The organism is Streptomyces sp. NPDC052052, from assembly GCF_040680455.1.
Lineage (GTDB): Bacteria > Actinomycetota > Actinomycetes > Streptomycetales > Streptomycetaceae > Streptomyces.
Genome location: NZ_JBFAWU010000032.1, coordinates 1 through 57671, shown reverse-complemented (window position 1 = coordinate 57671; position 57671 = coordinate 1). Strand labels below are relative to the sequence as shown.

Sequence of the window (57671 nt, the reverse complement as noted above, 5' to 3'; positions counted from 1 at the left end):
GTGGTGGATCGCCTGCGCCACCGCCTGCCGCATCAGCGCCGCCGAACCGACCACGCAGTCCAGCCGGGTCGCCGCCACCATGCCGATGATGGTGCGCACCCCGTGCCCCTCCTCGCCGACCCGGCGCGCCCATGTCCCGTCGAACTCGACCTCGCTCGACGCATTGGACCGGTTGCCCAGTTTGTCCTTCAGGCGCTGGATCGCGAACGTGTTCCGTGTGCCGTCGGGCAGCACCCGGGGCAGCAGGAAGCAGGTCAGCCCGCCGGGCGCCTGCGCCAGCACCAGGAACGCGTCCGACATCGGCGCCGAACAGAACCACTTGTGGCCGGTGAGCAGGTACTCACCCGGCGCCGACAGGGGCTCGGCCCGCGTCGTGTTGGACCGGACGTCCGTGCCGCCCTGCTTCTCCGTCATGCCCATGCCGAAGAGCACACCGGCCTTCCGTGCGGCGGGCCGCAACTCCTGCTCGTACACCCGCGACGTCAGCAGCGGCTCCCACTCGGCCGCCAGCGCCGGATCGGTCCGCAGCGCGGGCACCGCCGCATGCGTCATCGACAGCGGGCAGCCGTGTCCCGCCTCGGCCTGCGTCCACACCAGGAAGCCGGCCGCCCGGCGCACATGGCCCCCGGGTCTGCCCCAGGCGTCGGTCAGACCCGCGCCGACCGCGTGCCCCAGCAGTCGGTGCCAGGCCGGATGGAACTCCACCTCGTCGATGCGGTGTCCGTACCGGTCGTGCGTCCGCAGCTTCGGCGGATTCTCGTTCGCCTGCACCCCCCAGGCCTGCGCCTGCGCGGATCCTGCGGCCCTGCCCAGTTCGCCGAGTTCGTCCCGGATCTCGGTGAGGAGCTCGTCGGGCACATGGCGCCGGACCGCCTCGGTGAGGGCCTGATCTGCGGCGAAGACGTCGTAGCCGACCAGCGGCGGTACCTGATTGGACACGGTGTGGGTGGTGGCTGCCATGCCGCTACGGTAAAGATGTGCAGGCAGCAAATGAAACACCCGAGCGGCCAACGGGTCGGCTCCACCGGGCCCGAGTCCTCTACCGCAACATCTCGAAGCGGCAGATGGTCTGGCAGCTGCTCAAGGACACCGTCAACTCGTGCATGGAGTACCGCATTCTGGGACTCGCGGCCGAGGCGGCGTTCTTCACCCTGCTGTCCCTGCCCCCGCTGCTCCTCGGCCTGATCGGCATGCTCGGATACGTCGACGAGTGGACCAACACCACCACGGTCGCCTCCATCGAACGCAACATCCTCAACGCGGCGCAGACGGTGCTGAGCCAGCGGGGCGTGAACGACTTCGCCAAACCGCTCCTGGAGGACGTCACCACCGGGGCCCGCCCCGATGTCATCTCCATCGGCTTCGCGATCGCGCTCTGGTCCGGCTCCCGCGCGGTCAACGTCTTCATCGACACGATCACGGTGATGTACGGCCTCGACGGGCAGCGCGGCATCGTCAAGACCCGGCTGCTCTCCTTCCTGCTCTACGTCGTCGCGCTGCTGCTCGGCTCCGTCGTGCTGCCGCTGCTCGTGGTCGGCCCCGACCGGGTCGTGGAGTTCATACCCTGGGGCACCGAGCTCATCAGCGTGCTGTACTGGCCGTTGGTGATCGTGCTGTCGGTCGCTTTCCTGACGACGCTCTACCACGTGTCCGTACCGGTCCGTTCGCCGTGGGTCGAGGACGTCCCGGGCGCGCTGGTGGCCCTCGCGATGTGGGTGCTCGGCAGTTTCCTGCTGCGGATATACCTCACGAGCACGGTCGAGGGACCGACGATCTACGGCTCGCTGGCGGCCCCGATCGCGGTCCTGCTGTGGATCGGTATCTCCGCGTTCGCGGTCCTGGTCGGAGCCGCGGTGAACGCCGCCATCGACCGGGTGTGGCCCTCGCTGACGACGGCCGCGGCCCGCGCGGCCAACGACCGGCTACGGGCGGCCCAGGCCGCGGAGCTCATCGCACGGGCGCAGGCGGCGGACCGTGAGAACGGGGAGGACGGGGACGACGAGGATGACGGGGACAGTCCCTACATGCCGTCCGAGTTCCCGGAGCGCTGGTCGAGGTTCCTGCCGCCCGACGACGTGAAGTCCCGGCTGCAGCCCAGCCGCGACGCCGACCGCGACGCCGGCCGCGACAAGGACGCGGACAAGGACGCGGACAAGCCGAACGACCCGCCCGACGGCAGCGCGTAGGACGGCGGCGGGACCTGCCCGGGACCGTGGCCCCCGGCAGACCCCGGCAGACCCCGGCAGACCCCGGCAGACCCCGGCAGACCCCGGCAGACCCCGGCAGACCCCGGCCGGTCCCGCCCCGGTCACGACGATGTCGCGGGCTCTGTCAGGCAGTCGGCCGGGGGCGTTCCCGGGTCCGTCAGTGCGAGCCCGAGCTGGGCGCGTTCGGTGACCCATCGGCTCGGGCGGTGGCGCGGGTCGCCCGTCGTGCCGTGCAGCGCCCGGTGCAGCTCCAGCATCCGCTCGGCGCCGACCCGGTCGCCCCAGGCCAGCGGGCCGACGGGGTAGCCGAGCCCGGCCGTGACGGCGAGATCGATGTCGGCGGGCGTGGCGAGGGAGCGCTCCGCGATCGACGCCGCGACCGAGACGATCGAGGCGAGCAGCCGCTGGGCGACCGAGCCCGCCGTGTCCCGCACCACCGTGACCGGGTGGGGCTCGTCGCTGTCCGCCGCACGGGCCAGCACCGCGCGGGCGTCGCGCGCGGCGGCCGGGTCCGTCGCCGGGGTCACGGCCAGCACCCGGCGGCGGCCGGCCGCGGGCAGCGGGTCCACGCCGAGGGTGCGCCCGGCGGGCAGCCGGTGCTCGGAGATGGCGGAGGCGACGGTGGTACCCCAGACCGGAACCAGCACCAGGGCGTCAGCGGACGGCCCGGGGCCCGTCTCGACAACGGCCCCGGCGGCGGCCAGCGCCTCCCGTGGCGCGGCCGCGTCCCGCCCCCGGGGCGCCGTGCCGTGGACGAACACCGGGCGGTCCGCGTTGCCCGTGACCGGCGGCTCCGGTGCCGGTGCGGGTGCGTCGGGGCCGTACACGAACCAGCCGTGTCCGGTCTTGCGGCCGTGCAGACCGGCGGTCACCCGGTTCGGGGTGAGGTAGGAGGGACGGAGCCGGTCGGCGTACCGGAACCCCTGCCAGATCGAGTCGATCACCGCGGCCGTCACATCCAGGCCGGTGAGGTCCATCAGCTCGAACGGGCCCATCCGCAGCCCGAGCACGTCCCGGGCGATCCGGTCGATGTCGGCCGGAGTGGCGACCGTCTCCTCCAGCAGGGCGAGGGCCTCGGTCACCAGGCCGCGGCCCGCGTGGTTGACCAGGAAACCCGGGGTGTCGGCGACCGTGACCGCCCGGTGCCCGCAGCTCTCGACGAGCGCGGTGAGCGCCGGCACGATCTCCGGACGGGTCGCCGCACCCGGCACGACCTCGACGATCCTCATCAGCGGAACCGGGTTGAAGAAGTGCAGCCCGGCCAGGCGCGACGGGTCCTTCAGCGCCGCGGCGATCCGGGTGACCGAGAGGGACGAGGTGTTGGTCGCGAAGAGGGCCGTCGCGGGCAGGGCCCGCTCCAGTCGCCCGAAGACCTCCGTCTTGGTGTCGAGGTCCTCCCGCACGGCCTCGATGACCAGCTCGACGTCCGGACCCGCAGCCCAGGGATCGTCCAGCGGAACGAGGCGTTCCAGGGCGGCGGCCCGGTCCTCGGCGGTCATCCGGCCCTTCTGCACGGCCCGTTCGAGCATGGACCGTACGAAGTCCAGGGCGGCCGTCACCGCCTCCGTGCGTACGTCGCACAGCTCGACGGTGTGTCCGGCGGTCGCCGCCCACTGGGCGATGCCGCGGCCCATGGCCCCGGCGCCGACGATCCTGATACGCATGGCTGGTGCGGTCCTCTCGCGGGGCAGCTGATTCGTCCCCGCGACGATAGACGCGGGGACGAATCCACGTCCCCCCATGCCCGCCGCCCCGCTCCCGCGGCGGACTTCGTCAGCCGGACACGGCGTGCGACGCCTTCTCCGGCTCCGCCGCCTTCGCGACCGTCGAAGCCGTCGCCGTCTCCGCGAGATGGTCCACTTCGGCGTCCGGGTCGACCAGCCGGTTCAGCATGGCCGGCACATCGAATCCGACCAGCAGCACCACGATCACCGTGCCCGCGAAAGTCAGGACGGCCAGCGCCTGTCCCAGATCCATCCCGGACGCCAGATGCGCACCCAGGACCGGAGCCACGGCACCGCCCAGAGCGCCCACGTTGTACGTGAAGCCGAGGGCGGCGGCCCGGGTCCGGGTCGGGAAGTGCCCGCCGATGTAGCGGGGCAGCAGACCGGAGATCCCGAAGCTGGTCGCCTGGAGGAGGAAGAGCAGGATGCCGAGCAGTAGCAGGTTGTCGTGCACCGCGAAGACCGGGTAGACGAAGGCCAGCGAGGCCAGCAGGGTCAGCCCGTACGCCTTCTTCGTCCCGATCCGGTCGCCGAGGAAGCCCGCGGTCCAGCAGCCGACCATGGTGCCGAAGCCCGCGAAGTACAGGACGTCGGTGACCTGGTCGGTGGTGTAGCCGAGTTCGGTCTTCAGATACGTGGGCAGCAGCGCCTGGATGGGCCACGAGTAGAGGAACGCGAAGAACAGCGTCACGATCATCGACAGGTACAGGACCCAGCCGCGCTTCCCGCCGAGCTGCACCGCGAAGGCGGCCAGCGTCAGCCCGGCGACCACCGAGAGCACCGGGACCATGCCGGCACCGCTCGGGGTGAAGACCAGGAACAGCGAGACGGTGGCCACGACGACCAGGACCGTGTTGACGACGGCCCGGCCCCGGGTGAGGAACAGCGGCCGGAACGGGTTGGGCTTGGCCTCCTCGTCCGCGACGGACTCCGTCCACTCCTCGGCCTCCGGCAGCGCACGCCGCATCCACAGCGCGATGACGATCGGCACCAGACCGAGGTAGAACATCCACCGCCAGCCGAGCGACGGCACCACCCAGTTGTAGACCTGTGCGGCGAGCACCGAACCGACCGAGAAGCCGGAGATCAGGAAGCCGCTGGCCCGGCTGCGGAGCCGGGCCGGCCAGCTCTCCATGACGTAGGTGGCGCTGGCGCTGTACTCACCGGCCATGCCCATGCCGATGGCGAGGCGGGCGGCGAACAGGCTCTGGTAGTTCCAGGCGAATCCGCAGGCGAAGGTGCCCAGCGAGTACAGCAGGATGCTCAGGACCATGGAGAGCTTGCGGCCGTACCGGTCACCGATCGCGCCGAGCACCGCTCCGCCGAGCCAGCGGGTGATGAACGCCCCGGAGATCAGGCTGGCCGCCTGCACCGTGCTCAGCCCGAAGTCGTCGCTGATCTCGGTGAGTACGAGAGTGATCAGCACGAAGTCGAAGCCGTCGAGGACGTATCCGATCCAGGCGGCGAAGAACGACTTCCACTGGGTTCCGCTCACCTCTCGGTACCAGGGGAGCGTCGGGGATGGGTTGGTGTGCACGGTGACTCCAGGATGTAGGACGGCAACCGCGGCCGGGTTGCCGTCCCACGTAGTGGTCAGATCAGGCTTGGGCGATTCCTGCGACGAAGCGAGTGGTCAGGGCGGTCGGGGCGGTGATGGCGGTGCCGACCACGATGCTGTGGGCGCCACGGGCCAGGGCCTGGGCGGCGTCCTCGGGGGTGTTGATACGGCCTTCGGCGACCACCGGGACGTCGATCGCGGCGGACAGCTCGGCGACGAGGTCGAGGTCGGGGCCGGTCAGCTTCGGCGTGCCGGGCACATAGCCGGAGAGCGTGGTGGAGACGAAGTCCGCACCCTGCCCGGCCGCCGTGATGCCCTCGGCGAGGGTGGAGATGTCGGCCATCACCAGGGCGCCGGCCGCGTGCACGGCCTCGACGAGCTCGGCGAAGGTCGAGCCGTCGGGGCGCGGGCGGTCGGTGGCGTCCGCCGCGACGACAGTGGCACCCGCCTCGACGAGCGCCAGGGCGTGGCGGACGGTCGGAGTGATGTAGACCCCGGTGTCGCCGTCCTTCCACAGGCCGATGACCGGCAGATCCACGGCCTCGACGATCGCGGCGACGACCTCCGGCTCATTGGCGCGGATGGCGACGCCGCCGCCGGCCTCCGCCGACCGCGCGAGCCGCACCAGGGTGCCGGTCTCCCGCATCGGGTCGCCGGGAGGCGCCTGGCAGGACACGATCAGCTTGCCCTGGAGGGAGGAGGCGAGTTCCTGCGTGGTCATTGAGCGACTCCCGGGTGGTGGAGGGGAAGGGTGGTGGTGAGAGCTGCGGCTCCGTGGACGGCCGCGTCGGCCCCGAAGCGCGGTGCCTCGGGTACCAGTCCGCGCAACGGCGGCATCAGTTCCGCGGCGAACGCGGCGGCCAGGGCGTCCCCGTACAACGAGCCGATCCGGGGCACGCCGCCGCCGACGACGACCCGGTCGGGCCCCAGGGCGTTGGCGAGCCCGCCGAGCACCCGGCCGGCGGCGGTGGCGCCGGTGGTGATGGCCTGGACGGCGGCCGTCTCGCCCTGCGCCGCGCGGGCGGCGACCGTTTCGAGCCGGTCCACACCGGTGCCGGTCAGCCGCTCGTAGTGGGCGGCGATGCCGGGCCCGGAGGCGATGACCTCCAGGTGTCCGGCGGCGCCGCAGGTGCAGGGCAGTCCGGCCGCCTCCGGGCTGGGCAGATGGCCCAGATGCCCGGCGATGCCGGCCGCGCCGTGCAGCATCCGCCCGTCGACGGCGATCGCGCCGCCCACGCCGGTGCCCACGGCGACGAACAGCAGCGAGCCCCGGCCGGGGGCCTCGGCCATCAGCGACGCGAGCTCCGGCCCTGCCGTGGCACGTACGTCGTTGTCGCAGGCCACCGGGTATCCGGTGCGGTCCGCGAGGCCGGTGCCCAGCGCGGTGCCGGCCCAGCCGCGAATGGAGTCGGTGGCGCTGGTGACCATGCCGGTACGGGGTTCGACGACCCCGGCCGCCGCGATGCCGAGCGCCGTGGTCAGCCGCTCCGGGTCGACGGCGGCGGCCGCTTCGGCGAGTGCGTCCAGTACGGCTTCCGCGCCGTCCCGGGCCGGGGTGGGCCGGGAGTGCCGGGCGAGGACCGTGCCGTCGGCGTCGAAGAGAGCGGCGGCGATCTTCGTGCCGCCCAGGTCGAGACCGATCACCGGGGCACCGGTACCGGGAGCGCTCGCGGCAGCGCCGGCCGCCGACTGGGAAGGTGCGTTCATCGGACCGGGGTGAGACCGGCGGCGCGCAGGAATCCGGAGACCAGCGCGATGGACTCGTCGCTCAGCTGGATCTGCGGGAAGGCGGTGTCACCGCACTCGATGACGCCGAGCAGCTGGAGCGCCGCCTTGAACGAGCCGAGCGCCGAGGAGCTGCGGCCCATGTCCGCCTCCGGACCGACGTCGACCATGGCGAACAGCTGGACGAGCCGCTCCTGCTCCTTCGCGGCCTGCTCCCAGTCCCCGGCCCGTGCCGCGTCGTACAGCCGGACGTATCCGGCCGGGTCGACGTTGCCGATACCCGGAACGACACCGTCCACCCCGGCCAGCAGCGCCGCGTCCACGGTGAGTTCGGAGCCCGTGAGCACGCTGAACCGCGGCGCGGGGCCGTTCTCGCGGCCGTCGCGACCGCCCAGCTCCACGATCAGCCGGCGCAGTCCGCCCTCGTCGCCGCTGCTGTCCTTGAGCCCGGCCAGCGTGCCGTCCTCGGCGAGCTCGCGCACCAGCGCGGAGGAGAGCTTGCTGTGCACGGAGACCGGGATGTCGTACGCGAACAGCGGCAGGTCGACCGCGGCGCGCAGGCGACGGAAGTGCTGCGCGATCTCCTTGCCGTGGGTGCGGGTGTAGAACGGTGCCGTGGCGACCAGGGCGTCGGCGCCCAGTGCGGCGGCGGCCCGGCCGTGCTCGATGACACGAGCGGTGGTGGTGTCGATGACACCGGCGAGCACCGGAACCCTGCCGTCGGTCACGTCGACCACGGTCTTCAGCGCCGTGGCGCGCTGCTCGTCGGTGAGGTAGGCGACCTCGCTGGTGGAGCCGAGCGCGAACAGGCCGTGCACTCCGCCACCGATGAGGTGCTCGACGAGGCGGGCGAGGGACGCGGTGTCGACCTCCCCCTGGGAGTCGAGGGGGGTGCAGACCGGCGGGACGATGCCACGCAGCGGTGCGGTCAGGGACATGGTGAGAGCTCCAGCTCGGTTGATGCGCTGATCGGTGCTCCGCAGGGGTACACCGTCCAGGACGTGAGACGTAAGATGTCCTATGTCTGACCTCACCTTAAACAGATGCTCCTGCGACCGGTCAAGGGGCACCCCCACCTCAGGAGGACGTTGTGGCGCGGCCCACCATGGCTCAGGACATCGAGCGCCGGATCAAGGAACTGATCCTGGAACGCGGACTCGGTCCCGGTGACGCACTGCCCACCGAGGCGGAGCTGATGGAGATCTTCGGGGCCGGCCGGGTGTCGGTCCGGGAGGCTCTCAAGGCGCTCCAGGCCGTCAACGCCGTGGAGATCCGCCGCGGCTTCGGCACCTTCGTCGGATCGCTCTCCCTGTCGCCCTTCGTCGAGGGGCTCGCGTTCCGGGCCGCCGTCCGGCACCGGCAGGGCGAGCCGGGGCTCTTCGAGCTGATGAAGGTGCGGGAGGCGCTGGAGACCGGCCTGGTCGGAGCCGTCACGGCCGGTGTCCCGGACGAGGACCTCGCGGTGCTGCGTGGTCTCGTCGCGGCGATGGAGACCGAGGCCCGCGAGACCGGCCGGGTGGCGCGCGGCACCGACCGCGCCTTCCATCTCGCGCTCTACACCTCGCTCGACAACCTGCTGCTCAGTGAGGTGCTGGACGCGTTCTGGGCGGCCATGGACCGGGTGCGCGAAGAGCTCGACGACGGCCATCAGGACCCCGCGGTCACCTGTGCCCAGCACCGCGAGATCGTCGAGGCCGTCGCGGCGGGCGACGGTGCCCGCGCGGTGCGCGCCATGCGCACCCACTTCGACGGCATCCGGACCCGCCTCGCCCCGACGCTGTGACCGCAGGCCGCCGCTGACCGGGGCGGGGGCAGAGGCAGGGGTAGGGGCGCGAGCCGAACCGCTGGGGCCGGCGCTCCGTCAGCGCCCCGCGGACGCCCCGGCGCTCCGTCAGCGCCCCGCGGCCGCCCCGGTGATCGCGGTGACCGCCAGCCGTACCGCCCGGTCCGTCACCGCCGCCGGATCGTCGCCGGCCTCGATCGCGTTCGTGGCGGCGTTGACGATCCCCTGGAGCAGCATCGCGGTGCGCCGCGGGTCCTCCTCGCCCAGCTCGGTGAGCGCCCCGATCAGCGGGGTCAACAGCTCCCGGTGGGCCCGCGCCGCGCTCTCCCGTACCAGCGTCGTGTCCCGGACCCCGGCCAGGGCCTGGGCCAGCCGGTGCTCCCCGCTGCGTACCAGCTCCAGCTGGGACGACACATACGCGGCGACCTTCTCCTCGGGTGTGGCGGCGGCCGACATGCCGGACCGGATGGTCTCCGTCCAGCGCGGCATCGCGTCCTCGACCACGGCGGCGAGCAGTTCGGGGCGGCCGGGGAAGTACTTGTACACGCTGTTTCGGGCGAGGCCCGTGGCCCGGGCGACCGCGGTGAAGGTCACGGCCTCCGCGTCGCCGTCCTCCAGCAGGTCGCGCGCCGCCCGCACCAGGGCCAGCCGCTGCTGGGCGTGGTGCTCGGCGACGGTGGCGGCTCTGATCCTGGGCACCCGCCCAGTCTAAAAGCCCTGCTTTCGGTGACCCCACTTGGGGACGGTGTGTCGCCATCGTCTATGTTGGCGACACACCGTCCCTAACGTCGATCCATCGAAGGGAACCGCCGTGTTCCTCGCTCTGCTGGAGCTGCGCGCCGCGAAAGGCCGCTTTCTGCTGATGGGGTCAGTCGTGGTGCTCGTCGCCGCGCTCGTCGGCATCGTCTCCGGCTTCACCACGGGCCTGGGTGACGACACCATCTCCGCGCTTCGTCGCCTTCCGGCCTCGCATCTCGTCTTCTCCTCGGACGCCCGGTCCGACCAGTTCGCCCGCAGTCTCCTCGACAAGGAGACCGCCGACGCCTGGCGCAAGGACGCGGGCACCGACACGACGCCGCTGGGCGTCTCCATCACCCGCGGCACCACGGACCGGGGCACCGAGGTCGACCTCGCCGCCTTCGGCGTCGAGCCCGCCTCCTTCCTCAACCCCTCCGTGGCCCAGGGCGAGGACCTCGCGAACGCGGCGGAGAACAGCATCGTGATGTCCGCCCAGCTCGCCGACGAGGGAGTGCACATCGGCGACACCCTGGTGATCGACCGGCTGGGTATCAAGCTGAAGGTCATCGGGCTGACCGAACGCTCCAGCTACGGCCATGTGCCTGCCGCCTACGTCCCGTTGAAGACCTGGCAGCGCATCCGCTTCAGCACCCCCGGAGCCCCGGCCTCGGCCGCCGCCGCCATTCCCGACCAGTTCAGCGCCCTGGCCCTGCGCGGCTCGCCCGAGGTCTCCGCCGCCGAGCTCGACAAGCGTCACTCCACCACCACGCTCACCAAGGAGGAGGCGTACGCGGCCGCCCCCGGCTACACCGGTGAACGCGTCACCATGACCTCGATCCAGGTCTTCCTCTACCTGATCGCCCCCTTGGTGGTCGGCGCCTTCTTCGCCGTCTGGACCGTGCAGCGCCAGCCGGAACTCGCCCTGCTGCGGGCGATGGGGGCCTCGCGCCGGCGCCTGCTCGTCCACACCGTGCTCCAGGCGGCCCTGGTCGTCGTGGGCGGCACCCTCGCGGGCGCCGCACTGGCCGCGGGCGTCGGACTGCTGGTCGGTGAACAGGTGCCGTTCAGCCTGCCCGCCGCCACGCTCGCCCTCACGATGTGCACCGTCGCGGCCGTCGGCCTCGCGGGCACCGCCCTGACCCTGCGCAGGGTCACCGGAGCCGACCCACTGACCATGCTGGGAGCCAACCGATGAGCCTCGAACTGAAAGGCATCACCGTCGAGTTCGGTCGCGACGATGCCCGGACCACCGTCTTCGACGGCCTCGGCGTCACCTTCGAACCGGGCCGGATGACCGCCCTCGTCGGCCCCTCGGGCTCCGGCAAGTCCACCCTGCTCGCCCTCGCGGGCGCACTGCTGCGGCCCACCGCCGGGCAGGTCCTGCTGGACGGCGAGGACCTCGCCGTCCTCTCCGACGCCCAGCGCGCCAAGGTGCGCCGGGAACGCATCGGCTACATGTTCCAGAGCGGCAACCTGCTCTCCGGCCTGCCCGCCGTCGAACAACTGCTGGCCGCCGCGTACATCAGCGGCGAACGGCCCCGGGCCCACCGGGCCCGGGCCGAGGAGGCCCTGACCGAGATGGGGCTCGGCCACCGCCTGCGCCACCGTCCCGAGCAGCTCTCCGGCGGCGAACGCCAGCGGGTGGCCCTGGCCCGTGCGCTCTTCCTCTCCCCGGCGCTGCTCCTGGTGGACGAACCGACCGCGGCCGTCGACCGTTCGCAGGCCGGTGACCTGGCCCGACTGCTCGCCGAGCGCACCGGCCGGGACAACTGCGTCACGGTCGTGGCGACGCACGACCCGGCCGTGGCGGAGGCCGCCGACCGGGTCGTGGACATGACCGAACTGATCGCGGCCGCGACCGCGGGATCCGCCGGCTGACCCCTGCGACGGGGCCCGTCACAGCGGGCGTCACGGGGCCCCGTGACGCCCGCTGTGCGTTACGGGGTCACGGTCACCGTCGCACTGCCGGACGCCTGCAGCGCGCCCGTCCGGTACGTCGCGGTGAGGGAGACGTCGCCGGACGCCCCGGCCGGCACGGTGACCGGAACCTTGACGTTCGCACCCTGGCCCGGGTTCATGGCGGGGATGCTCACCTGCTGCGTCGTCCAGCCGGACGGCACGGTCAGATCGACCGTGCCCGCCGCGCGCCACACGTCCATCCGGTTGACGACCCGGACCGTCACCTCCGCCTGCGTGCCCGCCTTCAGGGTCGCGGGCGGCGTGATCGTGATGTCCGCACAGGTGCCGCCCAGCCACTTCAGATCGAACGAGGCGTACGTCATGTGCGTGTAGTTGGCCCGCTCGTAGAGCAGCCCGAGCCGCCCGTCGGGCAGTCGGGTCAGCGTCGAGTAGGCAGCGGCGCCCGAGTCGACGACCTTCCTGATCGGCCAGGTCTTCCCGTTGTCGCAGGACATCTTCACCGTGAGGTTGCGCCGCGACGAGGTGTCCTCGGTGTTGCTGAACAGCAGCCAGGACGCCTGCGGGTTCGAGGCATCGGCGTCGGCGTTGTAGCGCATCACGGACGCGTTGTTGGCCGGGTCGATCAGATTGGTGTCCTGGGTGAGCGGGGTGTAGTTGACGCCGCCGTCGGTGGAGTAGGCGATCGTCCGGTACGGCTTGGCACGGTTGTTGAGCATGATCCTGCCGTCGGACAGCTCGACGGTCTTGTTCTCGTCGGCCCCGGGACCGACCGGGTTGCCCATCTTCCAGGTCTCGCCGTGGTCGTCGCTGTACGCGCTGGCCGCGTAGTTGGCGCCGTTGACGCGGACGGCGTACTGCTGGATCAGCCGGCCCTTGTACGTACCGTGCCGCACCTGGATGCCCTCACCGGAGGCCGCGAACATGCCGCCCCAGGCAGGGTTCTTGATCTGACTGGTGATCCGGCGGTGGGTCCAGGTCAGGCCGTCGTCGTCGGAGTAGCTGTAGTCGGCCTGGAGGACGTTGGGGTCGGTCTCGTCGTTGCCGGTGGCCGAGCCGAAGTAGCCCTGGTTCACCGAGGCCGCGTAGAAGAGGAAGATCCGGCCGGTGGTGCGGTCGACGAGCAGGCTCGGGTCGCCGTAGCCCTGGGGAGCGGCGTCCTGACGGACCACCTGCTGCGGCTGCCAGGTCGCACCTCCGTCCGTGCTGCGGCGCAGTACGACGGAGATGTTGCTCGGCAGGTCGCCGAGGGTGGGGCGGGCGTCGTAGGCCGCCAGGACCGTGCCCTTCACCGAGGTGGTGAGCGCCGGGATGCGGTAGTGCGGCGAGCCCACTCCGTCCACGGTCAGGTCCTGGGAGGTCAGTTCACCGGCCGCCGCGGCGGCGCCGTGTGCGGTGCCTGTCGCGGTGGCCACCAGCAGGGCGGCACTGAGCAGGGCAAGGGAGACTTTTCGCTGCATGGGGGATCTCTCTTCTCGGAAGGTGTGGTGCTTCTCGGGAAAACGGAGATACGGGGCAGGACCCCGGCGGGCAGGAGAAGGCCCGGCGGCGGGGCGCGGGGGAGCAGCCGCTCCTCGCTACGGGACGAGGAGCGAGCAGACCCGGCTGTCGCTGTCGAAGACCTGAAGGTCCTTGATCATTTTGACGGCGATGTGGTGGTGGCCCCGCTCGTTGGGGTGGAGCCCGTCATTGAGCAGGGAGAGCGGGACCTTGCCGTCGTTGCTGCTCAGCCAGTCGTTGTAGTGGTCGATGAACACGGCGTTCTCCTGCGCCGCGACCTCGCCCATGACCCGGGCGTACTGGGAAAGGCCCACCCTGCCGGGCCACTTGGCCGGATCGACCGGGTTCGGCGACTGGAGCACCGGGACGGGGGAGCCGGGCAGTGCGCGCACCGAGCGCACCAGCGAGACGAGATTGGCCCGGTAGACCTCCAGGCCGAGACCGGACGTCGCGATGTCGTTCGTACCGATCATGATCGAGACGACCTTCGGGGAGAAGGCGGTGACCCGTTCCCCGAACCCGGCGATGAGGTCGGCGCTGGTGGCGCCGCTCACGCCGGAGTCGATCACGAAGTCCCGGTTCTTCGGCTTGCCCAGTTCCCAGCGGACCCGTTCCATCCAGTGCTCCGGGTAGCTGCGCCAGCCGTTGGTGTGCAGGGCGCCGTGGGTGATGCTGTCGCCGGTGACGACCCAGGTGGCGGGCGTGTCGCTGTTCAGGATGGTGGAGATCCGGCCCAGATCGGCGAGCTCGGGCCGGGGGCTCTGGGCGACCAGTTCGGACTCGTCGAGCACCCGGTCCCAGACGGCGGCCCGTTCGATCGTGCCGGTGCAGAACCATTCGCCGCCGGGGTGGTCGCTGTCCAGATTCCGCCCCAGCGCCAGGGCGGTCAGCCCGGAGCTGTTGGCGAAGAAGGAGTGCTGGGACGTCTCGAACACGGTGCGCCCACCGGCGTGGAGCCGGGTGCCCGAGGCGTCCACGGTGACGGCGACGGTGTGGAGCCGGCCGTCGTCGTAGCGTGTCCTGGTCATGACATTGATGAGCACGGCGCCCTTGTTGCGCACGGAGAACTGCAGGGCGCCGCCGGACAGGTTCAGGGTGATGTTGGAGGAGGGAACGGTCGGGTCGGAGGCGCTGAGCAGCGTCATCGCCTGGTTGTGACTCGTGGTGCGGAAGGTGACGACGATGGTGCCTGTGGTGAGCGGGGCCAGTGCGGCGGCATGGTCCGACAGGTCGACGTACTGACTGCCGTCCAGATCCACCGATGTGCCGTGGTCCAGGACCGGGCCGCTGCCCGTGGCGGCGAAGGCGCGGCTGCCGAGCTGGGTACCCAGGGCGGCCGCGCCGGCGGCGAGAAGCACGGATCGTCTGCGCAAGGAGGAACCTCCGGTCAGGAGTGGGAGCCCCGCCCCGACGGCGGGGCTGCGAACAGATCACGCACCCAGGCCAGTTGCTCCCGCTGCTGATAGGCCGCGCCGCCCTCGTGCCCGTTGAACCCGTAGACCCGTACGTCCTTGGGCCCCGCGTAGTGGTTGTACGCGGTGAAGCAGGTGGAGGGCGGGCAGATCTCGTCCATCATCGCGATCGAGAACAGCGCGGGAGCGGTGGCGCGGGTGGCGAGCAGGGCGGCGTCGAAGTGCGCCAGGGTGGTGAACACCGTCTCGGTGCGGTCGCGGTGGAGCTTCAGGTACTCGGCGATCTCGGTGTACGGCGGAAGGCCCGTGATCTCCGCGGCCCGGGGGAAGTTGCAGAGGAACGGCACGTCCGGCATCACGCCGGCCAGCCCCGGCACGAGTCCCGACACCGCGAGTGTGATGCCGCCGCCCTGGCTGACGCCGGTGACGACGATCCGGTCCGGATCGATCTCGGGGTGCTCGCGTATCGCCTCGACGGAGCTCACCGCGTCGGTGAACACCCGTCGGTAGTAGAAGGTTTCGGGGCTCTCGATGCCACGGGTGAGGAAGCCGGGGACGACCCCGGCCGCACCGGCGTCCGTGTCGGGAGTGGCGCCCTCCGCGGCCGACCAGCCCTGACCGCGGGTGTCCATGATCAGGTGTGCGTAGCCGGCGGACGCCCAGAGCAGGTTCTCGTGGGCGAGCCCGCGGCCACGCCCGTACCCCAGGAACTCGACGATGCAGCCGAGCGGTTCGGTGGCCCCGGCCGGCAGGCGCAGCCAGCCGCGGACCGGCTGTCCGGCGAAGCCGGGCACGGTCACGTCGTAGGTGCGGATCTGGGTGAGTCCGGTGTCGACGGGGGTGTACACCGGCTTCTTCCCGGCGTCCCGGCCCGCCGCGGCGGACCGGCTCAGCGTCTCGGACCAGAAGGCGTCGAATCCGTCGGGAACCGGGAGTTCGGGCCGGTAGGCGCGGCAGTCCGCGAGCGAGAGGTCCGTCAACGGCATGGAGGTGCCCTCCTGGATGAACTGAGGCGATGAACACCGGGCATCGAGACAGAAGACGTCAGATGTCCTGGCGGCACACGGACCCTAGGCAGTGCTCGCGACGGACGTCAAGAGCCCCGCCGGGCCGTGTCGCGCCCCGACGGGGCTCCGGCCCCTCCCGGGGGAGGGGCGGGTGGAAGGGTCAGTCCTGGGCGCTGCGGCGCCCGCGGGCCTCGGAGATCCGGCGCCGGACCGGGGCGTAGTGCTCGCCCAGGGCCTTCAGGAATCCCGCGGTGTCACCGCTGCGCGCGGCGTCCACGATGTTCTGGTGCGCCGTGATCGTCTCCATCTCGTCGGCCCGGGTGAATCCGTCGAGATGGGGCGCGACGATCGAGTACACGTCCCAGAAGGCCATCGAGAGCTGGCCGATCAGTTCGTTGCCGAGCGGCGCCACCAGCAGTGCGTGGAACGCCCGGTCCGCCTCCACGAAGCCGTGCCCGTCCTGGACGCCGGTCTCGCGCATGGTGGCGACCAGCCCGTCCAGCGTGTCGAGCTGGTCCTGGCTGAGCAGGGAGACGATCCGGTCGGCCATCCCGCGCTCGAAGAGTTCCCGCACGTCGACGAGGTCGGCCATCACCTGGAAGTCGTCGTCGGGGGAGAGCAGGCCACGGAAGGTCAGGCTCTCCACCAGGGCCGACAGGCTCAGCCTGCCCACGTACGTGCCATGCCCGTGCCGCACCTCCACGATGTCCAGCGCGTCGAGGATCTTCACCGCCTCGCGGACGCTGGACCGGCTGGCGCCGAGCGTCTCGCACAGGACCGGTTCGGTGGGCAGCGGATCCCCGGGGCGCAGGCGCTGGTCGAGGATGTAACGCTTGATGCCGTCGGCGACCTCCTGCCGGAGCAGTTGTCTCCCGGGCTTCGCGCCGGACAAATGTGAACTCCCCACCTCTTGACCCCTCTCGATTGTCAAGCTACGTTCCCACGCTATCAAGGCATCAGACATCTGACGTCTGATGCATGAGGCACTTCGGTCTTCGCGATTCTCGTGTCCGGCCGCTGTTCCCGCCACGTTCCACCTTCGACGTCCCTGGAGGACCCGTGCCCGAGCTGAGATCAGCTGGTGTCGAGCGCCGCACCTTCCTGCGTTACACCAGCGCCATCGGTGCGGCAGCAGCCATCACCGCGAGCCTTTCCGCCTGCGGCGGCCCGTCCTCGACCGCCAACGGCTCGTCGGGCAAGGGCGACGGAAACGGCCTCATCGAGGCCGGTCTCTCGTACCCGTTGTCGACCGGCTTCGACCCGATGATCACCTCGGGCGCGACCCCGTACGCGGCCAACATGCACATCTTCGAGGGCCTCGTTGATCTCGATCCGGCAACTCTTGTCGCCCGCCCCGCGCTGGCCACCGAGATGCCGAAGAAGATCAACGCCACCACCTACCGGGCCACGCTCCGCGAGGGTGCGACCTTCCACGACGGCTCCGCGGTCACCGCCGAGGACGTGGTGTTCAGCTTCGAACGCATCCTGGACGAGAAGAACGCCTCGCTCATGGCGCAGTTCGTGCCCTTCATCGACACCGTGAAGGCCGTCGACACGAGCACCGTCGAGTTCAAGCTCAAGTACCCCTTCGCGCTCTTCCCGTCCCGCATCGCCGTGGCCCGGATCGTCCCGAAGAAGATCGTCGAGCCGGACCCCAAGGCCTTCGACGCCAAGCCGGTGGGCTCCGGCCCGTACAAGTTCGTCTCCGCCACCCGCGAGGACAAGATCGTCTTCGAGAAGTTCGACAAGTACAACGGCCCGCACCCGGCCAAGGCCAAGAAGATGATCTGGCGCCTGATGTCGGACCAGTCGGCCCGCGTCAGCGCCATGGAGTCCGGCCGCGTCCAGGCCATCGAGGACGTTCCCTACATCGACGTCAAGCGGCTCTCGGGCTCCGTGAAGACCGAGTCCGTCCAGTCCTTCGGTCTGCTCTTCCTGATGTTCAACACCGCCGACAAGCGGTTCGCCGACAAGCGGGTGCGCCAGGCGCTGCACTACGCCCTGGACACCGAGAAGATCATCTCCACCGCCATGGTGGGCAACGCCGCGGCCGCCACCGGGTACGTCCCCTCGACCCACCCCGACTACCACAAGGCCGCCACGGTCTACACGCACGACGTGGCGAAGGCGAAGAAGCTGCTCTCCGAGGCAGGCGTCGGGAACCTCTCCTTCACTGTGCTCACCACCGACACCGGCTGGGTCAAGGACATCGCCCCGCTGCTGAAGGAGAGCTGGGAGGCGGCGGGCGTCAAGGTCACCCTCAACATCGCCCAGTCCCCGGCCCAGTACGCCAAGGTCGACAAGGGCGACTTCGAGGTGCTGGTCGCTCCCGGCGACCCGTCCGTCTTCGGTAACGACGCCGACCTCCTGCTGCGCTGGTTCTACTACGGCTTCTGGCCCGAGAAGCGCTACGGCTGGGCGAAGTCCGACGCGTACAAGCAGGTCAAGCAGCTCCTCGACAAGGCCGCTCAGGCCGCCGACGAGACCAAGCGCAAGGAGCTGTGGGGCCAGGTCACCGACCTGGTCGCCGAGGAGGCCGCGCTGTACCCGATCCTCCACCGCAAGCTGCCCACCGCCTGGAACGAGAAGGCCCTCCCCGGCTTCAAGCCGCTGCCCACCACGGGCCTGTCCTTCCTGGACGTCAGCCGCGCCTGACCGGCCCACCGGCCCGTCCGGGCCCTGCCGTCGGACCGCCTCTTCGCGGTCGGCGTCCGACGGCAGGGCCCCGCGCCTGACAGTCCGGTCCGGGGCGTCTGCCCCAGACGCCCCAGACGTCCCGGACCCCAAACCGCCCAACCGCAAGGAACCCGACGATGGTTGCTTTTCTCCGGCTCGCGCTGCGCCGCGTCGCGATGATGCCGGTGATGATCCTCGGCATCGCGCTGCTTGTCTTCGTGGTGCTGCAGTTCTCGCCGGTCGACCCGGCCTTCAACGCGCTCGGGGAGAGCGCCACACCCGAGGCCCGTGCGGCCTTCGCCGAAGCCAACGGACTGAACGACCCCCTGCCGGTCCGTTACTTCCGTTTCCTCGGCCAACTGCTCCACCTCGACCTCGGGACGACCGTCCCGCCGAGCCAGCCCGTCATCGACCGGATCACGGGCGCCTTCCCGCTCACCCTCCAGCTGACCTTCCTCGGGCTGATCCTCGCGGTCGTCCTGGCCGTCGTCTTCGGCGTGATCGGCGCGATGTACCGGGACCGCTGGCCCGACCAGCTCTTCCGAATCGTGTCCATGGCCGGGGTCGCCATCCCGTCGTTCTGGCTCGGCGTCCTGCTCATCCAGCAGTTCGCACTCAACTCGCCGATCTTCCCGACCGGCGGATACACCAACCCGGCCGACTCCTTCAGCGGCTGGCTCCGCAGCATGGCGCTGCCCGCGATTTCCCTCGCGCTTCCGGTCTCCGCCTCGCTCGCCCGGCTCGTCCGGACCTCGATGGTCGCCGAACTCGACCGCGACTACGTCCGCACCGCCCAGGGCAACGGCCTCCCGCCCTTCCTGGTCATCCGCTCGGTGCTGCGCAACGCGCTCGTCACCCCGCTGACCGTGCTCGGCATCAAGGTCGGCTACATGCTCAGCGGCGCGGTCGTCATCGAAGCGATCTTCGACCTGCCCGGCATGGGCAAACTCATCCTCGAAGGTGTCACCGGTGGCGATGTCGCCCTGGTCCAGGGCACCGTACTGACCATCGCCATTGCGTTCCTGGTGGTCAACGTCATCGTCGACCTGCTCTACCTGCTGGTCAACCCGCGTATCAGGACGGTGTGACATGTTCGCCACCGGCCGTCTGGCCTCCAAACTGTCCCGACCCGGCATCGCGTTCCGCGCACTCCCGGTCGCCTCCCGCATCGCCCTCGGCGTGCTGATCGTCGTCGTCCTCGGCGCCGTCTTCGCGCCGTTGCTGACGCAGGACCCGCTCACCACCGGCACCCCGGTCCAGGCCCCGAGCGCCGACCACTGGTTCGGTACCGACCGGGCCGGCCGCGACGTCTTCGCCCGGGTCGTGCACGGCTCGCGCTACTCGCTGATCATCGGCCTCGGCTCGACCGCCGTCGCCCTGATCGCCGGATCCGTCCTGGGCGCCCTCGCCGCCACCTCGCGCAAGCTCGGCGACGAATCGGTGATGCGCACCCTCGACGTGGTGATGTCGTTCCCGCCGATCGCCCTGGCCGCCGTCCTCGTCGCGGTCTTCGGCACCAGCATCCCGGTCATCATCTTCACCATCGCCTTCGTCTACACCCCGTCGCTGGCCCGCGTGGTCCGCGCCAACGTCCTGTCCCAGTACGGAGAGGACTACGTCGCGGCCGAGAAGGTCATCGGAGCCCGACGGGCCTACATCGTGGTGCGGCACGTCGCCGTCAACTGCATGGCCCCGGTCATGGTGTTCGCGACCGTCATGGTCGCCGAGGCGATCATCTTCGAGGCGAGCCTCTCCTTCATCGGCGCCGGAGTCCAGGACCCCGACCCCAGCTGGGGCAGCGTCCTCGCCTACGGCCGGCAGATCCTCCTGGCGGGCGGCTGGTGGGCCACGTTCTTCCCCGGCCTCGCCCTGCTGATCACCGTGCTCGCGCTGAACATCCTCTCCGAGGGCCTCACCGACGCGTCCGCCGCGCCGAAGCAGGCCCGCACCACCCCCGGCCCCTCCACCGCCACCACGGCAGCGGACCCGGTGGAGGCCCGCTCCACCGTCGACATCGACGCCGCCCTCACCCAGCTCGCCGAGCGCATCCACGCCCAGGAGCCGACCATCACCCCGGTGCGTGAGGACGCCGACGAACTCCTCGTCGTACGCGACCTCGCGATCCGCTTCCCCGACCGGTACGGCGACGTCCCGGTCGTGGACGCGCTCAACTTCACCGTCCACGAGGGCGAAACCCTGGGCCTGGTCGGCGAGTCCGGCTGCGGAAAGTCCATCACCAGCCTCGCCGTGATGGGCCTCCTGGCCCGCAACGCCGAGGTCAGCGGCGAGATTCTGTACCGCGGCCGGGACCTGCTGAAGCTCTCGCCGAAGGAGCGCCGCGCCCTGATGGGCCCCGAGATCGCGATGGTCTACCAGGACGCGCTCTCCTCCCTCAACCCGTCGGTGCTCGTGGGCACCCAGCTGAAGCAGCTCACCTCGCGCGGGGGCACGAAGACCCCGGCCGAACTCCTCGAACTGGTCGGCCTGTCGCCCGAACGCACCCTGCGCAGCTACCCGCACGAGCTCTCCGGCGGCCAGCGCCAGCGCGTCCTGATCGCCATGGCACTGTCCCGCAACCCCCGTCTGCTCATCGCCGACGAACCGACCACCGCCCTCGACGTCACCGTCCAGGCCCAGGTCGTCGAACTCCTCGTGCAACTCCGTGACGAGCTCGGCTTCGCCATGGTGCTCGTCTCGCACGACCTCGCCCTCGTCGGCGACCTGTCGCACCGCGTCGCGGTGATGTACGCGGGCCGGCTGGCCGAGATCGGGGACACGCGTTCCGTCCTCACCGCGCCCACCCACCACTACAGCCGCGGCCTGCTCGGCTCGGTCGTCTCCCTGGAGGCGGGCGCCGAACGGCTGCACCAGATCCGCGGCGTCGTCCCCGCACCCCAGAGCTTCGGCGAGGGCTGCCGGTTCGCCTCGCGCTGCGGCGCGGCCACCGAACTGTGCCGCACCACCACACCGAAACTCACCACCCGCGCCGACGCGCAGGACCACGGCTTCGCCTGCCACCACCCGGCGCAGGCCGCACAGCTGGAAGGGAGCGCCCTGTGATCAGGCTCGACGGCGTCCACGTACGCCACAAGGCACGCAGCGGCGGGCTCTTCAGCCGGGACGCGGTGCACGCACTCACCGACGCCACGCTCGAGGTCAAGAAGGGCGAGATCGTCGGCCTGGTCGGCGAGTCCGGCTGCGGAAAGTCCACGCTCGCCCGGGTACTGACCGGACTCCAGAAGCCCACCGAGGGCGAGGTCCGCTTCCACGGGCGCGACCTCTGGGAGATGTCCGCGTCGCAGCGCCGCAACGACTTCGGCTCCGCCGTGGGTGTGGTCTTCCAGGACCCGTCCACCGCCCTCAACCCCCGGCTCACGGTCCGTCAGATCCTGCGCGACCCGCTCGACGTGCACCGGCGCGGCACCCGGGAGGAGCGCGAGGCCCGCGTCGAGGAACTCCTCGACCTGGTCGGCCTGCCCGACCACACCCTCGCCGCACTGCCCGGACAGCTCTCCGGCGGCCAGCGCCAGCGCGTCGCCATCGCCCGCGCACTGGCACTCGAACCGGAACTGATCGTCGCCGACGAACCGACGTCCGCGCTCGACGTCTCGGTCCGCGCCCAGGTCCTCAACCTCCTGGTGGACCTGCGTGAACGCCTCGGCCTCGGCATGGTGTTCATCTCGCACGACATCCAGACCGTGCGCTACCTCGCCGACCGCATCGCCGTCCTCTACCTCGGCCGCATCGTCGAGGAAGGACGCGCGGCGGATGTCGCGGGCGCCCCCTCGCACCCGTACACCGAGGCGCTGCTCTCCGCGACGCCCAGCCTGCTGGAGACCACCGAGCGCATCGTGCTCACCGGCCCGGTCCCCTCGGCGACCAACCCGCCGACCGGCTGCCCGTTCCGCACCCGTTGCTGGAAGGCGGACGACGCGTGCGCCACGGTCTTCCCGGTGCTCACCGAAGGCGCCGACGGGCACCGTTGGCATTGCGTCCACCCCCAGACCCCCGTGTCCCCCTCCGGGGACGCAACCCCCGTACCATCCGCAAGGAGCACCGAATGACCGCCCGAACCCCCCGCTACTCGGGAGTGATCCCGCCCGTCGTCACCCCGCTCACCGCGGACGGCGAGCTCGACCGCCCCTCCCTGGAGCGGGTCGTGGGGCATCTCCTCGACGGCGGTGTCAGCGGGCTGTTCGCCCTCGGCAGCTCCGGCGAGACCGCCTATCTGACGCCCGGACAGCAGGACGAGGTCATCAAGGTCATCACGGCGGCTGCCGCGGGCCAGGTGCCGGTTCTCGTCGGAGCGATCGAGACCACCACCAACCGTGCGATCGAGCGTGCCAACCGCGCCGCCGAGCTCGGTGCGGACGCCGTCGTCGTCACGGCGCCGTTCTACACCCGTACCCACGACACGGAGATCGACCGGCACTTCAGGGATGTCGCCGCCGCCGTCGACCTGCCGCTCCTGGCGTACGACGTGCCGGTCTGCGTGCACAGCAAGCTCGACCCGGAACTCCTGCTCCCGCTCGCCGCGGACGGGGTGCTGGCCGGTGTGAAGGACTCCAGCGGCGACGACGGTTCGTTCCGACGGCTGGCCATCGGCGCCCAGGAGCTGCCGGACTTCTCCGTGCTCACCGGCCATGAGCTGGTCGTCGACGCGATGATGCTCGGTGGCGCCGACGGCTCGGTCCCGGGGCTCGGCAATGTCGACCCGCACGGGTACGTACGCCTCCACGAGGCCGCGGTGCGTGGCGACTGGGCCGCGGCGAAGACCGAGCAGGACCGCCTCGTCGGGCTCTTCGACATCGTCCGCGCAGCCCGTCCCGGCACGGCGTCCGCCACGGCGGCGGGACTCGGTGCGTTCAAGACCGCGCTGATGCTGCGCGGGATCATCGCCACCAACGTGATGAGCCCGCCGATGCGCCCGCTGGACGCCGCGGAGACGGCGACCGTCGCCGCCTACCTGGACCGCGCGGGGCTCTCCACGGTCTGACGCTCCAGGGACCCGTTGCTCGGACGGGACGACGAAAGGTCCGGTGGGACAGCATGTGCTGTCCCACCGGACCTCTGTGCATGGGGTGCGTCAGTCCCGCGAGGCGCGGCTGCGGCGCATCAGCAGGCTGCCGCCGAGCACCATCGCGGCACTGGCGGCACCGGCGATGCCCAGGTTGGTGTCCGTGCCGGTGTGCGCCATCTCCGGCTGGTGGTGCTGCGGCGTGTGCTGCCAGGTGTGCTGCGGCGGATTCTGGTCCCAGCCGTGGTGCCAGGTGTGCTTCGGCGGGTTGTGGTGCCAGGAGGTGTGGGTCGGCGGCTTGTGCGTGGGCGGCTCGTGCTCGGGCGGCTCGTTCGTCGGCGGCTCGTGCTCGGGCGGCTCGTTCGTGGGCGGCTCGTTTGTGGGCGGCTCGTCGTCATGCCCGGGCGGGCAGTCGTCGTGGTGGTGGTCCCCCTTGGTGGGCGGCTTGTGGTGCGGCGGCTTGTGGTGCGGGGGCTTGTGGTTCGGCGGCTCGGGGGTGTCCTGGCCGCCCGGGGTGTCCTGGCCGCCTGGGGTGTCCTGGCCGTCCTCGCCGTACCCGCACCGGTTGCCGGTGGTGGGGTTCAGGAGACCGACCACGTCGACCGTGTTGCCGCAGACGTTCACCGGGACGTCCACCGGCGCCTGGATGAGGTCGCCCGACAGCACACCGGCGGAACCGGAGGCCGTGCTGCCGGCGTTCGCGCCCTGGGCGTCGCCCGCAGCCGGGCCGTCGTCCTCGTTCGCACACTCGTTGCCGAACGCGGGGTTCACCAGACCGATCACGCTGACCGTGTTGCCGCACACGTTGACGGGAACGTGGACCGGCACCTGCACGGCGTTGCCCGAGCCGACCCCTGGCGAACCGATGGCGTCGCCATCGGCCGACGCGTCCGCGAACGCGTATCCGCCGGTCGCGGTCAGGACGGCTGACGCCGCCGCCACGACCAGCACGCTCTTACTCAAGGCTTTTCGCATTGGTTGCCCTTTCCTAGGACATTCCGTGGACATTCCGTGCGAGCGGAACGCTCGCGGCTCATTCATCAAGCGGCGCGGAATCCGTGCTCGGCAGATGCCGGATCGGTACGCCTGATAAAAGCCATAACGAGGCGGAATTGTTGAGGAAACCCGAAAGGCTGTGGAAGTTTGGTGACCACTCAGACGGATGATCCAGGCGCATCCACCTTGACGTACGACGTATCCGCCGAATGCTGGGACCTGCTCCAGGGAATGTGCGGGCGCCACCTCCCCGGATGTCGGGGAATGGGAGGGTGAATGACCCTGAAGCCCCAGGGGAATTGTTTCGTACTCCTGTCCGTGCGTGCTGGCATTCGGGTGAATGGAGAGAACTAAACGCACGGTCGCGAGTTGGGCAGGGGGCTCCGGTCCGGGGCATCCAGCACGGGAAGGGTTCATCGTGATCAAGAAGGTTCTGGCTACGGGTGCCGTCGCTGCCTCCATCCTCGGTCTGGGCGCGACGCAGGCCATGGCGCTCGGTGACGAGGGTGGAACCACGTCGGTCAACGGCAACAGCGCCTCGCAGTCGTTCGGCAACGCCGAGACCCGTGGTGACGGCAGCCCCCAGTTCGGCCTGGTGCAGGGCAGCCTGAACAAGCCGTGCATCGGCCTGCCGGCCAAGGCCAACGCAGGCTCGCTCCTCGGTCTGGTCCCGGTCACGGTCCATGACGTCGACGTCCTTTCCTCGCCGCAGAACCAGCAGTGCACGGAGAACTCCACCCAGGCCAAGGGTGACGAGCCGCTGTCGCACATCCTGAGCAACATCCCGGTCCTCACCGGCAACGGCATCGGCAACGGCTGATCCGGCCCCCATGAACGACCCGGGCTGCCGACGTTCCTCCTCCGTGCAGCCCGGGCCCGCCGCTGCCTTCCCGCGTGCCGGTGCACCGGAGAGGCCGGCGAACCCGCCGGTGACGTCAAGTGATCGTTGCTGCGTCATGCGGCGGTTCTCGGAAATCTTCTTTTTGAAGATATTCGCTCGCGGTCCTCAATCGTTACGAATTGCAGTGGCGGAGTCGCGGGTCGCAGGACCGCGCTCGTGCGGCACGAAAGGCGTGACCGCTTCGAACTCCGTCACAGAAAGGGATGAAAATGAAGTACACCAAGGCCGCTGCCATTGCCGCCGGAACCCTGATGGCGATGGGTGCCGCCGCGCCCGCGTTCGCCGACTCCGGTGCCGAGGGCTATGCCACCAATTCCCCCGGCATCGTGTCGGGTGACCACATCCAGGCCCCGATCCACCTTCCGGTCAACCTCTGCGGGAACTCCGTGAGCGTGGTCGGCGTGCTCAACCCCGCGTTCGGCAACTTCTGCCCCGCTGCCTGATTCCTGGTCCTTCTGACCGGGCACTCTTGAACGGAAGGCTCCGGTGCGCATTCGCTGCGTGCCGGGGCCTTTCTTCGTCCTGGTCGTCGATCGAGTGGTTGCGGAAAAAAGAAGAACTGTGCAGTTGCCCTGCCGCAACCGCATCGTTGCCCAGGGCGAGTGCGGTGGACGTCACAGCCGAAGAGGGCTGGTGCGGCGCGGGTGCGCGACCGATACGGCTGCCGCTGCAGAAGGGAACCCGAAAGTGAAGTACGCGAAGACTGCTGCCCTCGTCGTCGGTTCTGTAGCTGCTCTTGGAACGGCCGCTCCCGCCTTCGCCGTTGCCACGGCCACAGGCCCGAACTTCAGCCTCAACGGTGGCGTCAACCAGGTAGTGGAGAGCGCCCCGCAGGCTGTCGACCCGGTCGTCGACACGGTGGGCGGCGCCGCGGAATCCGTGCAGGGCACCGGTGCCGTCACCAGGCTGACCGGGGGAGCAGCGGCTCCGCTCATGGGCGGACTGCCGATCGGCGGCTGATCCCGCGCGCGACCGCAGCCTCCTGCGCATGCGGAGCGGGCCGCAGGTCACGCAGCGCGTGTGCGAGGAACGGCGGGTCCGTGAAGGCACCGTTCGAGTGAAGAGGCACAACCATTCCCGCGGCCTTGAGTTGATCAGGGCGCTCCGGACAGGCGGACAACAGAAAACCCAGAAGGGCTATTTCATGATCAAGAAGTTCATGGCCTCGGCAGCCGTCGCTGCTTCGGTCGTCGGTGTCTCCGCGGCGATCGCCCCGCAGGCCCTGGCGCTCGGCAACGAGGGTGGTACGACAACGTTCAACGGCAACGGTGCCGACCAGTCGTACGGCAACTCCGCCACCCACGGTGACTGGAGCCCGCAGTTCGCGCTCATCCAGGGCTCGCTGAACAAGCCCTGCGTCGCGCTGCCGGCCAAGGCCAATGTCGGTTCGGTCCTCGGCGGGATCCCGGTCGGGCTCCAGGACATCAACGTCCTTTCCTCGCCGCAGAACCAGCAGTGCGCGGAGAACTCCACCCAGGCCAAGGGTGACGAGCCGCTGTCGCACCTCCTGAGCAACATCCCGGTCCTCTCCGGCAACGGGGGCGGCAACAACTAGCGATACTCACTCCGGTCGCCCGCCATCGGCACCTCGGCCTCGTCGAGGACAGCGCCACGGGCGACTCCGGGCACACCTGTCCGCAGTACGGGAGTATCGAGGGGTCGACACGTCCACGCGGCTGCCATGCCACGGCGGCTCGGACGCGTCGATCCCTTCTCGTGCGTCCGGGGCCTGATGGACCCCTCGAAGGGGCGGGCCGGCTGGGCCGGATGCCGTAGTGACGGCAGGCGCCACCCGACGCACCGGGTAGGGGCCGTCCATGGACCAGTACAACAGCCAACACCCCTGCGGCCGGCAGTGGCACGCACAGGACGCCACACCCATCTACGACCGGTTGCTCGCCGAATGGCAGGCAGCCCGCGCCAGACCGGAGCAGGCGCCGTCCGCGCAGCCCGGGAGGTCTTCCGCGGAGAGCCGTGTTCCGGCCGCCCGTACCTCCGACGAGACGGTCGACGGGTGACCGGTTGAATCATCGAACTCATGGCGGATCAAGCCCATGTGAGTGGCGCGGCGGAACCGACGCTTTCGTAGCGGGTTGATCACTACGTTCCACAACGGGTCGCTCCGAAAGGTGAAGCGTGATGAAGGAGATGATGGCCGGCGCGGCTGTGGCCGTGTCCCTGGTCGGTCTGTCGGCTGCCGCAGCCCCTGCGGCCATGGCGGTCGGCAACGGCGAGGGCACCACGTCGGTCAACGGCAAGGGGGCCGTGGACTCGTTCGGCAACAGCGTGACCCATGGCGACGGCAGCCCGCAGGTCGAGCTCGTCCAGGGATCGCTGAACAAAGCCTGTGTCGGCCTGCCGGTCCACGCCAACGCCGGCTCGCTCGGCGGCCTGCTCCTGCCGGTCGCGGTGCAGGACGTCGATGTCCTTTCCTCGCCGCGGAACCAGCAGTGCGCGGAGAACTCCACCCAGGCCAAGGGGGACGAGCCGCTGTCACACATCCTGGAGGGCATCCCGGTGCTCTCGGGCAAAGGATTCGCCAACCGCTGACGTACACGCAAGTGCGGGCGGCCATGGGGGAGTTAACCCCCGGTCCTCCGCATCGGGCGTGCACGGAACAGCCGAGCGGCGTCCGGGGCTTTTTGCCCCAGGGCTCCACACATCAGGATGCCCACCGTTCCACGGGGGGCGGTGGGCATCCGGCTTACGGGGGCGATGCGTTCAGCCCAGGCTGCGTACCGGAAGGACGCAGTGGGCCGAGGTCATGATGACCTCCGGATCGCCGGCGAAGGAGCGCAGCGCCTCCTCGCTCACCGGTCGGCCCGGTGCGCCCTGGGGCCATGGACGGGTGGCGAACATCGTGTGCACCTCGCCCCGCCCTTCCGCCGCGGCCAGCCACTCGGGCGGTGCGGTGTACTGGGCGGTGAAGTGAGGAAGCGTCAGGACCGCCTGGCCTGCCTGGACGAGCAGCTTCACCGGGAGGCCCGGGGTTTCGGCGGCGTACACCGGACCGGCCTCCACCGGCAGGCCGCTGCGGCTCAGGGCCACGCGCAGGGCGGCCTCGCCGACGGCCGGGCCCTCCGCGCCGTCTCCCAGTGAGTACACGAGAAGGAAGGCGACGTCCTGGGTGCCATCGGGATGTTCGCCGCTCCATCCGATCAAGGCGATCGTGCCCAACTGGGCTGGGGTGAAGGTGCCGTTGGAGGTCTGAGGTGGGGTCATGCTCGGCACCCTAGTGGTCTGGTATCGGTCGTTGTGCGGAGGTATCACCTGATCGAGGGAAAAACATGGTTGTCTCCGATGCGTGTGGCCGCGACGGTGCTGGGTCGGCGCAGGGGACGTTGTGCCGAAAAATGAGTTGACGCCCTTCGGCGGTCGCGGACTATCGTGTGCAGCGTTCCGGTCGGCGGGGCAGAACCGCCGGTGCCGGCCCGTGTGTGAACCAGGAGGTGAGGACATTGATGACTGTCGCTGTGGTGGGTGCTTCCCACAACCAGAAGTTCGTCGTTCCCACCCCCGTGGTCGCCGGCTGACCTCTTCCTGAACTCCGCGCGCCCGTGTGCGCGCTGCCGGGGCCACCCTGTGAAGGGTTTCCCTTGTCTTCTCCGTTCTCTTCTTCGTCGTCCTTCGCTTCTTCTGCTCGGGTCCCGTCCGCGTCGCACCCGCTGTCCCCGTACGGCTGGGACGACGGCTGGGCCGCCGAGTTCGCCCCGTACGCGGGTCAGGGTCTGCTGCCCGGACGGGTGGTCCGGGTGGACCGTGGGCAGTGCGATGTCGTCACCCCGCACGGCACGCTCCGGGCCGACACCGCCTTCGTCGTACCGCGCGATCCGATGCGGGTCGTCTGCACCGGCGACTGGGTCGCGGTCGACCCCGACGGCGACCCGCGGTTCGTACGGACGCTGCTCCCGCGGCGTACGGCCTTCGTCCGCTCGACCTCCTCGCAACGTTCCGAGGGGCAGGTGCTCGCCACCAACATCGACCACATCGCCATCTGTGTCTCGCTCGCCGTGGAGCTCGACCTGGGGCGGGTGGAACGCTTTCTCGCACTCGCCATGTCCAGCTCCGGAGGCGACGCGCTGTTGCGCGACGGGGTGTCCGCCGTGGACGGCGCCGCCCAGCCGGTCGTGGTGCTGACCAAGGCCGATCTGGTGCCGGACACCGTGACGCTGTCGCATCTCGTCCAGGACATCGAGGCCGTCGCGCCCGGGGTGCGGGTACTGCCCGTCAGCTCCACCACCGGTGCGGGAATCGATGTGTTCACGGCCCTCGTCTCGGGCGGTACGAGCGTGCTGCTCGGAGCGTCCGGTGCGGGCAAGTCGACCCTCGCCAACACCCTCCTCGGCCGCGCCGAGATGGAGGTTCAGGCCGCCCGTGACGTCGACGGCAAGGGCCGGCACACCACCACGACCCGCAATCTGCTGGTCCTGCCGGGCGGGGGCGTGCTGATCGACACTCCCGGACTGCGCGGGGTCGGTCTCTGGGATGCGGAGACCGGCGTCGGCCAGGTCTTCTCCGAGATCGAGGGGCTGGCCGAGCAGTGCCGGTTCCGCGACTGCGTCCATGAGGCCGAGCCCGGCTGCGCGGTGCTGGCGGCGGTCGAGGACGGTTCGCTGTCCGGGCGTCGCCTCGACAGCTTCCGCAAGCTGCTGCGCGAGAACCAGCGCATCGTCGCCAGGACCGATGCCCGGGTGCGGTCCGAGATGCTGCGGGAGTGGAAGCGCAGGGGCGCCGAGGGCCGGGCCGCGATGGACGCGAAGCGGGGCCGGATCCGGTGACCGCACCCTCCGTGTGACGTCCGGGTCCGCCGGCGCCGCGTGGGGGAGCCTGACGTACCGTCCGTGCGGAGCGGGCGGTACGTCAGCCCCAGGCGACCGCGCCCAGCCAGGCGCCGGTCACCAGCAGACAGGCGTAGAGCTCGACGAGCAGGGAGTATCCGGTCGTCCGCATCACCGTGCGGACCGACGCCCACCCCGACCCGTGACTGCCGAGCCGCAGCCGCTCCGTCGCGTAGAGGGCCCCTACGTATCCGGCGATCCCGCCCACCACCGGCACCACGAAGAAGCCCAGGATCGCACCGGCCCCGCCCAGCATCAGCGTCTTGCGCGGAACCCCGGACGCACGCGGGCGACGCGACGGCAGCAGGGGTCTCAGCGCCTGGTTCAGCAGCAGCAGCGTGGTGGCGCCCAGGAGTACGCCCCAGGCGACCGGAGTGCGGTCGGTCAGCGCCCACCACACCACGGCGGCCCAGATGATCGCCGGTCCCGGTACCCCCGGGACCAGCACGCCGACCAGGCCGAGAAGCATGACCAGACCGACCGCGACGAGCTGCCACACTCCCATCCGACCAGCCTGCCGGAGTACGGCCCGTCCCGCCCGTCGGCGCCGCTCACCTCAGGGCCGTATACGCAACTCGGAACCGGGCCGGCCGGCCGGACGGGAGCACCGGGCCCGGGCATCCGGCGCGGCCTCGTTCAGGCCCGTGGCGTCCGGGACACCCAGCCCCGTTCGTAGGCGTGCCACCCCAGCTGCAGCCGGGTCGACACCCCGGTCAGTTCCATCAGTCCCTTCACCCGCCGCTGCACGGTCCGCAGCCCCAGATCCAGCTGCTTCGCCACGCTCGCGTCGGTCAGCCCCGCCAGCAGCAGCGAAAGGATCTCCAGGTCCGTCGCATCGGGGGCGGTGGAGGTCTCCTCCAGCCGGTTGTCCCTGCCGAGCCTGAGCGGCATGGCGTCGCGCCACACGGCCTCGAAGAGCCCCGTCAGCGACTCCAGCAGCCCGGAGGCGTGGACCACCAGCGCCGCAGGCTCCGCGTCACGTCCGGTCAGCGGCACCATGGCCAGCGCCGAGTCCGCGATGACCAGCTTGGTGGGCACCCGGTCGACGACCCGGCACTGCTCGTCCCGGCTCAGTGCGGCCGACAGCTCCAGGATCCCGGACGGCAGCGACAGCACCTCGCGTTCGACCACCACCCGGAACGTCACCCCGCGCGTAGCGGCCTGCTCCTCGGACTCGTTCTCCAGGCCGCTCACCGCGATCGGCTTCCCGGTGACCAGGGCGCACACCTCGCTCGTGGCCCCCAACTGCAACTGGTGGAAGCGGTGCGCCACCGCGCTGGCGCCGGTCACCACCTCGACCAGATCATGGACCGCGGTACCGGAGGCCTCCGCCCGGTACTCCTCGGCGAGCACGGCCGCAGCCAACTCCGCCTGCTCCAGCTCGTGGCGTTGCTGCGTCAGCAACGCACCCAACGCCACGGCCGGCGGCGCCGCCACCCAACGGCCCGCACGGGACGGCGACTGGGCGGCCAGCCCGAACTGCTCCAGCCGGCGCAGGGCCCGTTCGGTGTCCGGTACGAGCAGTGCCAGCCGGTGCGCGAGATCGGAGACCTCCGCCGCTCCCACCGCCACCAGCGCGCGGTACGCGGCCTCCTGTGTCTCATCGAGACCTATGGCTCCCAGCATGAGCGGACTCCTCCCGGACGCATTCATTCCGCATGATGTCTCCGTCGTCGGGCGCCCGGTCGTGGCGGAAAGCGGCCACGGCGTAAACCCGCCGTGCACATCATCCCTTTATCGCCTAACGCTCTGCCAATGTGGCGCCACCGCAGTTACCAACAATCTCCGGAACGCTGCGGTTTGTTCTAAGACATTCCGGTTTCACTTGGGGAGAGCGATGCGCCCGATATCGCGTACGGCACTGGGAGCGGCCACCGCCGTTGTCCTGGCTGCCACCGCGATCGCACCGTCCGCGGCGACGCCGCAGGACGACACGACCGCGAAGAGACCGCTGACCGGCAGTGCTGCCGCCGCGGCCAAGGAGAGCAAGCCGGTCACGGTCACCCTGGTGACCGGTGACCAGGTCCTGGTCGGCACGGACAGCTCGGGGAACTCGTCGGTCACGGCCCTGCCGCGCGAGGACGGAACCGTTCCGCTCGTGCAGACCAGGCAGTCCGGCGAGGACTTCTACGTCTACCCCGACAGCGCCACCGACGCGCTGGCCGCGGGCACTGTCGACGAGGAACTCTTCAATGTGACCGGGCTCATCCGCCAGGGTTACGACGACGCGAGTGCCACGTCGCTTCCGCTCATCGCCACGTACAGCGCGAGCGCGGCACGCTCCACGCCCGCCACGCCGCGCGGCGCCAAGCGCGGGCTCTCCCTCGAGGCCATCAACGGTGTCGCCCTCAAGGCCGACAAGGAGAAGGCGGCCGACTTCTGGTCGGACGTCACCAACACCCGCTCGCGTTCGGCCGCCGGTCTGAAGAAGCTCTGGCTCGACCGCAAGGTCGAGGCCACCCTCGACAAGTCGACCAAGCAGGTCGGCGCCGATCTCGCCTGGGCGGCCGGCTTCGACGGCAAGGGAACCAAGGTCGCCGTCCTCGACACCGGTGTCGACGCCGAGCACCCCGACCTCAAGGGACGGGTCGTCGCCGCGGAGAACTTCACCAACTCCAAGGGGCCCGACGACAACCACGGCCACGGCACGCACACCATCTCCACGGTGGGCGGCAGCGGCGCGGCCAGCGACGGCAAGAAGAAGGGCGTCGCCCCCGGCGCCGACCTGATCTCGGGCAAGGTCCTCAACGACAGCGGCGACGGCGCCGAGTCGTGGATCATCGCCGGTATGCAGTGGGCCGTCGACCAGAAGGCCGACGTCGTCTCCATGAGCCTCGGCAGCGCGACGCCGACCGACTGCACCGACCCGATGAGCGTCGCCGCCGAGCAGCTCGCCCAGAACGAGGGCACCCTGTTCGTCGTCGCGGCGGGCAACTCCGGTCCGACGCTGAACACCGTCTCCTCCCCGGGCTGCGCTCCCAGCGTGCTGACCGTCGGTGCCGTCGACCGCAACGACGACACGGCTCAGTTCTCCAGCCGTGGACCGGCGATCGAATCGCACACCCTCAAGCCCGAGATCGCCGCTCCCGGCGTCGGTATCTCGGCTGCCGCAGCGGGTGGCCGCGGCGTCTACGCCTACCGCTCGATGTCCGGTACGTCGATGGCCACGCCGCACGTCGCGGGCGCCGCGGCCATCGTGAAGCAGCGTCACCCGGACTGGACCGCCCAGCAGATCAAGTCGGCCCTCGTGTCCTCCGCGAAGAGCGACATCTCCGGCGACGTACGCGAGACCGGTGCCGGCCGCCTCGATGTGAAGGCCGCCATCGACACCACCGTCCTCGGCGCCTCCGCCGTCCAGGGCGGCACGTTCAACTGGCCGCAGGACAAGAGCGACCGCACCACGGTCGAGGTCCCGTACACCAACGCCGGCACCGAGCCGGTGAAGCTGTCGCTGAAGGTCCAGGGCGTCACCGGCAACGACGGCTCCGCCGTCCACTCCGCCGTCGCCAAGCTCGGTTCGAACAGCGTCACCGTTCCGGCCGGAGCCACGGTCAAGGTCCCGCTGACGCTCGACCCGACCGCGAAGCTGAAGGCCGCCCAGTACGGTGACGTCACCGGACGTGTGCTGGCCACCGGCGCCGACGGCGTCAAGGTCTCCACCCCCTTCTCGCTGTACGTCGGCGCCGAGACCGTCACCCTGCGCGTCAAGGTCATCGACCGGGAGGGCGAGCCCGCTTCGGGCGCCACCTCGCTCGACATCATCGGCACCGACAACTCCAGCGGCGAGCGCCGCTACAACAACGGCGCCACCGACCAGGTCTACCAGGTGCGCCCCGGCGCGTACTTCCTCTCCAGCTTCGTCACCTCGCCGGACCTGGACGACGCCACCGGCAACGCGATCGACTCCATCGCGTACCTGGCCCGGCCGCAGCTGAACGTCACCAAGGACACCACCGTGGTCCTGGACGCCCGCAAGGCCCACCGGATCCAGGTGAAGACGCAGGACCACGCGACCGAGAGCCGCTCCACCGCGCTCACCTTCGGTCGCAGCTGGGACGAGGTGTGGCTGCACTCGGGCTCGATCTCGGCCGGCCGTACCGTCTCGAACTACCTGGTCGACATCCAGGGCAAGGCCAGCGACGGTGACTTCGAGTTCGCCAGCTCCTGGCGTGCGTACGCACCGCAGCTCGAATCGCTCTCGGTCGTCGGTGGCATCGAACTGCACCCGCGCACGGCCAGCACCGGCTCCGTCAACCTCGACGGTACGGGCGAGGCAGCCCTGGTCGACGCCGGCAAGGGCACCGCGGCCGAGCTGGCCGCCGCCGGTGTCGAGGGCAAGATCGCTCTGATCTCGGTCGAAAGCTCCTCGCTCTACACCCAGGCGGCCAACGCCAAGAAGGCCGGCGCCAAGGCGATCATCGCCTACCGGCAGGCCGCCGGCCCCTGGCAGCCGTCCGTGGGCTACGGCGCCGCCCCGCTGCCCGCCCTCGGAATCGAGAAGAGCGAGGCCGACAGCCTGCTGGCCTCCCTGGCCGACGGTGCCGTGACGCTGCGCTGGAAGGGAACGGCCGTCAGCCCCTACGTCTACAACCTGGTCTTCCCCGAGACCGGACCGGTCACCACGGACAAGACGTACAAGGTCCGTGACAAGAAGCTCGCCAAGTCGACCGCCACGTACGACGCGATGGGCCTCGCGGCCGACTACGTCGACACGATGATCTTCAGCCGTCCGTACGGCGGGTCCTACTCCACCGGAACGCTCGACACCGTGACCGTCCCGGGCACGCGCGCCGAGTACTACACGGCGGACGAGACCGGCTGGGAGCGTTGGGTCTCCTCCAGCTTCCCCTGGGGCGAGTACATGGTCGACCCGGACCACACCTACAAGGCCGGTTCGCAGCACACGGAGAACTGGTACCGCGGCATCCTCGCCCCGGCCGCCCCGCGCGACTCCCAGGGCAACGAAGGACTCGCCGCCGAGCGTCAGGACAACCTGATCGGCGTCGCACCGGCCTTCTGGGGCGACACCGAGCACACCGGCGTCCAGGGCTCCTTCGGAGACACCGGCAGCCTCCGGCTCACCAGCGGCGGCGAGGTGGTCGGTGAGACCGGCTGGCCGTCCGGAGTGTTCACCGTCCCGGCCGAGGACGCGGCGTACGAACTCACCCTGTACACCTTCAAGTTCGGCTCGCCGGCAGCCGTGTGGAAGCGGTCCCCGCAGACCGAGACCACCTGGAAGTTCCGGTCGAAGCAGGACGAGACCGTGGTCTCGCAGGGCATCCCGCTGCTCTTCCCCCGCTACGACCTGGCGATCGACGGGCTCAAGAACCTGGCGGCCGAGGACGGTCAGACGATCGGTCTGAGCGTCGGTGGCCACGCGGGCTACACCCCGGGCAAGCTGGTCTCCGCCAAGGTCTCCTACTCCTACGACCGTGGCCAGACCTGGACCGAGGCCACCACCGCGGAGAAGGGCGGCCAGTGGACCGCGACCGTGAACCACGCGGACGCGGCCGGCAAGCTGGTCACCCTGAAGACCGAGATGACGGACGCCAACGGCAACACCGTCGTCCAGACCGTGACCGAAGCGTACGGCGTGCGCTGATCACACCATGACCGGTCCGCCGGGCGTCCTTCCCGTGGGGGGTGGGGGCGCCCGGCGGGCCCATTTTCGGGGCTGCATTTGTCCGGATGCCCCGTTATCGCGCGGCTCTGAGGGCTGTCCCGTCATCCCCGGTGGATGAGCGCGCGGCGTCAGATGCGGTGCATCGCGAGGCGGAGGGTCGTCCTCATACCGGGTTGTATGCGGACGAGCCCGACAACGCTGCGAGGTGCCGTAGCTGTCGTCGGGCGCCCGCCGGGGATTACGGGACAGCCCTCAGCTGTGGACAATGAGGGCATGAGCCAGCAGGGGGAGACGCCCGCCGCCCACGAGGACGACTGGTGGCGCAGGCTGTACGAGGAGTCCACCAGGGACATCGGGGCGAGCGGTGCGGCCGACACCGTCGACGACCGTTTCGACTCGGCGTCGGGGGCGGTGGGGCCGAACACCGGGGGCGGGGAGGCGATCGTGCCCGGGCCCCCTGCGGCGGTGGTGCCGGGCCCCTCGTCAGGTCCGCCCCGCGCACCCGACTTACCCCGCCCCGGGCGCGGCCGTCCGGGTGACCGGCCGCCCAGCTACGACGCCGCGCCCACCGCGCTGCCGGCCGCCGACCCCGGGGAACTGCACGGTCTCGTCGCCGACACCGTGCTCGACGGTGCCCGGTACGGCACCTACACCCTGCGGGCCGCCTCGGTGCGCGGGGACTCTGCACGGTTGCGGGGCGAGCCCCGCCGCGACGCCCTGCTCACGGCGCGCTTCGGTACCGACGAGAACGCGCTGGTCATGGTCGCCGTCGCCACCGGGGCCCGGGCCACCGAGCGGGCGCATCTGGCGGCGGCCGACGTCTGCCGCTGGATCACCGGGGCGGTCGGCCGCAGCCATGTCCGGCTCGCCGGGGACATCAGGGCCGGTCGGCGCGGCGAGCTCAAGTCCGGCCTGCACCGGCTCACCGACCGCAGCTACGGCAGGCTGCGTGCCCGCGCCGCCGAGTTGGGGCTCGAACCGCGGCACTACACGGCGAGTCTGCGCTGCCTCCTGCTTCCCGCGGACCCCGACTGCCGTACCCGGGTCTTCTTCGGTATCGGCCCCGGCGGGCTCTTCCGGCTGCGCGACGGCATCTGGCGAGACCTCGAACCGGAGGTTCTGGACCCGGCCCGCATCAGCGGGGAAGCCGTGGTCGGATTCGGCTCCCCGCCTCCGGGGAGCGGCCCCGGCCAGGGGGACCGCCGCACCGGGGAACCGGCCGCCCCCACGGGCCTGCCCTCCCACGCCGAGCAACCGCCCGAGCCGCCCGCCGAGCCGTTCCGGTTCCGCGCCTCGGTGGCCCGGCCGGGGGACACCCTGCTGCTGTGCAGTACCGGTCTCGCCGAACCGCTGCGCGGTGAACCCGCACTCGCCCGGGAGCTCGCCGGACGCTGGACCCGCGACCGGGTGCCCGGGCTCGCGGCGTTCCTCGCGGACACCGGGCTGAGGGTGAACGGGTACTCCGACGACCGTACGAGCGCCGGCGTCTGGGAGGCGTAACCGCGCGTGTCATGGGTTGATGGATGCGGAGTCCGGAAGCCGAAGCGCGGAAAGGGCAGGCACCCATGGCCAAGCAGAACGTGTCGGAGCAGTTCGTCGACATCCTCGTCCGGGCAGGCGTCACCCGCATGTACGGCGTCGTCGGCGACAGTCTCAACCCGGTCGTCGACGCCATCCGCCGCAACGCCGCCATCGACTGGATCCAGGTCCGGCACGAGGAGACCGCCGCGTTCGCCGCCGGGGCCGAGGCCCAGATCACCGGTTCGCTTGCGGCCTGCGCGGGATCCTGCGGCCCCGGCAACCTGCACCTCATCAACGGCCTGTACGACGCCCACCGCTCGATGGCACCCGTGCTCGCCCTCGCCTCGCACATCCCGTCGAGCGAGATCGGGCTCGGTTACTTCCAGGAGACCCACCCGGAGCTGCTCTTCCAGGAGTGCAGCCACTACAACGAGATGATCTCCAACCCGCAGCAGATGCCCCGGCTCCTGCAGACGGCCATTCAGCACGCGGTCGGCCAGGGCGGCGTCAGCGTCGTCTCGATGCCGGGCGACATCGCCTCGCAGCCCGCCCCGGAGAAGTCGATCGAACACGCACTGGTCACCGCGCGGCCCACGGTGCGGCCGAGTGACTCGGAGATCGAGCAACTCAGCCGGATGGTGGACGAGGCGAAACGCGTGACGCTGTTCTGCGGCAGCGGCACGGCAGGGGCCCACGCCGAGGTGATGGCGTTCGCCGAGCGGGTGAAGGCTCCGGTCGGCCACGCGCTGCGCGGCAAGGAATGGATCCAGTACGACAACCCGTTCGACGTCGGGATGAGCGGGCTGCTCGGGTACGGCGCCGCCTACGAGGCGACCAACGAGTGCGATCTCCTCATCCTGCTCGGCACCGACTTCCCGTACAACGCCTTCCTCCCCACCGATGTGAAGATCGTCCAGGTCGATGTGCGCGCGGAGCGCCTCGGCCGCCGCTCCAAGCTGGACCTGGCGGTCTGGGGCGATGTCCGGGAGACGCTGCGCTGTCTGACCCCGCGGGTCAGGACGAAGACTGACCGCAAGTTCCTCGACCGGATGCTGAAGAAGCACGCCGACGCGCTGGAAGGCGTGGTGAAGGCGTACACCCGCAAGGTCGAGAAGCACATCCCGATCCATCCCGAGTACGTCGCCTCGGTGCTGGACGACCTGGCGGACGACGACGCCGTCTTCACGGTCGACACCGGTATGTGCAATGTGTGGGCCGCGCGCTACCTCTCGCCCAACGGAAAGCGCCGCGTCATCGGTTCGTTCAGCCACGGCTCCATGGCCAACGCGCTCCCGCAGGCCATCGGCGCCCAGTTCGTCGACCGGAACCGGCAGGTGGTGTCGATGTCCGGCGACGGCGGATTCACCATGCTGATGGGCGACTTCCTCACGCTGGTCCAGTACGACCTGCCGGTGAAGGTCGTCCTGTTCAACAACTCCTCCCTGAGCATGGTCGAGTTGGAGATGCTGGTCGCCGGCCTGCCGTCGTTCGGGACGACCAACAAGAACCCGGACTTCGCGGCGGTCGCGCGGGCCTCCGGGGCGTACGGCGTACGGGTGGAGAAGCCCAAGCAGCTCGAAGGTGCCCTCAAGGACGCCTTCAAGCACAAGGGCCCGGCACTGGTCGACATCGTCACCGATCCCAACGCGCTCTCCATCCCGCCGAAGATCAGCGCGGACATGGTGACCGGTTTCGCGCTCTCCGCCAGCAAGATCGTGCTGGACGGCGGGGTCGGCCGGATGGTCCAGATGGCCCGCTCCAACCTGCGCAACGTACCCCGCCCTTGAGACGCCGTCGGGCGCGCGGCGCTGCTACACGCGCGGCGGTCGCGGCAGGTGTGTGATCCGCGCCGCAGGTGGGGGGCTACGGCGCGGATCGGCTCCGGGGACCGGGCCTCAGCAGCCCTGGTCGATCAAGGGATCCGTGGAGGGAATCGCGTAGTCCCCATGATGACGCGCGTAGACCGGGTGTCGTCAACGGCAACCCGTGTGAATGTTGTGGAAGTTGACCGGGGGAGGGGAATGCGTCGCCGATATGTCCGGAGTTCCGGTGGTCGTTCCGTCTTCCCTGTGCGCCTGCTGTGGGGCGAGGCGGTCCGGCTCGAGCCGGACGGCGAAAGGCCCTGACGCTCCGGGAGATACCCGGCCGTCAGGGCCCTGAGTGGAGAATCAGCCGAACTGCTGCTCCAGATCCTTCAGTTTGCGCTCCAGCGAGTCGAGCCGGGGCAGCGCCTGGGTGTCGTCCTCGGCGGTGAGGTCGACGGTCAACGGATCACGGGAGCTCTGGCTCGACGAGCCTGAGCTCGACTTCGTCACAGCCTGCAGGGAGGGCCGGGCGCGCAGGGGCAGTTGTTCCGGCTCGGGTAGGGCAGGCTCCATGGAGGACTGGGCGGAGCCCGCCCCGGAGGAGATGGCCTGCACGTCCACCTGGGTGCCGCCGCGGCCGACCCGGCGCCAGGCCCGGTTCTGCCGGTTCATCGCCTTGATGCGGGCCCGGTCCAGCTTCGCCTGGTCCTTCCTGCGCAGACGGTTCTCCTGCTTCTCCCGCCGGTCCTCCCGTACTTCCTCGACCGCCTCGTCGAGGGTGCGTACGCCCTCCAGAAGCATCAGCGACCAGGCGCCGAAGGTCTCCCGGGGGGCGCGCAGCCACCGCACGATCCGGATCTGCGGCAGCGGACGCGGTACGAGCCCCTGTTCGCGCAGGGCGGCCCGGCGGGTCTGCTTCAGCGCCCGGTCGAAGAGAACGGCCGCCGAGAGCGACATCCCCGCGAAGAAGTGCGGGGCACCCGCGTGGTCGATCCCGCGCGGCGCGTGCACCCAGTTGAACCAGGCGGCCGCGCCGGCGAACGTCCATACGAGCAGCCGTGATCCGAGCGCCGCGTCACCGTGGCTCGCCTCGCGGACCGCGAGCACGGAACAGAACATCGCGGCCCCGTCGAGGCCGAACGGGACGAGGTACTCCCAGCCGCCGGAGAGGCCGAGGTTCTGCTCGCCGAAGCCGACGAGCCCGTGGAAGGAGAGCGCGGCGGCGACCGCCGCACAGCAGAAGAGCAGGACGTACGAGGCGGTCGCGTACAGCGCCTCCTTGCGCCTGCGGCGTTCCTCGCTGCGCTCCCAGCTGTCGTCGGTCGTGGACTTCTCGGCGGCGCGCTTGCCGCGTGCGACCACCGCCACCGCCGCCGCGACCCCCGCGAGCAGCACGGCAATCGGAAGCAGCCAATTGAGCGATATGTCGGTCAGTCTCATGCGCGGTCCCTTGCGTCGCGTAGGGCATTTCGGGCGCCATGATTGCCGAAACCCCAGCACGCTCAGGGAGTTTCGGGGCAAGAGAACGCCAATGGGTTGGCAGGGCATACGGATAGCCGGGATCTGGTCGATTATCCGTACACGGCCAGCGATGTGCGTTCGAATAGTACTACCCGTGCGGGGTGCGTTGATCAGTGAGCAGGCGTCAGTTTCCGTACCCGGTCGGCATCGCAGGTGCGCGGGCAGGTGACGCAGGTGTCCTCCGGGCGCAGCGTGTAGAACAGGCAGCAGCTGGCCCGGTCGCGGGTGGGCAGCGCTTCGCCCTCGGGGCCGGTCAGCTCACGGAAGCCCGCCGATCCGACGAACGGCTTCGTGGTGCCCGGCAGGAGCGCCTCCAGCTCGGTCATCGCCCGCTGCTCCTCGCCGAGCAGATGGGCGATGTACCAGAGGCCCTCGACGATCTCGTCGGTCGCCATGCCCCACAGCGCCCGTCGCCCGCGCCGCATGCGTGGTCCGAAGCCGTCCAGCACCGGGCCGATGTGGTCGGCCACCGAGGCCAGCACCTCGGCCCGCAGCGCCGCCTCGTCGGGAACCACCCGGGCGCCCGGCAGGGCGGCGGCCGGGTCGCCGGGAAGACAGGCGAACTCTCCTACGCGTACGGCGAGTTGTCCCTGTGCACGTTGGAAGGCCACGTCCTCGACCGGGATCCGGGGCACCCGGCGGTGCAGGAACCACGGCACCGTCACCAGCAGGCAGGCGGGCCAGGCGTACCGGTGCAGCCCGAAGCAGGCGACCACGTCGGTGCGGGGTTCCTGCCCGTAGTCCCGCAGCACCTGCGCATGGTCATGGGCGAGGAAGGCGTCGAGTGCGGCGCCCCCCGCGGCGAGCTCGCCCGCGCCCACCCAGCCGGCCCCGCCGGGGATGGGCTCGCCGTCCGACAGCACCCGCGTGCGCACCCCGGGGAAGACCTCGGTCAGGCGCGCGTACGCGTCCGTCACGGCGGACGCGGTGTTACCGGTGAGAAGCGCGGGGAGGGTCATGCAGAGCCGCCGAATCGCGATCGTTTACAGGTAAGCCTTACCTTACCCGAGAGGATCGATGTGTGAACTGTCGTCGGCGCCGCTTATCGTGCACTCGGACAGCGCACGCGAGCCGTAGCCGCGGCGGCCAGAGGAGGTCTGAGTGGAGCAGGGCAGAGGGCGTGAGCGGGAGCGACCGGCTTCCGCGGTGTCCGCCACCGCCCAGGAGTCCGTACAGGTGCCGGGACAGACCCGTGGCGAGCACCCCCACAGCGAGCCGTTCGCCCCGAGGCCCCTGGTGCAACGTCATTCCGTGCGCGGGCAGGTCCTGGAGTCCCTGCGCGCGGCCCTGGCCGACGGCCGGCTGGTCCCGGGGGAGGTTTACTCCGCCCCGGCGCTCGGTGCCCGTTTCGGGGTCTCCGCCACCCCGGTGCGCGAGGCGATGCAGCAGCTGGCCGTCGAGGGCGCTGTCGAGGTCGTACCGAACAGGGGCTTCCGGGTGTCCCTGCGGGGCCCGCGCGAGCTGGCCGAGCTGGCCGAGGTGCGGGCGCTGATCGAGGTCCCGGTCATACTGCGGCTGGCCCACACCGTCCCGCCGGGCCGTTGGCGCGCCCTGCGTCCGCTGGCGGACGCCACCGTCACGGCAGCGGCCATGGGTGACCGGGCGGGCTACGCCGAGTCCGATCGCGCCTTCCACCACGCGGTCCTGGCGCTCGGCGGCAACGAGCAGCTGGTGATGGTCGCGGACGATCTGCACCGCCGCTCCCAGTGGCCGCATGGGAGCGGTCCCACGGCCGACCGTGTCGGGCTGCTCGCCGATGCGGCCGAGCACACGGCCCTGATCGACGCTCTGGTCGCCCAGGACCTGGCCGTCGTGCGGACGCTCGTGCGGGAGCACTACACCGGGGCCGCGAGCTGACACCGGTACGGCAGCGGGGCCCGGCCGCGACGGCCCCTGCCCGGCGCTGTCCGCCCGTACCGCCGGTGCCGTACCGCCGGTGCCGTGAGGACGGCGCGGCGTTCAGCTCTCCTCGGCCGCCCTCGCGGGCGGCGGGTCCAGGTGCGGGGCCAGCCAGGTCGGCACACCCCCCAGGAGCCGGAAGAGCCTCCCCGCCTCGGCGCGCAGCCGGCTCGCCGTCTCGGGTTCCGGCTCGGAGTCGGCCAGCGAGATCAGGGCCGGAGCCGTTCCGATCAGGTACCCCAGCTCCTCCCTGATCCGCAGGCACTCGGCGAAACCGTGCCGTGCCTCCGCCACCTCGCCCTCGCGCAGCGAGAGCAGGGCCAGATGACGCCAGGTCGAGGAGAGCAGCAGGGCGTCCCCCTGTGCGGCGGCACCGGCATGGGCCCTGCGGTACGCGGCGCGCGCGGCCTGCGGCGAGTCGGCGATGTTCTGTGCGATCAGCCCCCGGCGGTAGTCCAGCAGCGGGCGGGCCGGTGCGGACGGGGCGAGCAGTGCGGCCGCCCGGCTCAGGGCGACGCTGGCCTCGTCCGCCCGGTCCCGTACCCCCAGCAGCGTCGACGCGTACGCCAGATGGCCGCGTTCGCAGGCGGCGGCGCCGCGTTCGGCGTCGTCCTGGGCGAGAGCCTCCGCGGTGCGCAGGGCGTCCTCGGCGTCGGTCCAGCCCTGCCCCGTGTAGAGGCACCGCTCGATCAGCAGGCCGGTCCGCTGGAGCGCCGCCGCCGGGTCGGTGGCGGCGTCGTGTTCGAGCAGTGCGGCGGCATCCGTCCAGCAGGCGCGTGACCGCAGGCGCCATACCGCTGTCTGGAGCGGCGGATCGTCATCTGCTGTCGTTCCGGAACCAGACATGGCGGTATGCGCCACATTGCCCTCCCCGAGCGCGCCATCGAGCTGTTGAGTCTGGGCCGCATCTCAGCACGGAATGCCATGCCGGGCCAAGGGGTCGGCTCCATGTCAGGTGAAAAATTTCACAAACATCCCGACCCGTGTGGAGCCCAAGCGGGGCCCGGAGATCAGCTCATGCGCAGGGCGAGGAAGAAATCGAGCTTGTCCTCCAGGCGCGAAAGGTCACGACCCGTCAACTGCTCGATTCGGCCTACGCGGTAGCGCAACGTGTTGACGTGCAGATGGAGGCGGGACGCACAGCGGGTCCAGGAGCCGTCGCAGTCCAGGAAGGCCTCCAGGGTCGGGATCAGCTCCGCGCGGTGGCGTCCGTCGTAGTCGCGCAACGGGTCGAGCAGCCGCGCGGTGAACGCGCGGCGCACGTCATCGGGGACGAACGGCAGCAGCAGCACGTGCGAGGCCAACTCGTCGTGCCCGGCCGCGCAGACCCGGCCGGGCCGGGCCGCCGCCACCCGGCGTGCGTGCCGTGCCTCCTCCAGGGCACCGCGCAGACCCTCGGGGGAGTCCACCACCGCGCTGACCCCCAGGGTCAGGCGGCCGTCGTCGCCGAGGCCCGCGGAGAGCGGCTCGCGGACGGCGGCGAGCAGGGCCTCTGCACGGAGGGCGGGCGCTGCCCCGCCCGCCTCGAACCGCTCCTCGCCCGGGACCGGGACGAGCCGGCCGGGGCCGGGCAGCGGCACGAGGGCCACGGCCTCGTCGCCCGCTTGGGCGACCGCTATCCGGTCGGCGCATTCGGGTCCGGTGACGGCGGGGTCGACCAGGATCTCCTCCAGCAGGGCCTGGGCGACCGAGCCGCTCGCGACGGCGGAGTCGGAGTCGCCGGGGGAGCCGCCGGTCGCGGTGCCCTCCGCGCCGCTCCACTCGACCCGGGCCACCACGACCTGCCAGCACGGTGCCGCTCCCAGCCCCGGGAGCAGCACCGGGGCGGCGACCCTCAGCCTGGCGGCGATCTCGCCGGGCGCGGCGCCCGTCTGGACCAGCTCCACGACCTCCTGGGCGAGCCTGCGGCGTACGGTACGGGCCGCGTCGCGCCGGTCCCGTTCGACCGCGATCAGCTGGGTGACGCCCTGGAGGAGGTCCAGCCGGGCGGACGGCCAGTCGTCCGCGTCGGCCTCGACCGCGAGCAGCCAGTCGGACAGCAGCGACGTGCGCACGTCACGGGAGGCCGGGCCCGCGTCCCGCGCGGCGTTGGGGACCGGGAAGAGCGAATAGGTGGTGCCGTCGACCGTGGTCCGGTGCGGGGCCCGCCGGCCGGTGCGGGTGGCGGTCAGATGGTGGCCGGCCAGCGCCGTGCGGACCGGTCCGGGCAGCGGTGCGTCACTGGCGCCCGCGATCTGCCGCCCGGTGGGGGAGAGCACCCAGGCCCGCAGGTCGAGGTCGGAGCCGAGCAGATCGAGCACCACCTCGGGGCCGCCGCCCGCCGGGCCCGAGGTCATGAGCCTGCGGTGCCGGTCCACGACCGCGGCCAGATCGCCCGCGCGCTCGCCGGACACCTGCCGCACCACATGCTCGGTGATCGTCGCGAACGCCACGGTCTCGTTCACGGCGAACAGCGGCATCCGGTGCCGCTCGCACGCCTCCAGCAGATCGGCGGGGATGTCGCCGAGCTCGGCCTCTCCGGCCGCGAGTCCGGCGACCCCGGCGGTGGCCAGGATCCGTACGAAGGGTTCCGAGTCGGCCGCGTCCCGGCGCCAGGCGAGCCCCGTCAGGACCAGCTCGCCGCCCGACAGATAGCGGCTGGGGTCCCGCAGGTCGGTGGTCATCACGCCGCGTACCGAACGGTCCAGCTCCTCCTCGCCGCCGAGCAGTCGCAGGCCCAGCGCGTCGGTCTCCAGCAGTGCGCGCAGCCGCATCTCGTCGCCGCCGATCTCTTTCGTTGGTAGGTAGGAAAACTGGGTATTGCGGTGAGGTCACAGACCTCCGTCATTCGTTCGAATCTACAAGACGAGGAGATCAGGCGGCCAACTCCTTCATGGTTTCGGTGACTGCACGGGCTGGAAACACGCCTTGTGTACTGGGGCCCCACATTCCGTGGCCGCACGGTGACGACCGGTCGAGGGCCGGCTGTCCCCAGCCCCGGCGAACCCGATCGAGAAGAGAGCCACGCATGGACTTCCTTCGACCCGCCGGCTGGGAGGAGGCACTCGCCGCCAAGGCCGAACACCCCACGGCCGTGCCCATCGCGGGCGGCACCGATGTGATGGTCGAGATCAACTTCGACCACCGGCGGCCCGAGTACCTCCTGGACCTGACCCGGATCACGGAGCTGTCCGAGTGGGAGGTGGGCCAGGAGTCCGTACGGCTGGGCGCCGGCGTCCCGTACACCCGCATCATGGAGCATCTCCGTGACGAGCTGCCCGGACTGGCGCTCGCCTCGCACACCGTGGCCTCACCGCAGATCCGCAACCGCGGCAGCGTCGGCGGCAACCTGGGCACCGCGTCGCCCGCCGGCGACGCCCATCCGGCACTCCTCGCGGCGGGCGCCGAGGTCGAGGCGGCGTCCGTGCGCGGGACCCGGATGATCCCGATCGACGCGTTCTACACCGGCGTCAAACGCAACGCCCTCGCACCGGACGAGCTGATCCGGGCCGTGCACATCAGGAAGGCGGACGGGCCGCAGCAGTTCTCCAAGGTCGGCACCCGCAACGCGATGGTCATCGCGGTCTGCGCCTTCGGCCTGGCCCTGCACCCGGCAACCCGCACGGTCCGCACCGGTATCGGCTCGGCCGCGCCGACGCCCGTACGGGCGAAGGCGGCCGAGGAATTCCTGAACGCCGCGCTGGAGGAGGGCGGATTCTGGGACAGTCGCACGGTCCTTACCCCGTCCGTCGCGCGGCAGTTCGCCGCTCTCGCGGCCGGTGCCTGCAACCCGATCGACGACGTGCGGGGCACCGCGAGCTATCGCAGGCACGCGGTCGGGATCATGGCCCGGCGCACCCTCGGCTGGGCCTGGGAGTCGTACCGCGGCAACGGCCGCACCACCGAAGGAGCCGCCTGATCATGCGCGTCCACTTCACGGTCAACGGCCGCGGGTACGAGGCGGACGACGTCTGGGAGGGCGAGTCCCTCCTCTACGTGCTGCGCGAGCGGATGGGCCTGCCGGGCTCCAAGAACGCCTGCGAACAGGGCGAGTGCGGTTCGTGCACGGTCCGTCTGGACGGTGTCCCGGTCTGCTCCTGCCTGGTCGCCGCGGGCCAGGCGGAGGGCCGCGAGGTCGTCACCGTGGAGGGCCTCGCCGACTTCGCCGCCCACCGCTCCCGCGCCCACCCCGGCCGTGCCTGCGCCACGGGCGCCTGCGGCACCCCGATCGAGGAGGCCCGGCAGTGGCGGGCCGAACCGGGAGGCGAGGAAGCCCGCGAACCCGGCGAACTCTCCCCGGTCCAGCAGGCGTTCATCGACGCCGGAGCCGTCCAGTGCGGCTTCTGCACCCCCGGCCTGCTGGTCGCCGCCGACGAACTGCTGGAACGCAACCCGCAGCCGTCCGACGCGGACATCCGCGAGGCGCTCTCCGGCAACCTCTGCCGTTGCACCGGCTACGAGAAGATCCTCGACGCGGTCCGTCTCGCGGCCGCCCGCGCGGAAGAGGCGGTCTGACCATGGGCGTCACCGGCAACCCCGGCAGCATCGACCAGGGCACCCCCACCGGCACCGGCCCCGGCACCCGCTCCACGGGCGGCATCGGCGAGTCCACCCTGCGGCCCGACGGCATCCTGAAGGTCACCGGCGAGTTCGCGTACGCCTCCGACATGTGGCACGAGGACATGCTCTGGGGCCACACGCTGCGCTCCACCCTCGCGCACGCCGAGATCGTCTCGATCGACACCTCCGCGGCCCTCGCCACCCCCGGCGTCCACGCCGTGCTCACCTACGACGACCTGCCCGCCCCGGTGAAGAACTACGGACTGGAGATCCAGGACACCCCCGCCCTGGCCCACGGCAAGGTCCGTCACCACGGCGAACCGGTGGCGCTGGTGGCCGCCGACCACCCGGAGACGGCCCGCCGCGCCGCGGCGAAGATCATGGTCGACTACCGCGAACTGCCCGTCGTCACCGACGAGGCCTCCGCCACCGCCCCCGGTGCCCCGCTCGTCCACGAGGACCGCACCGACCACCACGCGGGGCACGTACCGCACCCCAACATCGTCCACCGCCAGCCCATCGTCCGCGGCGACGCGGACGCGGCAGCGGCCCGCGCCGATGTGATCGTGACCGGCGAGTATGTCTTCGGGATGCAGGACCAGGCCTTCCTCGGCCCCGAGTCCGGGCTCGCCGTGCCCGCCGAGGACGGCGGCGTCGACCTGTACATCGCCACCCAGTGGCTCCACGCCGACCGGCGCCAGATCGCCCCGGTCCTCGGCCTGCCCGAGGACAAGGTCCGGATGACGCTCTCCGGGGTCGGCGGCGCCTTCGGGGGCCGCGAGGACCTGTCGATGCAGATCCACGCCTGCCTGCTCGCCCTGCGCACCGGCCGGCCGGTCAAGATGGTCTACAACCGGTTCGAGTCCTTCTTCGGGCATGTGCACCGCCACCCCGCCCGGCTCCGGTACGAGCACGGCGCCACCCGCGACGGCAAGCTGACCCACATGAAGTGCCGCATCGTGCTGGACGGCGGCGCCTACGCCTCCTCCTCCCCGGCCGTCGTCGGCAACGCCTCCTCGCTCGGGGCCGGACCGTATGTCATCGACGACGTCGACATCGAAGCCATCGCGCTCTACACCAACAATCCCCCGTGCGGCGCCATGCGCGGCTTCGGCGCCGTCCAGGCCTGCTTCGCCTACGAGGCCCAGATGGACAAGCTGGCCGCCGAACTGGGCATGGATCCGGTGGAGTTCAGGCAGCTCAACGCCATGGAGCAGGGCAGCGTGCTGCCGACCGGGCAGGTCGTCGACTCGCCCGCCCCGGTCGTCGAACTGCTGCGCCGCGTCAAGGCCAGACCGCTGCCGCCCGAGCGCCAGTGGGAGGTGGCGGGCGAACAGGCCGACGTGCGGGCCCTGCCCGGCGGGCTGTCCAACACCACCCACGGCGAAGGAGTCGTACGGGGCATCGGCTACGCGGTCGGCATCAAGAACGTCGGCTTCTCCGAAGGCTTCGACGACTACTCCACGGCCCGGGTGCGCATGGAGGTCATCGGCGGCGAGCCCGTCGCGACCGTGCACACCGCCATGGCCGAGGTCGGCCAGGGCGGGGTCACCGTCCACGCCCAGATCGCCCGCACCGAGCTCGGCGTCGCCCGGGTCACCATCCATCCGGCCGACACCCGCGTCGGCTCGGCCGGTTCGACCTCCGCCTCCCGGCAGACCTATGTCACCGGCGGCGCCGTGAAGCACTCCTGCGAGGCCGTTCGCGAGCAGGTCCTGGAGAGGGGCCGCCGCAAGTTCGGTACGTACCACCCCGCCTGGGCCACCGCCGAACTCCTCCTGGAGAGCGGCAAGGTCGTCACCGACGGCGGCGAGGTACTGGCCGACCTGGCCGACGTCCTGGGGGACGAGGCCGTCGAGGCCGAGCTGGAGTGGCGGCACCGGCCCACCGAGCCGTTCGACCTGCGCACCGGGCAGGGCAACGGCCATGTCCAGTACTCCTTCGCCGCCCACCGCGCGGTCGTCGAGGTCGACACCGAACTCGGCCTGGTCAAGGTCATCGAACTGGCCTGCGCGCAGGACGTCGGCAAGGCCCTCAACCCGCTGTCCGTCGAAGGCCAGATCCAGGGCGGCAGCACGCAGGGGCTGGGCATCGCCGTCATGGAGGAGATCATCGTCGACCCGAGGACCGCGAAGGTGCGCAATCCGTCCTTCACGGACTATCTGATCCCCACCATCCTCGACACCCCGACCATCCCGGTCGACGTGCTCGAACTCGCCGACGGAAACGCCCCGTACGGGCTCCGTGGCATCGGCGAGGCCCCGACCCTCTCCTCGACCCCGGCCGTCCTCGCGGCGATCCGGAACGCGACCGGACGGGAGCTCACCAGGACACCGGTACGCCCCGAGCACATCACCGGCACCTGAATCCGGCGAGCGGGAACCGCACCCGCACCGGTTCCGCCCCTGCGCACACCCGTGGAAGGAGAGACACCGTGCTGGACATCGCCGAGGAGCTCCACCACTGGGCCGAGCAGGGCCGCGACTTCGCCGTGGCCACCGTCGTGGCGGTCGGCGGAAGCGCGCCCCGGCAGCCGGGGGCCGCCCTCGCCGTCGACCGCGACGGCACGGCGATCGGATCGGTCTCCGGCGGGTGCGTGGAGGGCGCGGTCCACGAACTCTGCGGGCAGGCGCTGGACCAGGGCACCACCGTGCGCGCCCGGTTCGGATACAGCGACGACGACGCCTTCGCGGTCGGACTGAGCTGCGGTGGCGTCATCGACATCCTGGTGACACCCATCGGTGCGGACGACCCCGCACGCGACGTGTTCGCCGCCGCGCTCGCCGCCGCCGCACGGAAGGAGGCGGCGGCGGTCGCCAGGATCACCGACGGACCCGCGGAACTCCTCGGCCGCCCTCTCCTCGTCCACCCCGACGGCTCGTACGAGGGCCGGCTCGGCGGACATCCGGAGCTGGACCGCACCGCCGCGGCCGAGGCCCATGCTTTGCTGGAGGCGGGCCGCACCGGCTCCGTCACCATCGGCGCCGACGGCTCGCGCTGCGGACAACCGCTCACCCTGCTCGTCGAGTCGAGCGTCCCCCCGCCCCGGATGATCGTCTTCGGGGCCGTCGACTTCGCCGCGGCGCTGGTCCGGGCGGGGAAGTTCCTCGGCTACCACGTCACCCTGTGCGACGCCCGCCCCGTCTTCGCCACCCGAGCGCGTTTCCCGGAGGCCGACGAGCTGGTCGTCGACTGGCCGCACCGCTATCTCGCGGCGACCGAGGTCGACGCGCGCACCGTCCTGTGCGTGCTGACCCACGATGCCAAGTTCGATGTCCCGCTGCTGGAAAGGGCGTTGAGACTGCCGGTGGCGTACGTCGGGGCGATGGGATCGCGGCGTACCCATCTGGCGCGCAACGAGCGGCTGCGCGCCATCGGCCTCACCGAACCCGAACTGGCCCGGCTGCACTCGCCGATCGGCCTCGACCTCGGCGCCCGCACCCCCGAGGAGACCGCGCTGTCGATCGCCGCCGAGATCGTCGCCGACCGGCGCGGCGGCAGCGGCGCCCCGCTCACGGGGACGCACACCCCCATCCACCGCGAGGGCGGCCGGACCGTGGCCGGAGGCATCTCGCCGGTCGCCTGACCGACTTCCGCACGGACTCCGGGGAGATCGAACGTTTCCGGTCCCTGCTCCGTCCTAGGAGGGAGAAAAGGAGCTGGGAATGGCCCTATGGCGCAGAGCCGAGTCCCCGGACCGTGCACCGACCCTTGTGGAGACGCTGGACAGCGGAAGAGTACGGGCCGTGCTCGCCCTGGGCGGTGTGCCCTGGGACGAGCTCGACGACGGTGTCCAGCAGGTGCGGCTGAAACTGATGGAGGAGGAGGCGAAGCGAGGGCGCCGGCAGATCAGGGAGCCCGCGGCCTGGATCAGTGTCGTCGCGTCGAGGGTGGCGATCGACTGGCACCGCGCACGCACCCGCGACGCGGGACTGCGAGAACGGCTGGCTGCCCGTTGGGAGCAGAACCCGCCCGCCGAACACCCGGAGGAACACCGGCTGCTCGCGCTGACCGTCGCGCAGGGCCTGGACTCCCTGCCCCCGGCCCAGCGGCAGGTACTCACCCTGCGCTTCTACGCCGACCTCACCGTGCGGGACATGGCCGCGCTGCTGGGCATTCCGGAAGGAACGGTGAAGAGCAGGTTGCATGCGGCCGTGACCGCGGTGCGCGCTCGGCTTCGTGAGATGGAGGTGCTCTGACATGCAGACAACGGACGAAGACCGCATCCGCCTGGCCCTGGGCATGATCGGGGCCGAGGCCGCCGGGGACCGTGCCGGAGCGGCTCACACGCCGGTGCCGGTGCCGGTGCCGGTCGCGCCACGGCGTCCGGTACGCCGGGCGCTTCTGCCGGCGCTGATCCTCGCCGCATCGGTCGCCGCCGTCGCCCTCGTTCTCGGGACGTGGACCGACGGGTCCGGTACGCCGTCGCGCAGGACGGCGGGACACGAGGCGGACGCCGGGATGACGTGGGAGGCGGTGGTCCCCTGCACCCGGATGATCGCCGAAGGCGATGTGGTGTCGGTGCGTGAGGCAGCCGGGGCGGGCCGGGTGGTGGTGACCTTCGCCGTCGACGACTGGCTGCGCCCGGCGCGGGGACGGGAGCGGGTCGATGTGGAGGTCCCGGATCCTGCCGCCCAACCCGGCACGGCACGCTGGAAACCGGGCGAGCACCTGCTGCTCGTCGTCTACTCGGCACACGATCAGTTCGCCAGTGACTACCAGGGGGACGAGATCGCGGTGACCCGAGCGGCGATCGAGCCGTACCTGAAGAAGACCGAGGGAAGGGCGTGCGAACTCACCGGCACCTGGCGTGACGCGGGGAAGTGAGCGGTGGGGGTGAGTGGTTGGCGGTCCGCCCCCGGGTGACTTCGCGCGGGGGCCGTCCGGCCGGGCGCCGCGGGCCGGCTGCCGCGACCGGTACGCGACGGAGCCGTGCGGGCAGGGGAGAACGTACCCCCCCGTTCCGCACGGCTCCTCTCATCTCACGGCCCCAGCCGCGCCGTTGTCATGAGTCCGTGGCCTCAGTCCACACCCGGGTCGCTGATCGGCGGGAAGTCCGCGTCCGGCTCCGGCTCCTCCTCCGCGGGATCCGACGGATAGGTGGCGGCGTTGTAGGCCGCGAGCCGGTCGTCCGGGGTGTCCACCTGCGACACTCCGGTGTGCGGTGTGGCGCTGGACAGCGCGGTGGTCATGGCCGTCGCGCTCTTGCCCAGCAGCGAGACGGCGAGCGGACTGAACTCGACATCCGTTGCCTGAAGCGTCACGTTGGCGACGCCCTGGTGCTCGCCCTGGCCGATGACACCGCCGTTGTAGGGCAGGACGCCGGAGGCGCTGGTGAGCCCCCAGCCCTCGCCGGTGCGGTACTTGGTCAGCGGAATGACGTAGGTGTTGCCCGTCTCCAGCCTCGATGAGTCCTGCAGCGCCATCTCGTACTCGACACCCTGGAGGCTCGACCAGCCGGCGGCTCCGACGGTCAGCTGCGAGGGAACGGGGACGGACGGGTTGTAGTCCGGAAGCTTGGTGTTCACCCAGAGAATCGAATTGACGGTGAGCGTGATCGACCGGCCGACCATCAATTCGTCCGAGTCGAGGTCATCCTGGGTGTCCGTCACCTTCTTCTCGCTGGCTACCGTGGCCACGACGACCGCATCCGAGAACGACACGACATCGGATGCGGTATCCGTCGGGAGTGTGTCACTCCCACCGGCGAGAACAATTTTGTCTGCCTGCGGACCGGATGGTCCGAGGAGGCCCGCCGTGGCGCCGATCACTGCGGCGGCGACCATTCCACTCGTCGCCAGAGCAATTCTCACGTAATTTCGCACTGCCAGCCTCACGTATCAGTAAGTGGAGTTGATCAGTTCCTTGTTGCTGGAACCGAGATAGTTGATTCCGTTCAGAGGTGTGACCATGCAGGCGAGGCCGGAATTGGTGTTCTTCACGCGCGGACTCGCGTCCTGGCCATGCGTCAGCCCCACCGCGTGTCCGGTCTCGTGGCAGGCGAGGTTCTTGCTGGGAGTGGCGGTTTTGAAAGCGACGTAGTGCTGGTCGCACTTGCGACTCGTCACGGCGTCGTTGCACCAGGTCACACCGACGACCCCGCTCGGGTACACACCCCAGCTCCAGGTGGGCTTGTAGGCGATGATGTCGGTTTCCGAGTCGCCGGTCTTCACCGGGCTGGAGTGGTAGGAGACGCTGAGGTCCGTCGAGTTGAGGCCGCTCATCGCGGCCCGGACGTTGGAGCGCCCGGTGCTGGTCAGGGAGGACCCCACATATGCCGTGAGGGCGGAGTTGTCCGTCTGGCACATGAGGCCATTCGTGTGCGTACCGTCCCAGCAATTCCAATTCGCATTGGCGGTCGGATACATGTTGTCCGTCACTGCGGCATAGGCCGTGAGTGCGGTCAGGGTGAACACGCCGGCCGTAATGGCGGGAATGAGGACCCGCTTGGTTCGTCCCACTTCCGGGAACTCCCTTCTGGGTGGCTCTATTTCGAAGCCACATCCTCAAGTCGAAAGATCTCCCGGCACAAGATCTCCACGGCATGATGCAGATCACGTTTAATGCATTCCATGTATTGATCGGGCCGAATTTCGCTCTCGCCTCCATGCGTCGATGCTGGTATGGGCGAGAGGTCAGCACAGGCGATTCGGCGGGGATTTTCCGGGAACCTGCTCCTGCGGCGGAGAGTCGACGGCCTTTCGGGGAGATGGTTTCCGGCCAGTCCACCGGTGTTTCCGCGCGATCGGTCCGGCCGCGTCCCCGAATGATTCCGGAGGATGGCGTTCCGTGCGTAGCTCGCAGGCGGTTATGCGCCGTGGCGGTTTTCCGCCCGGGCGGAACGCTGACGGTGCGCCCCGGCTGCCGATAGATGAACGGCATGACATACGCACTCTCGTCCGCCGACGGACGACATCGGCCCGTCCGGGCCGGACGCACGGCCTTGCTCCTGGCCACTTCGGTGGCGCTCGTCGTCGGCGTCGTGCCGTTCGCCGGAGGCGCCGCCCACGCGGCCGAACTCCGCGGCGCGGCCTCCATCGACGCGGACGTCCGCCAGTACGACATCACGCTGCTCACCGGCGATGTCGTCCACTACCAGGACGGTGCCGGCAAACAGGACACCGTCACCGTGGACCGCCCCGACGGAGCGACCGGCGGCGTGCACGTACAGCAGGCGGGCGACGACATCTACGTCCTGCCCGACGAGGTGACCGCGCTGCTGGCGGCCGGAAAGCTGGACCGCCGGCTGTTCAACGTCTCCGCCCTCGCGAGGATGGGGTACGACGACAAGACGTCCGGTGGCATACCGCTGATCGCCACCTACCCGGAGAGCCGCAGCCGTTCCCTGCCCGCCGCTCCGGATGGCGCCAAGAAGACCCGCACGCTGGACAGCATCCACGGCGCGGCACTGAAGGCCGACAAGAGCACCGCTCGGACCTTCTGGAACGACATCTCCCGTACGTCCAAGGCCCGTTCGCTGGACAACGGCATCGCCAAACTCTGGCTCGACGGCCGGGTCGAGGTCGCACTCAAGGACTCCGTGCCGCAGGTCAACGCCCCGCAGGCGTGGGCCGAGGGCTACGACGGCAAGGGCATCAAGGTCGCCGTCCTGGACACCGGCATCGACGCCACCCATCCCGATGTCAAGGACCGCATCCTCGAAACCAAGAGCTTCGTGCCGGGCGAGGAGGTCGTGGACAAGAACGGCCACGGCACGCACGTCGCCTCCACGATCGCGGGTTCCGGCGCGGCCTCGGACGGGGCCAACAAGGGCGTCGCGCCCGGGGCCGGACTGATCGTCGGCAAGGTGCTCGGCGACGAGGGCTCCGGGGCCGACTCCGGCATCATCGCGGCCATGGAGTGGGCCAAGGCCGAAGGCGCCGACGTGGTCTCCATGAGCCTCGGCTCCGACATCCCGGACGACGGCTCGGACCCGATGTCCCAGGCCGTCGACGCCCTCTCCGCCGACGGCGGACCGCTGTTCGTCATCGCCGCGGGCAACTCCTACGACGCCGGCACCATCGGATCGCCCGGTTCGGCCGAGAAGGCGCTGACCGTCGCCGCCGTCGACAAGGAGGACAACCGTGCGTGGTTCTCCTCGATGGGCCCGCTGACCAGGTCCTACGGCCTGAAGCCGGATCTGTCCGCGCCGGGTGTGGACATCAACGCCGCCGCCTCGCAGGCGGTTCCGGGCATCAGTGGGATGTACCAGTCGATGTCCGGCACGTCGATGGCGACCCCGCATGTCGCCGGTGCCGCAGCCATTCTGAAGCAGCGTCACCCCGACTGGTCCGGCCAGCGGATCAAGGACGTGCTGATGAGCTCGTCCAAGGAACTGCCGGACTACACCCCGTACGAGCAGGGCACCGGCCGGCTCGACGTCAAGGCGGCGATCGACACCACCATCGAGGCCACCGGCTCCGTCGCGGTCGCCTCCTACGACTGGCCGCACTCCGACGCCGACCCGGTCGCCCAGCGGACCATCACCTACCGCAACACCGGCGCCCAGGACGTCTCGCTCGACCTGGACACCGGCACGGACACCGACGCCTACACCCTCTCCACGAAGCAGCTGACCGTCCCGGCCGGTTCCACCGCCGAGGCCGTCCTCTCGCTGGACCCGTCGAAGGTCGCGGAGGACACCCAGTTCTCCGGCCAGGTCGTCGCCAAGGACACGGCCGGGACCGTCGTCGCCCACACCGGCTTCGCCCTGGTCAAGGAGCGGGAGCTGTACGACCTGACGATCCGGCTCCGGGACCGTGCGGGCGAGCCGATGGACGGGCTGGTCGTGTTCGGCGCGCTCGGCGACCCGTACATCGGCCTCGTCCAGGTGAACGGCGAGAGGACCCTGAGGCTGCCGCCGGGCAACTACACCACCTGGGCCACCGTGGACGTCGACGGCGACCGCGCCGACTCCCAGGCCCTGGCCTTCCTGGCCGCCCCGGAGACGATCGTGGGGAACAAGGCCACCACGGTCACCCTCGACGCGTCCAAGGCCCACAAGATCGATGTGCGGACCCCGCAGGAGACCGAGACCCGGCAGCTGCGCTACGACATGGCACGCACCTCGCCGAACGGCTTCGTCCAGCGCGACTTCTACCAGCTCCCGATGACGTACGACCAGTTGTGGGCGAGCCCCACCGAGAAGGTCACCGAGGGCAGCTTCTCCTTCCTGACCCGCTGGCGGCAGGGCGAGAAGCAGATCGACGTGACGGTCGGCGGCCGTGATGTGCCGGTGACCGTGCAGAACGGATCGCCGGTCGCCGAGAACAGCAGCCAGAAACTGACGGCTGTCTTCGCCGGAGACGGAGCCGCGGCCGATTACGAGGGCCTGGACGCCAAGGGCAAGGCCGTCGTGATCCGCCACAACGACGCGGTCGCTCCCGCCGACCGGCTCGCCAACGCCCTCGCGGCCGGCGCCACGGCGCTGTTCGTCGTCAACGACGGCCGTGGCGTGGCCATGGAGCGGTACACCGAGTACGGCACCACGGCCGACATCCCGGTCGTCTCGGTCCAGCGGCTGGCCGGCGAGAACCTGATCAAGGAAGCTGAACGGGGTGCCAAACTCGACGTCACCCAGAGGAAGTTCGCCCGCTACCTCTACGACCTGGTCGACCGCCACGACGGCACCATCCCGGACCGCTCGCTGACCTTCGCCCCGACGACCCGTCAGCTCGCCAAGGTGGAGAACACCTTCTACGGCCACCGCGACGTCCTCGGCGGCGGCTACCGCTACGACATCCCGGACTACGGCCCGGGCGTCGGATTCCAGGAGTACGAGAAGTTCCCCGGCACCCGCACCGAGTGGGTCACGCCGCTGCCCGGCGCGTCCTTCTGGTACGAGGAGCACTCCGTCTTCAACGCCGAGGAGACCGGCTTCGCGCACTCGCAGCGGGGCGGGGACGCGGACTACACGGCGGGCCGGACCTACACCGCCGACTGGTTCGCCCCGGTCAGCCGTCCCCGGCTGGGCACCGGCTACTGGGGTCCCTTCCGCAGCGTCTCCAACGACTTCCAGTACAACTTCAGCCCGTGGTCGGACTCCGGAGCAGGGCACGCGGGCGACATGATGGCGGACGAGTACGACACCACCACCATCGCCTTCTACCAGGGCGACCGACTCGTCAGGAAGTCGGCGGGACGGGACGGCTTCGCCTGGAGCCAGTCGCCCGAGACGCTGCCGTACCGCTTCGTCCTCGACTCCACCCGGGACGGGGACGTGTGGAAGGCCTCCACCCGTACGCACACCGAGTGGAACTTCGTCTCCGGCGCCCTGGACGAGAACGGCCCGTACAAGGCCGACATCCCGCTCCTCCAGCTGGACTACAAGGTCGCCACCGACCTGGCCGGCGACGTCAAGGCCGGACAGTGGACCGAGATCGGTCTCAGCTCCGGTACCCAGGAGTGGCTGGCGGACGCGGTGAAGGCGACCAAGGCCACGCTGTCGGTCAGCTACGACGACGGCACCACCTGGAGCGCCGTCGACCTGCACAAGAACGCGGCCGGTTCCTGGACCGCCCGTATCAAGACGCCGAAGACGGGCAGCTCGTCCGTGTCGCTGAAGGCACACGCCGAGGCGGACGGCGGACTCGGCATCGATCAGGAGATCATCCGGGCCTTCGGCCTGAAGTGACCTGCTGAAACGCTCCCCTGAGGGGGCCGTGCACCCCGGACCGGGTCATCCGGCGGGTGTCTTCATGGCAATCACCTCTCTACCAGGGTGCTCCCGTTCCCGCGCTCCTGCACCACGGCACGTGCTGGACG

General features: G+C 70.7%; 48 protein-coding genes (1 of these 48 running past the window's edge). 27 read left to right on the top strand and 21 right to left on the bottom strand.

The features are described from left to right. Positions 1-960: the 5' portion of an acyl-CoA dehydrogenase family protein gene (locus tag AB0L71_RS29965; protein ID WP_365248870.1), read on the bottom strand. The gene continues 678 nt to the left of window position 1, outside the view; the window shows 960 of its 1638 coding nt (coding positions 1-960); its start codon is at positions 958-960; its stop codon lies off the left edge, out of view. A gap of 17 nt (positions 961-977) precedes the next feature. Here AB0L71_RS29965 and AB0L71_RS29960 point away from each other — a divergent pair, with 17 nt between their 5' ends. Continuing rightward, positions 978-2186, top strand: coding sequence for a YihY/virulence factor BrkB family protein (locus AB0L71_RS29960; protein ID WP_365248867.1), 1209 nt, complete (start codon positions 978-980; stop codon positions 2184-2186). 122 nt (positions 2187-2308) lie between these two features. Here AB0L71_RS29960 and AB0L71_RS29955 read toward each other — a convergent pair whose 3' ends face one another. From AB0L71_RS29955 to AB0L71_RS29935, 5 genes are all read right to left on the bottom strand, one after another. Beyond that, the gene (locus AB0L71_RS29955) at positions 2309-3871 is read right to left on the bottom strand and encodes a 3-hydroxyacyl-CoA dehydrogenase (RefSeq protein WP_365248864.1); all 1563 of its coding nucleotides are present in this window, start codon (positions 3869-3871) and stop codon (positions 2309-2311) included. Between the two features lie 109 nt (positions 3872-3980). Continuing rightward, the gene (locus AB0L71_RS29950) at positions 3981-5468 is read right to left on the bottom strand and encodes a sialate:H+ symport family MFS transporter (RefSeq protein ID WP_365248861.1); all 1488 of its coding nucleotides are present in this window, start codon (positions 5466-5468) and stop codon (positions 3981-3983) included. Between the two features lie 61 nt (positions 5469-5529). Then, positions 5530-6210 carry an N-acetylmannosamine-6-phosphate 2-epimerase gene (locus AB0L71_RS29945; RefSeq protein ID WP_365248858.1) on the bottom strand — a complete coding sequence of 227 codons (681 nt, stop codon included), beginning with the start codon at positions 6208-6210 and terminating at the stop codon, positions 5530-5532. After that, positions 6207-7196 carry an ROK family protein gene (locus AB0L71_RS29940; protein ID WP_365248855.1) on the bottom strand — a complete coding sequence of 330 codons (990 nt, stop codon included), beginning with the start codon at positions 7194-7196 and terminating at the stop codon, positions 6207-6209. The genes AB0L71_RS29945 and AB0L71_RS29940 overlap by 4 nt, the downstream gene beginning before the upstream one ends. Then, positions 7193-8152 carry a dihydrodipicolinate synthase family protein gene (locus AB0L71_RS29935; RefSeq protein ID WP_365248852.1) on the bottom strand — a complete coding sequence of 320 codons (960 nt, stop codon included), beginning with the start codon at positions 8150-8152 and terminating at the stop codon, positions 7193-7195. The genes AB0L71_RS29940 and AB0L71_RS29935 overlap by 4 nt, the downstream gene beginning before the upstream one ends. A gap of 152 nt (positions 8153-8304) precedes the next feature. Here AB0L71_RS29935 and AB0L71_RS29930 point away from each other — a divergent pair, with 152 nt between their 5' ends. Continuing rightward, entirely contained in the window at positions 8305-8997 is a 693-nt protein-coding gene (locus AB0L71_RS29930) for a FadR/GntR family transcriptional regulator (protein WP_365248849.1), read from the top strand. 108 nt (positions 8998-9105) lie between these two features. On the opposite strand, the gene AB0L71_RS29925 is transcribed toward AB0L71_RS29930, so the two are convergent. Next, a complete protein-coding gene (locus AB0L71_RS29925; RefSeq protein WP_365248845.1) occupies positions 9106-9696 on the bottom strand; it encodes a helix-turn-helix domain-containing protein in 591 nt (196 codons plus the stop codon). A gap of 112 nt (positions 9697-9808) precedes the next feature. Here AB0L71_RS29925 and AB0L71_RS29920 point away from each other — a divergent pair, with 112 nt between their 5' ends. Then, positions 9809-10930, top strand: a complete 1122-nt coding sequence (locus AB0L71_RS29920) for an FtsX-like permease family protein (RefSeq protein WP_365248842.1) — start codon at positions 9809-9811, stop codon at positions 10928-10930. Beyond that, positions 10927-11613, top strand: coding sequence for an ABC transporter ATP-binding protein (locus tag AB0L71_RS29915; RefSeq protein WP_365248839.1), 687 nt, complete (start codon positions 10927-10929; stop codon positions 11611-11613). Before AB0L71_RS29920 ends, AB0L71_RS29915 begins: the two co-directional genes overlap by 4 nt. Before the next feature lie 59 nt (positions 11614-11672). On the opposite strand, the gene AB0L71_RS29910 is transcribed toward AB0L71_RS29915, so the two are convergent. The 4 genes from AB0L71_RS29910 to AB0L71_RS29895 form a co-directional block, all read right to left on the bottom strand. After that, the gene (locus tag AB0L71_RS29910; RefSeq protein ID WP_365248837.1) at positions 11673-13112 is read right to left on the bottom strand and encodes an exo-alpha-sialidase; all 1440 of its coding nucleotides are present in this window, start codon (positions 13110-13112) and stop codon (positions 11673-11675) included. A gap of 117 nt (positions 13113-13229) precedes the next feature. After that, complete coding sequence (locus tag AB0L71_RS29905; protein WP_365248834.1) at positions 13230-14525, bottom strand: GDSL-type esterase/lipase family protein; 1296 nt, start codon at positions 14523-14525, stop codon at positions 13230-13232. A 14-nt stretch (positions 14526-14539) separates the two neighbouring features. Then, the gene (locus AB0L71_RS29900) at positions 14540-15550 is read right to left on the bottom strand and encodes an acetylxylan esterase (RefSeq protein WP_365248831.1); all 1011 of its coding nucleotides are present in this window, start codon (positions 15548-15550) and stop codon (positions 14540-14542) included. A gap of 181 nt (positions 15551-15731) precedes the next feature. Then, entirely contained in the window at positions 15732-16463 is a 732-nt protein-coding gene (locus AB0L71_RS29895; RefSeq protein WP_365248828.1) for a FadR/GntR family transcriptional regulator, read from the bottom strand. Between the two features lie 167 nt (positions 16464-16630). Between AB0L71_RS29895 and AB0L71_RS29890 the strand changes: the two genes are divergently transcribed. From AB0L71_RS29890 to AB0L71_RS29870, 5 genes are all read left to right on the top strand, one after another. Then, positions 16631-18226 (top strand): ABC transporter substrate-binding protein, encoded by a 1596-nt coding sequence (locus tag AB0L71_RS29890; RefSeq protein WP_365248825.1) that lies wholly within the window; start codon positions 16631-16633, stop codon positions 18224-18226. Positions 18227-18384: 158 nt separating this feature from the next. After that, a complete protein-coding gene (locus AB0L71_RS29885) occupies positions 18385-19335 on the top strand; it encodes an ABC transporter permease (protein WP_365248823.1) in 951 nt (316 codons plus the stop codon). A 1-nt stretch (position 19336) separates the two neighbouring features. Further along, complete coding sequence (locus AB0L71_RS29880) at positions 19337-21307, top strand: dipeptide/oligopeptide/nickel ABC transporter permease/ATP-binding protein (protein WP_365248820.1); 1971 nt, start codon at positions 19337-19339, stop codon at positions 21305-21307. Beyond that, the gene (locus tag AB0L71_RS29875; protein WP_365248817.1) at positions 21304-22311 is read left to right on the top strand and encodes an ABC transporter ATP-binding protein; all 1008 of its coding nucleotides are present in this window, start codon (positions 21304-21306) and stop codon (positions 22309-22311) included. The genes AB0L71_RS29880 and AB0L71_RS29875 overlap by 4 nt, the downstream gene beginning before the upstream one ends. Next, the gene (locus tag AB0L71_RS29870; protein ID WP_365248814.1) at positions 22308-23243 is read left to right on the top strand and encodes a dihydrodipicolinate synthase family protein; all 936 of its coding nucleotides are present in this window, start codon (positions 22308-22310) and stop codon (positions 23241-23243) included. The genes AB0L71_RS29875 and AB0L71_RS29870 overlap by 4 nt, the downstream gene beginning before the upstream one ends. A 90-nt stretch (positions 23244-23333) precedes the next feature. Here the strand turns inward: AB0L71_RS29870 and AB0L71_RS29865 are convergent, their stop codons facing one another. Then, positions 23334-24239: a chaplin family protein gene (locus tag AB0L71_RS29865; RefSeq protein WP_365248811.1), complete on the bottom strand. Its 906-nt coding sequence runs from the start codon at positions 24237-24239 to the stop codon at positions 23334-23336. A 439-nt stretch (positions 24240-24678) separates the two neighbouring features. Here AB0L71_RS29865 and AB0L71_RS29860 point away from each other — a divergent pair, with 439 nt between their 5' ends. From AB0L71_RS29860 to AB0L71_RS29835, 6 genes are all read left to right on the top strand, one after another. Beyond that, complete coding sequence (locus tag AB0L71_RS29860) at positions 24679-25080, top strand: rodlin (RefSeq protein WP_365248808.1); 402 nt, start codon at positions 24679-24681, stop codon at positions 25078-25080. A gap of 290 nt (positions 25081-25370) precedes the next feature. Further along, entirely contained in the window at positions 25371-25604 is a 234-nt protein-coding gene (locus AB0L71_RS29855; RefSeq protein ID WP_365248805.1) for a chaplin, read from the top strand. Between the two features lie 244 nt (positions 25605-25848). Then, positions 25849-26121 carry a hypothetical protein gene (locus AB0L71_RS29850; RefSeq protein ID WP_365248802.1) on the top strand — a complete coding sequence of 91 codons (273 nt, stop codon included), beginning with the start codon at positions 25849-25851 and terminating at the stop codon, positions 26119-26121. Positions 26122-26305: 184 nt separating this feature from the next. Next, positions 26306-26716: a rodlin gene (locus AB0L71_RS29845; RefSeq protein ID WP_365248799.1), complete on the top strand. Its 411-nt coding sequence runs from the start codon at positions 26306-26308 to the stop codon at positions 26714-26716. Between the two features lie 262 nt (positions 26717-26978). Further along, a complete protein-coding gene (locus AB0L71_RS29840) occupies positions 26979-27179 on the top strand; it encodes a hypothetical protein (protein ID WP_365248796.1) in 201 nt (66 codons plus the stop codon). 121 nt (positions 27180-27300) lie between these two features. Beyond that, positions 27301-27711, top strand: coding sequence for a rodlin (locus tag AB0L71_RS29835; protein ID WP_365248793.1), 411 nt, complete (start codon positions 27301-27303; stop codon positions 27709-27711). Between the two features lie 171 nt (positions 27712-27882). On the opposite strand, the gene AB0L71_RS29830 is transcribed toward AB0L71_RS29835, so the two are convergent. Beyond that, positions 27883-28383 (bottom strand): DUF5949 family protein, encoded by a 501-nt coding sequence (locus tag AB0L71_RS29830; protein WP_365248790.1) that lies wholly within the window; start codon positions 28381-28383, stop codon positions 27883-27885. A 374-nt stretch (positions 28384-28757) separates the two neighbouring features. Here AB0L71_RS29830 and rsgA point away from each other — a divergent pair, with 374 nt between their 5' ends. Next, positions 28758-29939: a ribosome small subunit-dependent GTPase A gene (gene rsgA / locus AB0L71_RS29825; RefSeq protein ID WP_365248787.1), complete on the top strand. Its 1182-nt coding sequence runs from the start codon at positions 28758-28760 to the stop codon at positions 29937-29939. An 82-nt stretch (positions 29940-30021) separates the two neighbouring features. Here rsgA and AB0L71_RS29820 read toward each other — a convergent pair whose 3' ends face one another. Continuing rightward, positions 30022-30504: a DUF456 domain-containing protein gene (locus AB0L71_RS29820; RefSeq protein WP_365248784.1), complete on the bottom strand. Its 483-nt coding sequence runs from the start codon at positions 30502-30504 to the stop codon at positions 30022-30024. 131 nt (positions 30505-30635) lie between these two features. After that, on the bottom strand, positions 30636-31625 hold the full coding sequence (locus AB0L71_RS29815; protein ID WP_365248781.1) for a helix-turn-helix transcriptional regulator: 990 nt from the start codon (positions 31623-31625) through the stop codon (positions 30636-30638). A 211-nt stretch (positions 31626-31836) separates the two neighbouring features. On the opposite strand from AB0L71_RS29815, the gene AB0L71_RS29810 reads away from it, so the two are divergent. The 3 genes from AB0L71_RS29810 to AB0L71_RS29800 all read left to right on the top strand — a co-directional run bounded on the left by AB0L71_RS29810 (position 31837) and on the right by AB0L71_RS29800 (position 38930). Beyond that, positions 31837-35601: a S8 family serine peptidase gene (locus tag AB0L71_RS29810; RefSeq protein WP_365248778.1), complete on the top strand. Its 3765-nt coding sequence runs from the start codon at positions 31837-31839 to the stop codon at positions 35599-35601. A gap of 294 nt (positions 35602-35895) precedes the next feature. Beyond that, a complete protein-coding gene (locus AB0L71_RS29805) occupies positions 35896-37122 on the top strand; it encodes a protein phosphatase 2C domain-containing protein (RefSeq protein WP_365248775.1) in 1227 nt (408 codons plus the stop codon). Positions 37123-37187: 65 nt separating this feature from the next. Next, positions 37188-38930: a pyruvate dehydrogenase gene (locus AB0L71_RS29800; RefSeq protein ID WP_365248772.1), complete on the top strand. Its 1743-nt coding sequence runs from the start codon at positions 37188-37190 to the stop codon at positions 38928-38930. Between the two features lie 381 nt (positions 38931-39311). On the opposite strand, the gene AB0L71_RS29795 is transcribed toward AB0L71_RS29800, so the two are convergent. Both AB0L71_RS29795 and AB0L71_RS29790 read right to left on the bottom strand, forming a co-directional pair. Further along, a complete protein-coding gene (locus AB0L71_RS29795; protein ID WP_365248769.1) occupies positions 39312-40388 on the bottom strand; it encodes a DUF2637 domain-containing protein in 1077 nt (358 codons plus the stop codon). 191 nt (positions 40389-40579) lie between these two features. After that, positions 40580-41428 (bottom strand): (2Fe-2S)-binding protein, encoded by an 849-nt coding sequence (locus tag AB0L71_RS29790; RefSeq protein WP_365248766.1) that lies wholly within the window; start codon positions 41426-41428, stop codon positions 40580-40582. Between the two features lie 187 nt (positions 41429-41615). Between AB0L71_RS29790 and AB0L71_RS29785 the strand changes: the two genes are divergently transcribed. After that, positions 41616-42326, top strand: a complete 711-nt coding sequence (locus tag AB0L71_RS29785) for a GntR family transcriptional regulator (protein ID WP_365248888.1) — start codon at positions 41616-41618, stop codon at positions 42324-42326. Positions 42327-42428: 102 nt separating this feature from the next. Here AB0L71_RS29785 and AB0L71_RS29780 read toward each other — a convergent pair whose 3' ends face one another. Continuing rightward, complete coding sequence (locus tag AB0L71_RS29780) at positions 42429-43214, bottom strand: hypothetical protein (RefSeq protein WP_365248763.1); 786 nt, start codon at positions 43212-43214, stop codon at positions 42429-42431. A 164-nt stretch (positions 43215-43378) separates the two neighbouring features. Next, on the bottom strand, positions 43379-45121 hold the full coding sequence (locus tag AB0L71_RS29775) for a PucR family transcriptional regulator ligand-binding domain-containing protein (RefSeq protein WP_365248760.1): 1743 nt from the start codon (positions 45119-45121) through the stop codon (positions 43379-43381). 254 nt (positions 45122-45375) lie between these two features. Here AB0L71_RS29775 and AB0L71_RS29770 point away from each other — a divergent pair, with 254 nt between their 5' ends. The 6 genes from AB0L71_RS29770 to AB0L71_RS29745 all read left to right on the top strand — a co-directional run bounded on the left by AB0L71_RS29770 (position 45376) and on the right by AB0L71_RS29745 (position 51734). Continuing rightward, positions 45376-46266 carry an FAD binding domain-containing protein gene (locus AB0L71_RS29770; RefSeq protein WP_365248757.1) on the top strand — a complete coding sequence of 297 codons (891 nt, stop codon included), beginning with the start codon at positions 45376-45378 and terminating at the stop codon, positions 46264-46266. 2 nt (positions 46267-46268) lie between these two features. Then, positions 46269-46862, top strand: coding sequence for a (2Fe-2S)-binding protein (locus tag AB0L71_RS29765; protein ID WP_365248754.1), 594 nt, complete (start codon positions 46269-46271; stop codon positions 46860-46862). A gap of 2 nt (positions 46863-46864) precedes the next feature. Then, on the top strand, positions 46865-49273 hold the full coding sequence (locus AB0L71_RS29760) for a molybdopterin cofactor-binding domain-containing protein (RefSeq protein ID WP_365248751.1): 2409 nt from the start codon (positions 46865-46867) through the stop codon (positions 49271-49273). Positions 49274-49341: 68 nt separating this feature from the next. Beyond that, positions 49342-50493: an XdhC/CoxI family protein gene (locus AB0L71_RS29755; protein WP_365248748.1), complete on the top strand. Its 1152-nt coding sequence runs from the start codon at positions 49342-49344 to the stop codon at positions 50491-50493. A 79-nt stretch (positions 50494-50572) separates the two neighbouring features. Beyond that, positions 50573-51106, top strand: a complete 534-nt coding sequence (locus AB0L71_RS29750) for a sigma-70 family RNA polymerase sigma factor (RefSeq protein WP_365248745.1) — start codon at positions 50573-50575, stop codon at positions 51104-51106. 1 nt (position 51107) lies between these two features. Then, positions 51108-51734, top strand: a complete 627-nt coding sequence (locus AB0L71_RS29745) for a hypothetical protein (protein ID WP_365248743.1) — start codon at positions 51108-51110, stop codon at positions 51732-51734. Positions 51735-51928: 194 nt separating this feature from the next. Here the strand turns inward: AB0L71_RS29745 and AB0L71_RS29740 are convergent, their stop codons facing one another. Next, positions 51929-52570, bottom strand: coding sequence for a hypothetical protein (locus tag AB0L71_RS29740; RefSeq protein ID WP_365248740.1), 642 nt, complete (start codon positions 52568-52570; stop codon positions 51929-51931). Between the two features lie 177 nt (positions 52571-52747). Beyond that, complete coding sequence (locus tag AB0L71_RS29735; protein WP_365248737.1) at positions 52748-53368, bottom strand: hypothetical protein; 621 nt, start codon at positions 53366-53368, stop codon at positions 52748-52750. A 419-nt stretch (positions 53369-53787) separates the two neighbouring features. Between AB0L71_RS29735 and AB0L71_RS29730 the strand changes: the two genes are divergently transcribed. Beyond that, entirely contained in the window at positions 53788-57540 is a 3753-nt protein-coding gene (locus AB0L71_RS29730) for a S8 family serine peptidase (protein ID WP_365248734.1), read from the top strand. Positions 57541-57671: the final 131 nt, after the last annotated feature.

What these genes read in the sequence shown, in the direction of transcription:
- AB0L71_RS29955 (WP_365248864.1), bottom strand. Translation starts at nt 3,871, where the DNA reads ATGCGTATCAGGATCGTCGGCGCCGGGGCCATGGGCCGCGGCATCGCC.
- AB0L71_RS29945 (WP_365248858.1), bottom strand. Translation starts at nt 6,210, where the DNA reads ATGACCACGCAGGAACTCGCCTCCTCCCTCCAGGGCAAGCTGATCGTG.
- AB0L71_RS29940 (WP_365248855.1), bottom strand. Translation starts at nt 7,196, where the DNA reads ATGAACGCACCTTCCCAGTCGGCGGCCGGCGCTGCCGCGAGCGCTCCC.
- AB0L71_RS29935 (WP_365248852.1), bottom strand. Translation starts at nt 8,152, where the DNA reads ATGTCCCTGACCGCACCGCTGCGTGGCATCGTCCCGCCGGTCTGCACC.
- AB0L71_RS29915 (WP_365248839.1), top strand. Translation starts at nt 10,927, where the DNA reads ATGAGCCTCGAACTGAAAGGCATCACCGTCGAGTTCGGTCGCGACGAT.
- AB0L71_RS29910 (WP_365248837.1), bottom strand. Translation starts at nt 13,112, where the DNA reads ATGCAGCGAAAAGTCTCCCTTGCCCTGCTCAGTGCCGCCCTGCTGGTG.
- AB0L71_RS29900 (WP_365248831.1), bottom strand. Translation starts at nt 15,550, where the DNA reads ATGCCGTTGACGGACCTCTCGCTCGCGGACTGCCGCGCCTACCGGCCC.
- AB0L71_RS29885 (WP_365248823.1), top strand. Translation starts at nt 18,385, where the DNA reads ATGGTTGCTTTTCTCCGGCTCGCGCTGCGCCGCGTCGCGATGATGCCG.
- AB0L71_RS29880 (WP_365248820.1), top strand. Translation starts at nt 19,337, where the DNA reads ATGTTCGCCACCGGCCGTCTGGCCTCCAAACTGTCCCGACCCGGCATC.
- AB0L71_RS29870 (WP_365248814.1), top strand. Translation starts at nt 22,308, where the DNA reads ATGACCGCCCGAACCCCCCGCTACTCGGGAGTGATCCCGCCCGTCGTC.
- AB0L71_RS29865 (WP_365248811.1), bottom strand. Translation starts at nt 24,239, where the DNA reads ATGCGAAAAGCCTTGAGTAAGAGCGTGCTGGTCGTGGCGGCGGCGTCA.
- AB0L71_RS29855 (WP_365248805.1), top strand. Translation starts at nt 25,371, where the DNA reads ATGAAGTACACCAAGGCCGCTGCCATTGCCGCCGGAACCCTGATGGCG.
- AB0L71_RS29845 (WP_365248799.1), top strand. Translation starts at nt 26,306, where the DNA reads ATGATCAAGAAGTTCATGGCCTCGGCAGCCGTCGCTGCTTCGGTCGTC.
- AB0L71_RS29840 (WP_365248796.1), top strand. Translation starts at nt 26,979, where the DNA reads ATGGACCAGTACAACAGCCAACACCCCTGCGGCCGGCAGTGGCACGCA.
- AB0L71_RS29835 (WP_365248793.1), top strand. Translation starts at nt 27,301, where the DNA reads ATGAAGGAGATGATGGCCGGCGCGGCTGTGGCCGTGTCCCTGGTCGGT.
- AB0L71_RS29830 (WP_365248790.1), bottom strand. Translation starts at nt 28,383, where the DNA reads ATGACCCCACCTCAGACCTCCAACGGCACCTTCACCCCAGCCCAGTTG.
- AB0L71_RS29820 (WP_365248784.1), bottom strand. Translation starts at nt 30,504, where the DNA reads ATGGGAGTGTGGCAGCTCGTCGCGGTCGGTCTGGTCATGCTTCTCGGC.
- AB0L71_RS29815 (WP_365248781.1), bottom strand. Translation starts at nt 31,625, where the DNA reads ATGCTGGGAGCCATAGGTCTCGATGAGACACAGGAGGCCGCGTACCGC.
- AB0L71_RS29810 (WP_365248778.1), top strand. Translation starts at nt 31,837, where the DNA reads ATGCGCCCGATATCGCGTACGGCACTGGGAGCGGCCACCGCCGTTGTC.
- AB0L71_RS29805 (WP_365248775.1), top strand. Translation starts at nt 35,896, where the DNA reads ATGAGCCAGCAGGGGGAGACGCCCGCCGCCCACGAGGACGACTGGTGG.
- AB0L71_RS29800 (WP_365248772.1), top strand. Translation starts at nt 37,188, where the DNA reads ATGGCCAAGCAGAACGTGTCGGAGCAGTTCGTCGACATCCTCGTCCGG.
- AB0L71_RS29795 (WP_365248769.1), bottom strand. Translation starts at nt 40,388, where the DNA reads ATGAGACTGACCGACATATCGCTCAATTGGCTGCTTCCGATTGCCGTG.
- AB0L71_RS29790 (WP_365248766.1), bottom strand. Translation starts at nt 41,428, where the DNA reads ATGACCCTCCCCGCGCTTCTCACCGGTAACACCGCGTCCGCCGTGACG.
- AB0L71_RS29780 (WP_365248763.1), bottom strand. Translation starts at nt 43,214, where the DNA reads ATGTCTGGTTCCGGAACGACAGCAGATGACGATCCGCCGCTCCAGACA.
- AB0L71_RS29775 (WP_365248760.1), bottom strand. Translation starts at nt 45,121, where the DNA reads ATGCGGCTGCGCGCACTGCTGGAGACCGACGCGCTGGGCCTGCGACTG.
- AB0L71_RS29770 (WP_365248757.1), top strand. Translation starts at nt 45,376, where the DNA reads ATGGACTTCCTTCGACCCGCCGGCTGGGAGGAGGCACTCGCCGCCAAG.
- AB0L71_RS29765 (WP_365248754.1), top strand. Translation starts at nt 46,269, where the DNA reads ATGCGCGTCCACTTCACGGTCAACGGCCGCGGGTACGAGGCGGACGAC.
- AB0L71_RS29760 (WP_365248751.1), top strand. Translation starts at nt 46,865, where the DNA reads ATGGGCGTCACCGGCAACCCCGGCAGCATCGACCAGGGCACCCCCACC.
- AB0L71_RS29750 (WP_365248745.1), top strand. Translation starts at nt 50,573, where the DNA reads ATGGCCCTATGGCGCAGAGCCGAGTCCCCGGACCGTGCACCGACCCTT.
- AB0L71_RS29745 (WP_365248743.1), top strand. Translation starts at nt 51,108, where the DNA reads ATGCAGACAACGGACGAAGACCGCATCCGCCTGGCCCTGGGCATGATC.
- AB0L71_RS29730 (WP_365248734.1), top strand. Translation starts at nt 53,788, where the DNA reads ATGACATACGCACTCTCGTCCGCCGACGGACGACATCGGCCCGTCCGG.